At 35.4% G+C, this 57,671-nt stretch carries 45 protein-coding genes (1 of these 45 running past the window's edge); 33 read left to right on the top strand and 12 right to left on the bottom strand.

Annotation, left to right across the window (positions count from 1 at the left end; translation table 11 throughout):
- On the top strand, positions 1–1,195 hold the 3' portion of the coding sequence (locus QUH73_RS18235) for an ADP-dependent glucokinase/phosphofructokinase (RefSeq protein WP_289531872.1). 239 nt of this gene lie to the left of the window's left edge; 1,195 of the gene's 1,434 nt are visible here — the last part of the coding sequence; the start codon falls outside the window, past its left edge; its stop codon occupies positions 1,193–1,195.
- Positions 1,196–1,353: 158 nt separating this feature from the next.
- Here QUH73_RS18235 and QUH73_RS18230 read toward each other — a convergent pair whose 3' ends face one another.
- Positions 1,354–3,627 (bottom strand): GH92 family glycosyl hydrolase, encoded by a 2,274-nt coding sequence (locus QUH73_RS18230; protein ID WP_289531871.1) that lies wholly within the window; start codon positions 3,625–3,627, stop codon positions 1,354–1,356.
- An 869-nt stretch (positions 3,628–4,496) separates the two neighbouring features.
- Between QUH73_RS18230 and citD the strand changes: the two genes are divergently transcribed.
- From citD to QUH73_RS18205, 5 genes are all read left to right on the top strand, one after another.
- Positions 4,497–4,784, top strand: coding sequence for a citrate lyase acyl carrier protein (citD, locus tag QUH73_RS18225; protein WP_289531870.1), 288 nt, complete (start codon positions 4,497–4,499; stop codon positions 4,782–4,784).
- Positions 4,785–4,807: 23 nt separating this feature from the next.
- Positions 4,808–5,680, top strand: a complete 873-nt coding sequence (locus QUH73_RS18220) for an HpcH/HpaI aldolase/citrate lyase family protein (protein WP_289531869.1) — start codon at positions 4,808–4,810, stop codon at positions 5,678–5,680.
- Between the two features lie 30 nt (positions 5,681–5,710).
- Positions 5,711–7,270 (top strand): citrate lyase subunit alpha, encoded by a 1,560-nt coding sequence (gene citF, locus QUH73_RS18215; protein WP_289531868.1) that lies wholly within the window; start codon positions 5,711–5,713, stop codon positions 7,268–7,270.
- Between the two features lie 87 nt (positions 7,271–7,357).
- The gene (locus QUH73_RS18210) at positions 7,358–8,749 is read left to right on the top strand and encodes a triphosphoribosyl-dephospho-CoA synthase (RefSeq protein ID WP_289531867.1); all 1,392 of its coding nucleotides are present in this window, start codon (positions 7,358–7,360) and stop codon (positions 8,747–8,749) included.
- Between the two features lie 179 nt (positions 8,750–8,928).
- Positions 8,929–10,002: a [citrate (pro-3S)-lyase] ligase gene (locus QUH73_RS18205; protein ID WP_289531866.1), complete on the top strand. Its 1,074-nt coding sequence runs from the start codon at positions 8,929–8,931 to the stop codon at positions 10,000–10,002.
- 49 nt (positions 10,003–10,051) lie between these two features.
- On the opposite strand, the gene QUH73_RS18200 is transcribed toward QUH73_RS18205, so the two are convergent.
- The 4 genes from QUH73_RS18200 to QUH73_RS18185 are packed head-to-tail and all read right to left on the bottom strand — an operon-like array spanning position 10,052 to position 12,829.
- A complete protein-coding gene (locus tag QUH73_RS18200; RefSeq protein WP_289531865.1) occupies positions 10,052–10,369 on the bottom strand; it encodes a PQ-loop repeat-containing protein in 318 nt (105 codons plus the stop codon).
- A gap of 57 nt (positions 10,370–10,426) precedes the next feature.
- Positions 10,427–11,989, bottom strand: coding sequence for a response regulator (locus tag QUH73_RS18195; RefSeq protein ID WP_289531864.1), 1,563 nt, complete (start codon positions 11,987–11,989; stop codon positions 10,427–10,429).
- A gap of 9 nt (positions 11,990–11,998) precedes the next feature.
- Positions 11,999–12,349, bottom strand: coding sequence for an STAS domain-containing protein (locus tag QUH73_RS18190; RefSeq protein ID WP_289531863.1), 351 nt, complete (start codon positions 12,347–12,349; stop codon positions 11,999–12,001).
- A 24-nt stretch (positions 12,350–12,373) separates the two neighbouring features.
- Positions 12,374–12,829, bottom strand: coding sequence for an Hpt domain-containing protein (locus QUH73_RS18185; RefSeq protein WP_289531862.1), 456 nt, complete (start codon positions 12,827–12,829; stop codon positions 12,374–12,376).
- 334 nt (positions 12,830–13,163) lie between these two features.
- On the opposite strand from QUH73_RS18185, the gene QUH73_RS18180 reads away from it, so the two are divergent.
- From QUH73_RS18180 to QUH73_RS18085, 20 genes are all read left to right on the top strand, one after another.
- Entirely contained in the window at positions 13,164–14,915 is a 1,752-nt protein-coding gene (locus tag QUH73_RS18180) for a hypothetical protein (RefSeq protein WP_289531861.1), read from the top strand.
- Positions 14,916–15,069: 154 nt separating this feature from the next.
- Complete coding sequence (gene gcvT / locus QUH73_RS18175; RefSeq protein ID WP_289531860.1) at positions 15,070–16,173, top strand: glycine cleavage system aminomethyltransferase GcvT; 1,104 nt, start codon at positions 15,070–15,072, stop codon at positions 16,171–16,173.
- Between the two features lie 437 nt (positions 16,174–16,610).
- On the top strand, positions 16,611–17,687 hold the full coding sequence (gene serC / locus QUH73_RS18170; RefSeq protein ID WP_289531859.1) for a 3-phosphoserine/phosphohydroxythreonine transaminase: 1,077 nt from the start codon (positions 16,611–16,613) through the stop codon (positions 17,685–17,687).
- Positions 17,688–17,836: 149 nt separating this feature from the next.
- A complete protein-coding gene (locus QUH73_RS18165; RefSeq protein ID WP_289531858.1) occupies positions 17,837–18,760 on the top strand; it encodes a 3-phosphoglycerate dehydrogenase in 924 nt (307 codons plus the stop codon).
- Positions 18,761–18,877: 117 nt separating this feature from the next.
- The gene (locus QUH73_RS18160; protein ID WP_289531857.1) at positions 18,878–20,128 is read left to right on the top strand and encodes a DUF1015 domain-containing protein; all 1,251 of its coding nucleotides are present in this window, start codon (positions 18,878–18,880) and stop codon (positions 20,126–20,128) included.
- A gap of 188 nt (positions 20,129–20,316) precedes the next feature.
- A complete protein-coding gene (locus tag QUH73_RS18155; protein WP_289531856.1) occupies positions 20,317–22,740 on the top strand; it encodes an ABC transporter permease in 2,424 nt (807 codons plus the stop codon).
- 166 nt (positions 22,741–22,906) lie between these two features.
- Positions 22,907–23,515 carry a TetR family transcriptional regulator gene (locus QUH73_RS18150; protein ID WP_289531855.1) on the top strand — a complete coding sequence of 203 codons (609 nt, stop codon included), beginning with the start codon at positions 22,907–22,909 and terminating at the stop codon, positions 23,513–23,515.
- A gap of 10 nt (positions 23,516–23,525) precedes the next feature.
- Positions 23,526–24,815, top strand: coding sequence for a TolC family protein (locus tag QUH73_RS18145; protein ID WP_289531854.1), 1,290 nt, complete (start codon positions 23,526–23,528; stop codon positions 24,813–24,815).
- 111 nt (positions 24,816–24,926) lie between these two features.
- The gene (locus QUH73_RS18140) at positions 24,927–25,811 is read left to right on the top strand and encodes an HlyD family secretion protein (RefSeq protein WP_289531853.1); all 885 of its coding nucleotides are present in this window, start codon (positions 24,927–24,929) and stop codon (positions 25,809–25,811) included.
- 3 nt (positions 25,812–25,814) lie between these two features.
- Positions 25,815–26,741 carry an ABC transporter ATP-binding protein gene (locus QUH73_RS18135; RefSeq protein ID WP_289531852.1) on the top strand — a complete coding sequence of 309 codons (927 nt, stop codon included), beginning with the start codon at positions 25,815–25,817 and terminating at the stop codon, positions 26,739–26,741.
- Positions 26,738–27,484, top strand: a complete 747-nt coding sequence (locus tag QUH73_RS18130; RefSeq protein ID WP_289531851.1) for an ABC transporter ATP-binding protein — start codon at positions 26,738–26,740, stop codon at positions 27,482–27,484. Before QUH73_RS18135 ends, QUH73_RS18130 begins: the two co-directional genes overlap by 4 nt.
- Positions 27,485–27,726: 242 nt before the next feature.
- Complete coding sequence (locus tag QUH73_RS18125) at positions 27,727–28,950, top strand: IS110 family transposase (protein ID WP_289531850.1); 1,224 nt, start codon at positions 27,727–27,729, stop codon at positions 28,948–28,950.
- 172 nt (positions 28,951–29,122) lie between these two features.
- Positions 29,123–30,229, top strand: a complete 1,107-nt coding sequence (locus tag QUH73_RS18120; protein WP_289531849.1) for an ABC transporter permease — start codon at positions 29,123–29,125, stop codon at positions 30,227–30,229.
- 50 nt (positions 30,230–30,279) lie between these two features.
- The gene (locus QUH73_RS18115; protein ID WP_289531848.1) at positions 30,280–31,398 is read left to right on the top strand and encodes an ABC transporter permease; all 1,119 of its coding nucleotides are present in this window, start codon (positions 30,280–30,282) and stop codon (positions 31,396–31,398) included.
- A gap of 258 nt (positions 31,399–31,656) precedes the next feature.
- Positions 31,657–32,943 carry an adenylate/guanylate cyclase domain-containing protein gene (locus tag QUH73_RS18110; RefSeq protein ID WP_289531847.1) on the top strand — a complete coding sequence of 429 codons (1,287 nt, stop codon included), beginning with the start codon at positions 31,657–31,659 and terminating at the stop codon, positions 32,941–32,943.
- Positions 32,944–33,329: 386 nt separating this feature from the next.
- Complete coding sequence (locus QUH73_RS18105) at positions 33,330–34,670, top strand: serine hydrolase domain-containing protein (RefSeq protein ID WP_289531846.1); 1,341 nt, start codon at positions 33,330–33,332, stop codon at positions 34,668–34,670.
- Between the two features lie 297 nt (positions 34,671–34,967).
- On the top strand, positions 34,968–36,044 hold the full coding sequence (gene buk / locus QUH73_RS18100; RefSeq protein WP_289531845.1) for a butyrate kinase: 1,077 nt from the start codon (positions 34,968–34,970) through the stop codon (positions 36,042–36,044).
- Positions 36,045–36,389: 345 nt separating this feature from the next.
- Positions 36,390–36,857, top strand: a complete 468-nt coding sequence (nuoE, locus tag QUH73_RS18095) for an NADH-quinone oxidoreductase subunit NuoE (protein ID WP_289531844.1) — start codon at positions 36,390–36,392, stop codon at positions 36,855–36,857.
- Positions 36,858–36,904: 47 nt separating this feature from the next.
- A complete protein-coding gene (locus tag QUH73_RS18090) occupies positions 36,905–38,098 on the top strand; it encodes an NADH-ubiquinone oxidoreductase-F iron-sulfur binding region domain-containing protein (protein ID WP_289531843.1) in 1,194 nt (397 codons plus the stop codon).
- Positions 38,099–38,155: 57 nt separating this feature from the next.
- The gene (locus QUH73_RS18085; RefSeq protein WP_289531842.1) at positions 38,156–39,937 is read left to right on the top strand and encodes an NADH-dependent [FeFe] hydrogenase, group A6; all 1,782 of its coding nucleotides are present in this window, start codon (positions 38,156–38,158) and stop codon (positions 39,935–39,937) included.
- 77 nt (positions 39,938–40,014) lie between these two features.
- Here the strand turns inward: QUH73_RS18085 and kdsA are convergent, their stop codons facing one another.
- From kdsA to QUH73_RS18070, 3 genes are read right to left on the bottom strand one after another with little or no spacing between them, the layout of a single operon-like run.
- Complete coding sequence (gene kdsA / locus QUH73_RS18080) at positions 40,015–40,833, bottom strand: 3-deoxy-8-phosphooctulonate synthase (protein ID WP_289531841.1); 819 nt, start codon at positions 40,831–40,833, stop codon at positions 40,015–40,017.
- A 54-nt stretch (positions 40,834–40,887) separates the two neighbouring features.
- Positions 40,888–42,162, bottom strand: coding sequence for a replication-associated recombination protein A (locus QUH73_RS18075; RefSeq protein ID WP_289531840.1), 1,275 nt, complete (start codon positions 42,160–42,162; stop codon positions 40,888–40,890).
- Between the two features lie 30 nt (positions 42,163–42,192).
- Positions 42,193–44,169: a tetratricopeptide repeat protein gene (locus QUH73_RS18070; protein WP_289531839.1), complete on the bottom strand. Its 1,977-nt coding sequence runs from the start codon at positions 44,167–44,169 to the stop codon at positions 42,193–42,195.
- Positions 44,170–44,338: 169 nt separating this feature from the next.
- Here QUH73_RS18070 and QUH73_RS18065 point away from each other — a divergent pair, with 169 nt between their 5' ends.
- The 7 genes from QUH73_RS18065 to QUH73_RS18035 all read left to right on the top strand — a co-directional run bounded on the left by QUH73_RS18065 (position 44,339) and on the right by QUH73_RS18035 (position 53,371).
- On the top strand, positions 44,339–45,049 hold the full coding sequence (locus QUH73_RS18065; protein ID WP_289531838.1) for a cytidylate kinase-like family protein: 711 nt from the start codon (positions 44,339–44,341) through the stop codon (positions 45,047–45,049).
- 204 nt (positions 45,050–45,253) lie between these two features.
- Positions 45,254–46,468, top strand: a complete 1,215-nt coding sequence (locus tag QUH73_RS18060; protein ID WP_289531837.1) for an aminopeptidase C — start codon at positions 45,254–45,256, stop codon at positions 46,466–46,468.
- Between the two features lie 188 nt (positions 46,469–46,656).
- A complete protein-coding gene (locus QUH73_RS18055) occupies positions 46,657–47,238 on the top strand; it encodes a porin family protein (protein WP_289531836.1) in 582 nt (193 codons plus the stop codon).
- 123 nt (positions 47,239–47,361) lie between these two features.
- Complete coding sequence (locus QUH73_RS18050; RefSeq protein WP_289531835.1) at positions 47,362–48,549, top strand: ATP-binding protein; 1,188 nt, start codon at positions 47,362–47,364, stop codon at positions 48,547–48,549.
- Between the two features lie 101 nt (positions 48,550–48,650).
- Complete coding sequence (locus QUH73_RS18045) at positions 48,651–51,056, top strand: ABC transporter substrate binding protein (RefSeq protein WP_289531834.1); 2,406 nt, start codon at positions 48,651–48,653, stop codon at positions 51,054–51,056.
- Between the two features lie 13 nt (positions 51,057–51,069).
- The gene (locus QUH73_RS18040) at positions 51,070–52,515 is read left to right on the top strand and encodes a sigma-54-dependent transcriptional regulator (RefSeq protein WP_289531833.1); all 1,446 of its coding nucleotides are present in this window, start codon (positions 51,070–51,072) and stop codon (positions 52,513–52,515) included.
- Positions 52,516–52,855: 340 nt separating this feature from the next.
- Positions 52,856–53,371 carry a hypothetical protein gene (locus QUH73_RS18035; RefSeq protein ID WP_289531832.1) on the top strand — a complete coding sequence of 172 codons (516 nt, stop codon included), beginning with the start codon at positions 52,856–52,858 and terminating at the stop codon, positions 53,369–53,371.
- A gap of 516 nt (positions 53,372–53,887) precedes the next feature.
- Here QUH73_RS18035 and QUH73_RS18030 read toward each other — a convergent pair.
- From QUH73_RS18030 to QUH73_RS18015, 4 genes are all read right to left on the bottom strand, one after another.
- On the bottom strand, positions 53,888–54,400 hold the full coding sequence (locus QUH73_RS18030) for a DUF3124 domain-containing protein (RefSeq protein WP_289531831.1): 513 nt from the start codon (positions 54,398–54,400) through the stop codon (positions 53,888–53,890).
- A gap of 543 nt (positions 54,401–54,943) precedes the next feature.
- Positions 54,944–55,789, bottom strand: a complete 846-nt coding sequence (locus tag QUH73_RS18025; protein ID WP_289531830.1) for a class I SAM-dependent methyltransferase — start codon at positions 55,787–55,789, stop codon at positions 54,944–54,946.
- A gap of 294 nt (positions 55,790–56,083) precedes the next feature.
- A complete protein-coding gene (locus QUH73_RS18020; RefSeq protein WP_289531829.1) occupies positions 56,084–56,803 on the bottom strand; it encodes a LytR/AlgR family response regulator transcription factor in 720 nt (239 codons plus the stop codon).
- Positions 56,796–57,599: a sensor histidine kinase gene (locus QUH73_RS18015; RefSeq protein WP_289531828.1), complete on the bottom strand. Its 804-nt coding sequence runs from the start codon at positions 57,597–57,599 to the stop codon at positions 56,796–56,798. Before QUH73_RS18015 ends, QUH73_RS18020 begins: the two co-directional genes overlap by 8 nt.
- Positions 57,600–57,671: the final 72 nt, after the last annotated feature.

Here is a 57,671-nt window from a genome sequence, read left to right as displayed (position 1 = left end):
TTTTCTGAATTGCTTTAAAAATGGAATTGCTGAAGAATGGTTAATTGAAGATGTTGAAGTTTTTGAATGGCTAAACAAAAATGTTGGCTACGACAAAATGCAAATGGGAGGACAGGGAGGAATCGTGGCAAACGTAATGGCCGTTTGTGGCGTAAACTCAGTTTATGTGCATTGTGCTTCTGCTCCAAAAGATCAGTCTAAACTGTTTTTAGATCTTCCCAATTTATTAACAAACGATGAAAAGGGAGAAATTAAGCAGGCATCTAAGGTAAATCGTTCTTCTGATTTAGCTTTAATTCATTGGATTATCGAATTTGATAAGGGAGATTCTATCAGCTTAAATGGTGAAACATATGTGTGTCCGAAGGCGAATCGTTTTATTGCAACCTACGATCCATTGAATTTTAAATTGCATATCGACGAGAATTTTGCAAACAGAATGTCGCAAAACGACATCAATCCTGAATATATAATTTTGTCTGGCTATAAGATGCTTCATGAGTTTCTTAGTGGTGGAACCAAAGGCATAGATCGAATCGATTTTTCAAAGGCAATGATTGCAAAATGGCGGGAATCTTGTCCTGAAAGTTTACTGCATTTAGAAGTTGCATCTACTCAGAACAAAGTAATTCGTAAATATTTAATTGACAGTTTGGTTGAAAGTGTTGATAGCTTAGGTTTTAACGAACGGGAATTAATAGATATTTTAGAGGTTATAGGTGAGGACGAATTGGCGCAGAAATGTGAAAAAAACACCAATAGTTCGAACCTGTTTGAAGGAATGCTGAAGATTCGTGAATATACCAATTGCTCTAGAATGCAGCTTCATATGTTTGGATTGTATCTTACTCTTCAGGAAAAAGGATTTAGCGTTTCTCCTCTTCAGAATCGAAATGGAATGCAATTGGCCGCAACTGTTGCTGCCGCCAAAGCCGGGACAGGTGCTATTGATAAAAAAGAAGTGTTGCTTTGGGCAAAAGATCATGAAGTGTCGGAGGTTGGGTTAAATGAATTGTCAAACCTTTCAGAGACTGTAACCAATATTTTTGGGGAAAATCAGCTTTTAGAAACAGGAATCTTCAGCAATGAGAGATTAGAAATTATTGCTGTTCCAACCATCTTAATTGATAAACCAGTTACACTTGTTGGTATGGGAGATACAATCTCTTCGGTATCATTGGTTGGTGCCCGTTAAAGAAGAACGAAATTGTAATAAAAAGGAGGTGATGAAATCATTAGATTTCATTACCTCCTTTTTTTGTGACATAGAAAAGCCCCGATATGGTACTTTCGGGGCTTACTACTGAACTACTTGTGTGGAATAGTTCTTACTAACCTAATCTAAATCACTAACTAATCTTTACTCATCGAATAGGGAACAAATTTTGGATTGCTTCCCCATGTTTTATTTGGTCTTAGTCCCATATCCAATACTAGTTTGGCTCCGTCAATAATTTCCGAATGCTCAAAGTAGGGACCTTTTAATTCTTTATTATTCAAACTTGCAGATTGAATGTATTTATTTTTTGCAGAGCAATTGTTCGCAATTATTTGCATCTGATTACCATTACCTAAATCAATTGTAATCTCGCTAAATATCGGACTGCCAATATTGTATTCCGGAACACCTGGTGTAACCGGATAAAATCCCATGGCCGAGAAAACATAGAATGCAGATAAACCTCCGCCATCTTCATCGCCGCAAATTCCAAAAGGAGAGTTGGTGAACCACACTTCCATAAGGGAACGGATTCGTTTTTGTGTTTTCCAGGGGGCTCCCGAATAGTTATACAAATAGGGAATGTGTAAACTGGGTTCATTTCCCATTACAAATTGGCCGGTTAAGCCGGTTGCATCCGGAAAAATATCCCAATAATCCCACTTCGGAATCCCGAATGGCTCAACAAATAGTTGATCCAGCTTTGCATTGAATGTTTTGTTTCCACCCATTAAATTTATCAATCCGGCAATGTCATGCTGAATATCCCAAGTGTAAGTCCAGGAGTTGTTTTCTGCGAAATAGGCTCTACCACCTAAACCACCGGATAATTTTGGATTGAATGGTCGAATCCATTTTCCATCAGATGATTTTGGAGCCATGAAACCAATTTCCGGATCAAAATTATTTTTATAATTATTGGCTTTTTTTGAGAAAAGCTGATAGTCTTCTTTCTTGTTAAGATCCTTTGCTAATTGAGCAATGCACCAATCGTCGTAGCTATGCCCTAGTGTTAAGGCCACTGCTTGTCTTTTTTCCCAATGGTGAACTTCTTTCACCCATTCTTTTTCTCCTGGCTTTAAGGCTGGGAAAAAGCCATTTTCATGATAAAATGAATCGAGCTCTGTTGCCGGACCATTCTTCCATGGTAACATGGTCGCTTCCAGTTCATTCTTTTTTAAGCCTTCAAAGGCTTTCTCGATGTTAAATCCTCTTATTCCTTTAAAATAAGCATCTACTATTATAGAAGAGGCATGATTCCCATTCATACAAGTATGATCACCTGTAAACAGCGGAAAGGATGGCATCCAGCCACTTTGTTCATACATTTTAATGTAAGAGTTGATTTTTTTTGATTGATTCTCCGGATCAATTAAGCACATTAATGGATGAGTCGCCCGGTATGTATCCCAAACCCAATCGTCAACGAAAAAATCAACGCCATCATCACTATGGATTTTTTGATCGTAATTGCTATAGTATTTTCCATCTTCAGAAATATTTACCATTCTCTCAAAGCAACGATAAAGTGCTGTGTAGAAAACTGTTTTTTGATCTTCACTTCCGCCTTTTACCAGTATTTTACTCAGTGCAGTATTCCATATCTGTTTGTGAGATTCTTTGTATTGATCAAAATCCCAATCAGGCATTTCACTTTCCAAATGTTTTTTAGCCTCTTCTGTCGAAATATAGGAAACAGCTATTTTAAGTTGCAATGCTTTTGAAGTATCGTCAAATCGAAAAAACGCTCCGATTTTATCTCCCAAAATAGTTTTGCTGTTAGAATTTAGTTTGCTTGAGTCGAAAGTGCCGTAATCAGACAGGTTTTGATCAAACCTGACTGCAAAATAAATTTTTACAGGATACTCAAGATCAATGCCATCAACCGCTGTAATCATATCAAAACCTGTAATTGTATTTTCTTTAGGAGAAATGTTAAATTTCCCATTATTTCTGCATTGCAGGTATAAATTTGCAGGGGCACTGTTTGTAAAGGTAAATCGTGTAAGTGAAACATGTTGACTTGCAGTCAATTCCATTCTGATATCAGAATCTTCCAATAAAACAGAATAATAATACGGACTGGCTGTTTCCTGGTCATGGTCATAGGCAGACTCCCAATTTTCAGCTTTTTGCGAAGTAGGATTCTGAGAAATCATGAATTTGCCGATTGTCCCTTTCCTGTGAGAAACAATAGAGAAGGGAAAGTGTGTAATTTTCTCGCTTTGATAACCTTTTGGCTCTTTTGAAATGCGCATCATGCTGTTGGGAAGATGCACCAATGGAATTGTTGGTTCGAGCATATGACCAATGCCTCCGATATTTGGATTCACATAGTCGACAACTTTCTTTTGCGCAAATAGTGTCAAAGAAAAAAGTAGAGAGAATAGTAAAGTGAGCTTCTTCATGAAAAGATATTCTGATTGATATATTCTGAAGCAAAACTATGTTGTGGCAATTAATTTTAATTTAATTGTGGATTAACTCCGTAAATTAAATTATTAATCAGTATTTTATTTTGGGTTTAGTTGGCAGTTTGTAAGGAAGTTGTGCTGTTTATTTTAATGACTGATGTTTTTTTTAGATAGGATTTTTTTGTATTTATCACGATAAGAGGAAAGAGAATTTCGTTTTGAATTAGTTAACTCATTACTAAATTATTTCATGGTTTAGTAGTGTTATTTTGGACTATTAGTGCTCTTTTAGTTCATTTTTATTCAGATTTTATGAAAATTATGAGCTTATTGGTGAAAAAATTATGGAAACGTTTGCGGAAACCAATTATTTACACTTATATTGTGAATTCTTTGTGAGAAAAACGAAAAATACCATTTGTAATCACATTGAATCACACTTTTTTTACTCATCAGTTATTTGGTGAGATCTTACTAACCACTAACTAATCACTAACAATTAGATCCTGTTTATTCTAAATAAGCAGGATCTTTTTTTTAGTTTATCTTTGTCATTAGGTTCTTTATTTTAAAGAAAAGGTCTTTTTTGCAGTGATTAAAGTATGGAGAGATTCAATGGAAATTTTTAATTTGGTAATAATTAAGCTTTATTCAATAAAAATAGAAGATACATAAATACCAGCGATATTATTCATGTGTGATAACGTATTGATATGCAATCGTTTCCAATGGGTGTTTTATAACACTAAAGTATTGGGTCAAAAATACGTCAAAGTGCTTTGAATTGTATCGAAAGACCTTAAAATTTGCAGAAGCAAATTATACATATCACGTAAGACTTAATTAACAAATATTTATTAACAATGACACCCAAGTTTAAAGCGCAGGCCGGAACTTTTGAATCAAGCGATATTATGATTCTGATTGAGCCTCTTGAAAAAGATTCTGGTCGCAAAGTTGATATTTCTTCTACTGTAATGCTGCAGTTCGAAGAAGATATTAAAGCTACAATAAATCAAGTGCTTGACACACTTCAAGTTCAAGATCTTCATCTTATTGCAAAGGATAAAGGAGCACTAACGCAGACAATTGAAGCACGAGTTGAAACAGCAGTTAAACGATCTTTAGGTATTCAGGAGGGGACAATGTAATGGTAAAGAAAAAAAGGCGATCGATGTTGTACATTCCCGGTAATAATCCGGCAATGATTCAACAAGCAGGAGTTTATGGCTGCGATGCTGTTCTTCTTGATCTGGAAGATGCTGTAGCATTAAACCAAAAAGATGCAGCAAGAATTTTGGTTCGTAATATGCTTAAAACTGTTAATTTTTACGATACTGAAGTATGTGTACGTGTAAATAACTTTCATACACCGTTTGGATTAACGGATTTGGAGGAAATAGTGCCCTTACAACCAGATAATATCCGTTTTCCCAAAACGGAAACTGTAGCCGATGTTAAAGAGTTCATGAAAGAAGTGCGGCGCATCGAAAAGGAGCATGGAATTAAGAATCCAACCATGACTATTCATGTGATGATAGAAACAGCCAAAGGAGTTGCGAATGTTTACGATATTGCGGCTGCAGATCCAAGAATCGATGCGATTACTATTGGAGGGCAGGATTTAACGGCCGATATGGGAATTATAAAAACCCCGGATGGAGTTGGTATTGACTATGCACGTAAACGAATTGTAATGGCTGGAAAGGCTAATGATTTAGACGTTTTAGATACTATTTTTGCTGATGTGAATGACGATGAAGGTTTGCGTAAAGAAACTGAATACATTAAAAAAATAGGTTTCGCAGGCAAGGCTCTTATAAATCCACGTCAGGTTGACGTTGTTCATGATGTGTTTAATCCGACTGAAAATGAGGTTCGTAAAGCATATCGTGTTTATTCTGAGTTTATTAAAAACAAAAAAGCTGGTATTGGAGTTTTTGCAATTGATGGAAAAATGGTAGATGCTCCTGTTGTTCAAAGAGCAATTACAGTTTTGGAATATGCCAAAATAGATTTGAAAGAAATTGAAAAGAATGCTGGTTAGTTTTTAAGCTTGGATTTAAAACGTAGACAAATGAAAAATGCAATAGGAGTTGAAATTCCTGAATATATAGAAGGCCTGGGGAAATTAGAACCTTTCCAGGGAGTTTGGAACAGTATTATTGAAGATGAAGTTCCGGTAACAAATATTTCCAGAACGCTTAAGGCTAAAAAACCTCATGTTTCCAAACTTTGTAAAAATTTGGAAGAGGCTATTAAAAGATGTAAACCTTTTGATGGAATGACGGTTACTTGTCATCATCATTTAAGAGGAGGAGATGGTGTGCTGATGCAGACCATTAAAATACTTGATGAAATGGGGATTAAGGATATCACCTTGGCGTCCTCATCACTTACATCAGCTCACGATGGTTTGGTTCCATATTTGGAAAAAGGGATGATTACCAGAATATTTACATCAGGTATCAGAGGTGCTTTAGGTGATGCAATTTCTGTTGGAAAATTAAAATATCCGGCAATCATCCATTCACATGGAGGTCGTGTACGTGATTTTTTAACAGGAAGAATTAAGCCAGACTTATCGGTTTTAGCAGCATCTGCAGCTGATGAAGAAGGAAATGCGACAGGTGCTCATGGACCATCAGCTTTTGGATCAATGGGATACGCAGATATTGATGCCCGGTATTCTCGTAACGTAATTATTGTTACCGATAATTTGGTGGAATATCCTTGTGTACCTTGTACAGTACGTCAACATTTTATCGATTATGTAGTAAAAGTGGATAGTATTGGTGATGCAACAAAAATTGCTTCGGGTACAACCCGTATTACCAATTCACCGATGGATTTACGTATCGCTCGAATTGCAGCAACGGTTATTGAACATTCTGGTTTGTTTAAAAATGGAATGTCGTTTCAGGTAGGTGCAGGTGGTGCTTCTTTGGCAGTTGCCAAATTTCTTCGTGAAGATATGAAACGAAAAAATATAATTGGCAGCTTCATGATAGGTGGAGTAACTTCCTATGGTGTTGATATGTTGAATGAAGGTTTATTTCATTCTATTTTTGATGTGCAGTCTTTCGATGCCGCAGTGAGTACTTCGGTTTTGAATAATCCAAATCATATTGAAATTTCGTGTGATCAATATGCGAATCCTAATAACTGCGGATCGATGACTAATAAGTTAGATGTGGTTGTTTTGGGTGCACTTGAAGTTGATGTTGATTTCAATGTAAATGTAATTACAGGTTCTTCCGGAGAAATAAGAGGTGCATCAGGAGGACACTCCGATACTGCATCCGGAGCGAATTTAACAGTTGTTGTTTGTCCGGCATTTCGTGGTCGGTTACCCATTGTAAAAGATCGCGTTCATACAGTTGTTACTCCTGGCGAAAGTGTTGATGTAATTGTAACAGAGAGAGGTGTGTGTGTTAATCCATCGAAACCAAATTTGGCGGCGAAACTTAAAGAAGCCGGGGTGCAGGTGGTTGATATTCATGACCTGAAAGTGGAAGTGGAGAAAATGACAGGTGTGCCTGCCGAAAAGCAATTGGGAGATCAGATTGTAGCCTTGGTTGAATATCGCGATGGGACAATTATTGATGTAATTTATAATGTAAAGAATCTCTCATAAACTGAGGTCGATTTATACAAATGAAATATGATACACCCTACTTGTTTTAAGCATTTAGGGTGTATTTGTAAGTAGGAAGTAGACAAAATGGAGAAAGTAGTAAGAGAAATTTTGGAGGCTAAAGAAATTCGGTCAAAAGAGAGACAGAAGTTTGCTGAGTTAGGAGATATTTCACTAAGTCTGACTCTTAATATTCCCGGTGTTCCAAAATCGAATGATCAGATTAAATTGTTTTTCTCAGAATGCTTATCTGATCTAAAACGATTTTTACTTTCTCATCGAATTATTATTGAGGAAAAAAGAGAAATTATTTGTCCTGATGCAGCAGGAGATTTTTATTTAGTCCCTATTTTGGGTAATGAAATCTCGGCAATTACTATAAAAGAGATTGCAGAGCTTTATGAAACGGAACATTCTGTAGGTAGACTCTTGGATGTTGATATTACTGATGAAAAAGGAAATTCGGTTACATCGGGGAAAGCCAAGAAATGTTATTTTTGTAATCAGCATCCTGCTGTGTTTTGCATGAGAATGCAAACTCACGAATATGGAGAAATGAGAACTGTTATTGAGAAAGATATATCCCGTTTTTTGCAGGAAAGAAGGAAAAGCAGAGTTTGTAAAGATTTGTCGGCATTTGCCTTAAAAGCACTTCTTCATGAAGTATCTCTTTCTCCAAAACCAGGCTTGGTAGATCGCTTTTCGAACGGATCTCATTCAGATATGGATTTTTCAACTTTTTTAAATTCGAGCGCTGTCTTGTCTGTCTATTTTAAAGAAATAGCTGAATATGGTTATTCTTATTCGTCTGCAAATATAAAAGATGCTCTGCCAAAATTGAGACAGATTGGTTTGCAAATGGAAGAGGATATGTATCGTGAAACTTGTGGGGTGAATACTCATAAGGGGGCTATATTTTTGTTGGGATTTTCTCTGTTTGTAAGTGCCAATCAAATAAAAAACCACAATTTTTCGTATGATTCATTTGTTAATCAAATAAAGGAATTAAATGGCAGTTTGGTTGAGAATGAGTTGGGACGGAAGCTTTATAGCAGCAAAAAAACACATGGAGAAGTGTGTTTTGAGAAGTTTGGAGATAGGGGGAAAGGAATTAGAGGCGAAATTCAATCCGGATTACCTTGTGTTTTCAATCATGCAATTCCTGTTTTAAGTTCACATTTCGATAAAATTGATATCGTAAGCGATGAAATTATTCACGAAGGACTAAAACAAACTCTTTTAGTTCTAATTGCTCACAATAACGACAGCAATATTTTGTATCGTAAAGGAGAAAAAGTTCTTAATGAGTTACAAGACATTTCACAACAAGCATTTAATCTGCATGGAACTAAATATTTTAATTCAAAATATCAGGATTTAGTATATTATTGTAAGGACAATCGAATATCACCAGGTGGTTCGGCAGATTTACTTGCTGTTGCATTCTTTATATATATGGTGAATAAAAAGTACAATTAGAAAGTATTCGATACAAATTGAAAATGAATAATAAAACAACATTTGTCATGCTTTCATAGGTATTAAACACCTTTCATAACATATAAAATTAGAGGGGTATTTTCTGTGAAATGCATATTATTGAGCATTGAAATAAAAGAAAATAGTTACACAAAACAATACTAAACAAACGAACAAGGATGGGAGTTGAGAATACAGATTATAGGGAAGAGTCTTTAGATCTAAACAATCCCTTTGATATAAAACTGGTCTCTGAATTTCTGGAGCCATTGGGTTTTGAGTTCGATCCTATAGACGTTGATTACACCATGATTCTTTATAATTTGAATCAGGAGGTAATAGGAACCGGGTCGTATAAAGGAAGAGTACTTAAATATGTTGCAGTTTCTCCTAAATTTAGAGAAGGAGCTGCTTTTGCGCAAATTGTAACACATTTAATTGAGTTGGTTATTAATGAGCACAAACACATTTTTGTTTACACGAAGCCTCGTAATTTAGAGGTTTTTAAAGGATTGGGATTTACCGAAATTGCAACCGCCGAGCCATTATTCTCTGTTTTGGAATTTGGATATGAGAATATCAAAACATATCAGGACTATTTGCGATCAATAAAAAAGGATGTAACTTTTGGTGGCATCGCAGCCATAGTTGTAAATTGCAATCCTTTCACGAAAGGGCATAAATATCTGATCGAAAAAGCTTGTGCGGAAAATAGAGTGTTGTACCTATTTATAGTTGAAGAGGATCGTTCGTCATTTACTTTTGATGTTCGATGGCGATTGATTCAGGAAGAATTGGGGCACATTAAAAATCTGATAATGGTGAAGGGGGGAGATTATGTAGTTTCAGGAACTATTTTCCCTTGTTATTTTTTGAAAGATGAGAAAGAATGTGACATTGCGGCTAAACAAGCCGAATTGGATGTAGTTACCTTTTTGAATTATATTGTTCCAATTTTAAATATCAATAGAAGATACGTTGGAACTGAAATGTATTCGCCGGTAACTGCGGCCTACAACGAAGCCATGATTAAATACTTACCGTCCAATGGCGTTGAAATTCTTGAAATACCAAGAATTACGCAAGGGAGTTCAGATAATTATATTTCGGCATCAAAAGTAAGAATCGCAATCCGTGAAGACAGACTGAATGAAGTCCTCGATTTTTTACCAGATTCAACAAAGAATTATTTGTTGTCGGAGGAATCTGCTGAGATTAGAGAGAAGATAAGAAATACAGTTACCAGACATTAAACAGAAAAGCCGGATGATTATCATCCGGCTTTTTTTTAACTTTACAATATTATAAACCCATTCGCTTTCTGATAATAGAAAGTGTGGTTGGTTTTGAATTGTAGGTGTATTTTGCGAATATCAGATAAAAAAGCAATAGTAAATTGAATAGATAGTTGAAATACAGAGGGATGTGGTAGTTTTGACTGGCTATGTCATCGATGAAAATATAGCATAGAGTAAAAACTTCACCCCAGAACCAAAGCCATAAAAATAGTTCACTTAGGTCATCTGTTTTTTTTGTTTTAAATGTGTGGATTACCTGCGGAAGAGCACAAATTGCGAAAAGAATGCTTCCCATCCATCCAATAATTTCATTTGCTTGCATGTCGTCGTATTTTCATGCAAAAATGAACAAAACAAAGGAGAAAAATAAGAAATTCGGCTAATTTCTTTGAATCAACAACAAGGTACGGTCATCATCAAATTTAGAAACATTGTAGATTTTGGTTAATTCCAATTCCACATCTTTGGGTTCAATAATTTCTTTCTCTTTGTTATTATCAAGAATGTAGAACATGGCTTCATCACCAATCATTTCACCGGTTCTGTCATTAACAGCTTCGGTATATCCATCGGTATAAAAGAATAGTTTATCTCCCTTATTAAACTCGTGAATTAAGCTTCTATATTTAATTTCCTTTACAACCCCTAATAAGGTGCCAACAATATTTAACTGCGATATGGTTTTTTCTATTCCATCATAAAGGAAAGGTCGAAGAGCTCCGGCAGAAGCAATGCTAATCTTATTCGACGAAGTGCAAAGCGATATGATACTTAGGGTTGTGAATACTTCAGTTAGCTGAATGTCTTTAAAAAGATATTCATTGATAATATCCAGAAATTTACCCGGTGATTCAACAAAATCGAGTTCTTGACGATTAACGAAAAAATTAATAGTACTTCGGATGTAGGCAATATAGGCAGGTACAAAGAACCATGCATCCCATTTTTTCCCCATTACATCACCCAAAATCAATATTTTTCTATTCTGATCTACATCTATGATTTCGTAATAGTCACCTCCAGGTAATTTATCGTAGGGTTGATGAAGGATTTGAATGTTGTAGTCTCGTATGGTATCCTGAAATTCATTTTCGAAACGAATTGGAGATCGTTTTGCCGCCGAATTAAGCGCGCTTAGGTATTTGCTTTTTAAATCATGTTCGCGTTGAACATTAGAGTTTATTTGATGGATAATTAGCTTCGGATTCAGATTTTTGAATAGAAAACCACTTATTTTGGATCGCATTAGATTTTCCAATTTGTCCATGTCGTCAGAATCAGTAACAAGAATATTTATTGGAATATGATTCGAAACAATCTCCGTTATTTTATCTAAGATTGAGATTGCCCAAGTTGCTTTATCATCAATAATAATGCCCCAGGTATTGGTGTCTTGCAGAGCCATGAAAAAATCAGAATCGGAATAAACAGCTGTAATATTTGTTTTGAGGTGTTTTCTTGGAAGAGGAAAAGGTTTTATTCTGTTTGCACAATATATCAGGTTTCCTTTTTCAAAACTGATGTCATCTTTTCTCGCACCATCAAGAATATCTTTTCTTAAATAGGCTTTCTTTAAATGGGATTTGATTTTCGAGATAAAAATCTTTTGTTTGATAGGTTTGGTGATAAAATCATCCGCACCGTCATTCAGATTTTTAATCCATGTGTCTTCCTCGTTGTTTCCAGAAAGAAATATGAAAGGAGTATGTTGGTATTCAGGAGTTTGTCTTAATCTTCGAACCAGTTCATTGCCATCCATCAATGGCATGTATAAATCTGAAATAATAAGATCGAAATGTTGACTTTTGGCCTGATCAATAGCCTCTTTTCCGTTTTTAGCAAGTGTTGTTTGGTAGCCTAATCCTTTTAGAGTAAACTCAATGAATTTTAGGATAACTACGTCATCATCAACAATTAGTATATTCGGCGAAACTTTTGCCATATCAGTATTTTATTCTACTGATGAAAAGCTGTTAACACATGCGGTTTGGTCTTGCAAAATATCAAAAATAGAATCCAACTGCATTAATTCTATTAGTTCCATCACATCTCTGTTGATATTGCAAAGTTTTATAAAACTTTTGTGTTCTTTTGATGTTTTAAGAGCTGATAAAAGTGCTCCAAATCCTGAACTGTCAATAAAGCTAATTCCTTCAAAATCTACAATTAGTTTGGATTTAGGTTGAGATAAGAATTCATTCATTTTTTCCTTAGCAATATTTGCATTTAAGGCATACAAACGATTGGTTTCTCCCAGTTTCATTATTGTTACAGAGTTCACCTGTTTGGTTTCAATATTCATAGCAGTAAAATATGGTTACAGTGATTAAAGTTGTCCTAAGGTTTCTTTTAATTCTTTTATGGCTAAAGGACATTGCGATAAAAATTCCTCTACTAATACAGGAATATGTACTAAGTCAATGTCATTCATGGTTTCGTTTTTCACGTTAGTCCAGTTTTTTTCATCTTGAGGACTAAATTCAATGCTGTTTTCCGTCTTCAGTTGCAATTCAAACTTTAAATTTCCTTTTGAAAAATGTTCTAATTGTTCTAGACAATCTCCTGATTTTTCCATTCCCATTGTTCGCACGGATGATTTTGCCTTGTGAGTAATGGCGCCTAAATCCTGCCAATTTTGAGTTTCGAAGCTTCTTGATATTTCTTCTTCAAATTCAGGGATTTGTTCCAGAAAAATATCAATCATTTCACTGATGATGTTTTTGTCATTTCCAGACATCTCCTTTAGATAAGATAGATCTGTGATCATTTCACCTTGAGTCATTCTGTTGATATAAGCTTGTTCTATTTTACTTTTGTTTATTTTTTTGTAATAAATTCAATTTTTATTTCGATAGAAATAATGCGCTAAATTTTGAGTGAAATCTTTATAGTTGCATATGCAATAATACTAATTTATTTTCAATTTACCTATTGCTCCAGCTATTCAAGTAGTGCTTAGGATCCTTGATTTTACTGATTGTTTATTGATTATAATTTTTTAGGTTTACTATTGTTTGCTTGATTAATAACTTGGATTAAGCTCAACAAATCTTTTTTTTTCTCGTAATACTAATTTTTATAGAATTTATCTGAATACAATATATAACTTAATGTTTATGATCTGGAAGTTTACTACCGCTGTTTTTCTATTCTTTTTTTTATTATCCGGGAATCTAATTGGGCAAGAGTTGTTGCCTGTAAAAAAATCGGAATTCATTGATAATGATTCGAATCGTAAGCAAGCTTTTGCCCAAGTGAAAGAGGCTGCCGAGCTGTATCAAAAAGGAATTGGATATGTGCCTCAGAGTTTGAATCTCTTTTTAAGTGCGTACAATTCAAATGACAACAATCCTGAGTTAAATTATAATATTGGTCTTTGTTATTTAATAACCGGACCAAAAGATACGGCGCTGTCATATCTGCTTGCCGCACAATCTGCCGATGCGGATATTAGTGCTGATATTCATTTTTTGATAGGTTTAGCTTATAAATTTCAAAATAATTTTTCTGATGCAATTATTCATTTTAAAATGAATAAAGAACTAATTCAACAGAATAAATATAAAGAGCAGAAAGAACTTTTGCCTATAAGTGATAAACACATTCAGGAGTGCCGAAGCGGTAGGTTGCTAATCGAAAACAGTCTTGATCTGGAAATACAGCTTGTTGAAGGAAATGTAAACTCAGAGTTTGACGAATTTAACCCTCAGGTATTGGATAGTAATCTATTTTTTAGTTCACGACGAGGTCTGGAGGATGATAGCAGATCGCCAGAGGATCAGAAGTTTTTTGAAAAACTTTTTAAATCTTCAAAAAGTGAGGCGGAGGGTATTGAGGTTCATGAAGAAAAAAATAATTTGGGAGAAAATGTAAATTCTACTTTGCTCTCCAAATTTGACGAGAAGCAGTTTGTATTTTACAATAGTAATTCGGGAGCAGGCGGTTTGTTTCTTGCTGAAAAAGTGAGAGACAAATGGAAGGTAGGAAAAGCAATTAAATTTATTAATGAAAAGGATTCAAGAGAGAGTTCTGCAAGTTTACCTCAATCGGGAGATGAAATCTATTTTGTAAGTAATCGTAAAGGTGGCTTTGGCGATTGCGATATTTATTATTGTAAAAAAGAATCGGAGTCTAAATGGTCTAAGCCAATAAATATTGGTGGAGATATTAATACCGAATATGATGAAGGTGATGTTTTTATAAGTGCGGATGGCACTAAGTTGTTTTTTAGTTCAAAGGGGCACAATACCATGGGAGGATATGATATATTTAAGTCTGACCGTCAGGAGGATGGGACTTGGGGTAAGCCACAAAATATGGGGTTTCCAATAAATAGTACTGATAATGATATTACTTATTGTGAAGATCGTGATGGTGTTTTTTATTTTGCATCCGAGCGTAGCGGAGGTAAAGGAGGATTTGATATTTATTGTCAGAAAATACCTGAGCCGGTAATCGAAGAGGTTGTTGCAGAGGAAGTCATAGAAGAACCAGTGATTGAACTTCCTGAAGCGAAAATAGAAATTCCTGTTACTCTTCCGCTTGTAAGTTTTAAAAGTGAAGCCGTTGCAATAACCGAAACTCCGGTAAAACAAGAATTGGTTGAAGAGGATTTTGTTTATAGAGTTCAAATTGCTGCAGCAAGAAAAGAAATGGATCCTAAAGATATTTTTAAAAGATATAAAGGAGATGATGTTATCGATCATTTGTTTGTTGAAAACTGGCATAAATATACTATTGGAGGATTTTTAACATTTAAGGAAGCTGCCAAATATAGAGATGCCTGTGGAGTGAAGGATGCTTTTGTTGTTTTGTTTAAAGGTGGCTATCGATTGGGAATTGCAAGAAGACCTTTTGAGGCAAACTAATGTATCGGCACAAACGATATCTGAGAAAATTTTTTACATTTGCAGAAGATAACGCAAACATAATTAAATAACTTTTTTTCTCAGGTAAATCTTCAGTAAAAAGTCTGTCTTTTTTTATGATTACTTGAAGATCTTGCCCAAAATACGTAAACAAATGAAAAGAACAGCATTCACTAGCTTTCATGAAGAATTAGGTGCTAAGATGGCACCATTTGCAGGGTATAACATGCCTATTGAGTATACAGGAATTAACGATGAGCACAAATGTGTTCGTGAAAAATTAGGGGTTTTTGATGTTTCTCACATGGGTGAGTTTTGGGTGAAAGGTCCAAAAGCTTTTAGTTTTGTACAAAAATTGACTACAAATGATGTAGCTGTACTTTCCAATGGAAAAGTTCAATATAGTTGTTTCCCAAATGGAAAAGGCGGTATTGTTGATGATTTGTTGGTGTATCGTGTTGATTCAGAGACTTATTTATTAGTTGTGAATGCTGCAAATATTGAAAAGGATTGGAATTGGTGTGTTAAAAATGCCGGTGAAATGGGATTGGCAGTTGGAACCGAGCTTTACAATGCTTCTGATGAAATATGTCAGTTAGCAGTGCAAGGCCCTCTGGCTTTGAAAGCGATGCAGAAAATTGTAGATCGTCCGATTGAAGATATGGAGTATTACACATTTCAAAAAGTAACTGTTGCAGGAATCGAAAACGCTGTTTTTTCGACTACTGGTTATACTGGTTCCGGTGGATGTGAAATTTACGTATCAAACGAAGATGGAGTGAAGCTTTGGAATGCTGTAATGGAAGCAGGAAAAGAATTCGGAATCCAACCAATTGGTTTGGCCGCTCGTGATACACTGCGTTTAGAAGTTGGCTTCTGTTTATATGGTAACGATATTGATGATGATCATTCTCCGATTGAAGCAGGATTAGGTTGGATCACCAAGTTTGTGGAAGGAAACGATTTTATCGATCGTGAATTTTTTGAAAAGCAACAAGAAGAAAAGCCAAAACGCAGATTAAAAGGTTTTGAACTAATTGATAGAGGAATTGCTCGTCACGGGTATAAAATCGAAGATGCTGAAGGAAACGAAATTGGCGAAGTAACTTCAGGAACAATGGCTCCAATGGTTGGAAAGTCGATTGGTATGGGATATGTTAAGGAAGGATTTTACAAATTAGATACCGAGATTTTTATTCGTGTTAGAAATAAAGCGATTAAAGCTAAAATTGCGAAAATTCCTTTTTACAAAGTGTAAATTGATTTTTGTTATAGGATTTAGTAAAAAAGCAGATGCATGTTGATGTATCTGCTTTTTTAGTTTTTAATCCAAGTGTTTAGGGATTATTTCAAACATAAATTCTTATATTTGAAACGGTTTTCAAAGCAAAAAGACTTCTGAATTTACTTTTTCTTTTTGCGGTGTAAATTCACAAAGATTGTTTGAAACAATTTAATTATTTGGATTTTGATGAAAAACATCATCATTGTGAATGAGTAATAAGTAATAAATTCTGAGGGTTAAGTTTCTGTTTTTCAGATCGTAAATATTAATCTATATGAAGGGGGATAAGATGATAAGTTATTTGTTTTAAAACATACATTTTAACAGATAAAACCATCTTAAAATAAATTTTTATTTGCAAATTTGCCTCAGGATATGGAATAATACAAAAATTTAAAACGTTTGAAAAAATGAAAGTACACAACTTTTCTGCAGGCCCTTCAATTCTTCCTGATTTTACAGTTGAAAAAACAGCTGAGGCAATTAAAAATTTTGCTGGAACAGGTCTTTCTCTAATGGAAGTATCTCACCGTAGCAAAGAATTTGTTGCTGTAATGGATGAGGCTATTGCTTTATTTAAGGAATTACTTAGTATTCCTGAAGGATACTCTGTTTTGTTTGTTGGTGGTGGTGCATCAACACAGTTCTGTATGATTCCTTACAATTTATTAGGAAAAAAAGCGGCTTATCTTAATACAGGAGCTTGGGCAAACAAAGCTTTGAAAGAAGCAAAACTATTTGGTGAAGTAGTAGAAGTAGCATCTTCAAAAGAGGCTGTTTACAACTACCTTCCTAAAGGATATGAAATTCCTTCTGATGCGGATTATTTCCACATCACTACAAATAACACCATTTACGGTACTGAGATTAAAGAAGATTTGGACGTTAATGTTCCTTTGGTAGCTGATATGTCATCAGATATTTTCTCTCGTCCGATTGATGTGTCCAAGTATGCATTGATTTATGGTGGTGCTCAAAAGAACCTTGCTCCGGCTGGTGTTACTTTTGTGATTGTAAAAGATGAAATTCTGGGTAAAGTAGATCGTCAGATTCCAACAATGTTGAACTACCAAACACACATCGACGGAGAGTCAATGTTTAACACTCCTCCTGTTGTTCCTGTTTTTGCTGCTCTTCAAACTTTGCAGTGGATCAAAGAACAAGGTGGTGTATCTGCAATGCAGAAACGAAACGAAGAAAAAGCAGCAGTGCTTTATAATGAGATTGACAGCAATCCAATGTTTAAAGGAACTGTTATTAACAAAGAAGATCGTTCATTAATGAATATCTGTTTTGTGATGAATGACGAATATAAAGAATTGGAAAAAGGTTTCTACGAATTCGCTACAGCAAAAGGAATGTCTGGAATTAAAGGACACCGTTCAGTTGGTGGTTTCCGTGCTTCAACCTACAATGCTTTACCAAAATCAAGCGTACAGGCATTGGTTGACTGCATGCAGGAATTCAAAAACATTCACGTAAAATAATTATAATAGTAAAATAGGCAGGAATGGGTAAATCCATCTCCTGCTTATTTGTCATTCAGTGCACGAGGAACGACTAAAGTAATGTTAGCATTACTTCGATTTGGCTGGCAATGACATTTTATTTTTTCATAATTCAAATATCAAATAAAATGACAAAAGTATTAATTGCAACCGATAAGCCTTTTGCTCCTGCAGCTGTTGATAGTATCAGGACTGTTGTGGAAGGTGCTGGTTACGAATTGGTTTTGTTGGAATCTTATACTGATAAAGCAGATTTGTTAGCCGCAGTTGCCGATGTAGATGCCATGATTATTCGCAGCGATAAAGCAACACGCGAAGTAATCGAAGCGGCTAAAAACCTTAAAGTAATTGTTCGTGCTGGAGCAGGATACGATAATATCGATCTTGAAGCTTGTACTGAAAGAGGCGTTGTTGCCATGAATACTCCGGGACAGAATTCAAATGCTGTTGCTGAGTTGGTTTTTGGAATGATGGTATTTTTGGCAAGAAATGGTTTTAACGGAAGTGCTGGTGTTGAAGTACGCGGAAAGAAAATAGGAATTCATGCATATGGTAATGTGGGGCGTTATGTTGGTGAAATAGCTAAAGGTTTTGGAATGGAAGTATATGCTTTCGATCCATTTGTGGCTAAGGAAACAATTGAAGCTGACGGCGTAAAGGTGGTTGACTCTGTTGAGGAATTGTATAGTACTTGTAACTATGTTTCTCTTCACATTCCAGCAAATGACAAAACAAAAAAATCAATCAACTTCGATTTGTTGAACAGGATGCCTAAAGGTGGTGTACTTGTTAATACAGCTCGTAAAGAGGTGATTGACGAAGAAGGTTTGGTTAAATTAATGGATGCTCGTAAAGATTTCGCATACATTTCGGATATTGCTCCTGACTGTAAAGAAGAAATTGAAGCTAAATTTCAAGGCAGATTTTTCTTCACTCCAAAGAAAATGGGTGCGCAAACTGCTGAGGCAAATATTAATGCTGGTATTGCCGGAGCAAATCAGATTGTGAACTGCATTAAAAATGGAGACGAAACATTCAGAGTAAATAAATAGTATTTGGAAAACAAGAGGAAAGTCATTTTCTTCTTGTTTTCTACCTTATATATTTGAACGCAAATTGCATTCAAATTATTGCAACAAACAACAAACACAACAAAAACATAGAACGCAATGGCTATTTTAAAACCATTTAAGGGCTTGCGCCCACCAAAAGAGATTTCAAAAGATTTGGCTTGTTTGCCATATGATGTAATGAATTCAGAGGAAGCCGCTCAAATGGCTGAAGGTAAGGAAGTATCTTTGCTTCATATCACTCGTGCCGAAATCGATTGCCCTGCCGGAACAGACGTTCACTCAGAAGAGGTGTATGAAAAATCTGTATCCAATTTAAAAATGTTCCAGGATAAGGGATGGTTGGTTCAGGACGAAGAAGCTAAGTTTTATATCTATGCACAAACCATGGATGGCAGAACTCAGTACGGTATTGTAGCTAACGCAGCTTGCGAAGACTACAAGAACGGAGTGATTAAAAAGCACGAATTAACTCGTCCGGATAAAGAGGAAGATCGAATGATTTTAACTCGTTATACCGAAGCGAACCTAGAGCCGGTATTCTTTTCTTATAAAGCAGTTCCGGAAATTGATGCTATTGTAGCAGCGATTGTAAAGAATGAAGAAGCTGAATATGATTTTGTTGCTGAAGACGGATTCGGTCATCATTTTTGGCCGGTAAATAATCCAGCAACGAATAAGGAGTTGGAAGAGTTGTTCGCAACTAAAGTTCCTGCTACATACGTTGCTGATGGTCATCATCGTACTGCGGCAGCCGCTCGTATTGGTGATGAATTTGCAGCTAAGAATCCTAATCACACAGGTGATGAGGAGTACAATTACTTTATGGCTGTTCATTTCCCAGATAATCAATTGGCAATTATCGATTACAATCGTGTTGTTAAGGATTTAAACGGAATGACTGAAACGGAGTTTTTGGCAAAGTTGGAACAAACATTTGAAGTTGAGTGCATGGGTGAGGAGATCTGCAAGCCTGCTAAATTGCATGAATTTTCAATGTATTTGGATCATAAATGGTACAAGCTAAATGCTAAAGAAGGGACTTATGATGATAAGGATCCTATTGGAGTTTTAGATGTAACTATTTTATCAAGTCATGTATTGGATAATCTTTTAGGTGTTGAAGATCTTCGTACTACAACTCGTGTTGAGTTTGTAGGTGGTATTCGCGGATTAGGAGAGTTGAAAAAACGTGTTGATAGTGGTGATATGAAAGTTGCATTTGCTTTGTATGCAGTGTCGATGCAGCAGTTGATTGATATTGCGGATACTGGAAATATTATGCCTCCAAAAACAACTTGGTTTGAACCTAAACTTCGTTCGGGTTTGTTAATCCACAAGTTGGATTAACCAAGCTTCTATAGAAAATATGAAAGGATGCCAATTGGCATCCTTTTTTTGTGCGGAAACGTACAGTTAAGTGCTTATTCGAACAGATTTCAGACTTTAAGATTATGTATAATTTCCAATTGGATAGGTATTTATGTGTAGTGGCATATGGATTGATATATAAAGGCTGTAAATCTAATCCCTAAACTATGATACTGAACTTTTTTAAGGTTGCCTTTCGAAATATGAGAAAATACAAAGGTTACACTTTTATTAATATTGTTGGTTTAGCTGTGGGGCTGGCTTGTGTATTTCTTATTTATCTGTTTGTTCAGGATGAGTTGAGTTACGATAAATTTTATCCCAAATATAAAGATATTTATCGTGTAGCAACTAAAGTGAAAATGGGTGAGCGAAAAATGGATGGCAATACCATTTGTGCACCTTTCTCTCCAAACGCAGTTGCTGATTTTCCTGAGGTAAAATATGCTGTTCGAATAAATTTCTGGAACAATGTGTTGTTTAAATATGAGGACAAGCAATTTGTGGAAGACAAATTCTTACGTACAGATTCTACTTTTTTCGAAGTCTTCTCTCGTCCTTTTGTGTTTGGTGATTCAAGGACAGCTTTAAAGGAGAAGAATAATATTGTATTGACTCAAAGTACATCTCAAAAATATTTTGGCGATGCAAATCCTGTTGGGAAAATTTTGAAGATGACTGAGGATAAGCTCTTTACTGTAAGTGGAGTGGTGGAAGATGTACCTGAAAATTCTCATTTTCATTATGATTTAGTTGGCTTGTTAAATTTAAGTGCAGAGGACGAAGATGCTTGGTTTAGTGACTATATGCAGGCTTATTTTTTATTGGAGCCAGGAACGAACTACAAGGATTTAGAAGCTAAATTTAGTGATTTCACGATCAGACATATGGGGCCTAAATTGATTGAAGTTCTCGGGATTGATATTGTAGCATGGGAAAAAAACGGAAATGAGTTCAAGTATTATTTAGAGCCATTAGAGTCGATTTATCTTAAGACTACTACAGAAGGTCAGATAGAACCTGTGAGTGATATAAAATACATTTATATATTTTCGGTTATTGCTTTTTTCATTCTATTACTGGCATGTGTTAATTTCTTAAATCTAACTACAGCCAGATCGTATACCCGGGCTCGTGAGGTGGGAGTAAGAAAAGTGTTTGGAAGTAATCGGAATATGCTTATGATTCAATTCTATGCAGAAACTTTCTTAATGGCTTTATTGGCTGCTGTTATTTCTTTCTTTTTGGTTGAGTTGACCTTGCCTTATTTTAATGAAATTACCCGAAAAAATTTGATGTCACCGCTGTTATGGCGGGGGGAGTATTTTTTATTTGTGGGAAGCGTAATTGCATTTGTTGTGTTGTTTGCCGGGAGTTATACCGCCATTTCTTTGTCTGGTTTTAAGGTGATGAGAGTACTGAAAGGTGAAGTTCAAAAAGGACGGCTGGGGAAACGAATAAGAGCTGGTCTTGTTATTTTTCAATTTACGGTTGCCATTGGCATTTTGATATCTGCATTTATTGTTAAAGAGCAGGTTAATTTTATGCAGGAAAAAAAGTTGGGGTTTGACAAGGAACGCGTATTGGTGGTTGATAGGGCATATGCATTAGAAGATGAACAGAGAATATCCATTAAAGAAAAGTTAAAGGAGTATTCGGGAATTGAAGATGTGTCATTTTCAGGAATGGTTCCCGGTCGGGGAACAAATGGATGGTCAATGTATCGGGAAGGAGCAAGCAATGAAGATATGATCAATTTTCGATTGATGCACGTTGATGAAAACTTTATTGATTTACTGGGACTGAAAATAATTGATGGAAGAAAATTTGATAAAAACAGGTTGTCGGATTCTTCCGTTTTTATAGCTAACGAAGCGGCGATTGCAGCATTGGGATATACCGATAATCCTGTGGGGCGAAATATTTACAAGCCAAATTTTAATCAAAATGGTCGGGAGGCTATCGAGATAATTGGTGTAATTGAAGATTTTCATTTTGAATCGATGCGCGATAAAATACTTCCTATGCTATTGGTATCTGACCCGAAGCTTTTTAAGTGTTATATGTTGGTTAAGTTACAGCCGGATAATGTAATGGATGGAGTAAAGCTGGTGAAAAAGTACTGGTCAAAAATGACAGCCGGAGAGCCTTTCGAATATTTCTTTTTGGATAGCGATTTTAATAACCTGTTTAAAGGAGAAGAAAGGGTTGCAAATATCCTTAGTTCTTTTACTATTCTGGCCTTTTTTATTGCACTTCTTGGTTTATTGGGATTGGTTTCTTTTGAAATGCAGCAAAGAGTAAAAGAGATTGGAATTCGCAAAGTACTGGGTAGTTCGGAATTTGGATTGATGATGATTTTGAGTCGTAGTCTTTGTTTAAATGTAGTAATTGCAAATATTATTGCATGGCCATTAACTTATTTTGTGATGCAACACTGGTTATCGAATTTTGTGTACAGAATCAATTTCCCATGGTATTATTTTCCATTCGCTTTATTGATGTCAATTATTCTAACTTTAGTTACAGTGAGTGGGCATTCGTTAAAGGTGGCAAGGGCAAATCCAATAGAATCCTTAAAATACGAATAGTTTTTTGTAAGTTTTAATACACATTAGGAAAGCTCTCATCAGGAATTGGTGGGAGTTTTTTTGTTGTGTATTTTTTTAACCATTTGGTTAAAAAAATAGCAAATTTATTTGGAGGGATAAAAAAAAGCAATACATTTGCATTAACCAATTGGTTAATAAAATAGAAATGGAAAAGAAATCAGTCGAGACCCAAGAGAATATTCTAATTGCTGCAAGAACTATTTTTGCACAAAAAGGATTAGCCGGAGCCAGAATGCAGGAGATTGCAGATCGTGCAGGAATAAATAAAGCTTTGCTCCATTATTACTATCGGAATAAAGAAAAATTATTTGAACAGGTTTTTGATGAAGCATTAAAAAAAATGCTTCGCCCGTTGGCCGCCTTTTTAGCAGATGATTCTGAATTGTTTCAAAAAATCAGGAATATTTGCAAACACTATCACGAAGTGTTGATTGAATACCCATTCATTCCCAATTTTGTGATTAATGAAGTGAATACGGATCCTGCCAGAATACTTAAGCTGATGGATATTGAAGGAGTTTTGGAGGGAAAGAAAAAGACAGCATTTCAAATTAATGAAGCTGTTAAATCAGGAATAATAAGACCGATTGATCCCAGAGAGTTAATTCTTAATATCATCAGTTTATCTGTTTTCCCATTTGTAAGCCGGCCTTTATCAGAGAAATTTCTGTATGAAAATGAAGACATGGGTGAAGTGCTGAAATCCAGATCAGATCGTGTTGCAGACTTTGTTATTCAATCAATTAAAATTTAATTCTGTTGAAATGATATCAATTTGTAGAAAAAGCAAATACATTATTTTGCTGATTGTTTTTTTTAAGATTCAGATAGGATGGTCTCAGGAAGAGGTTCTTAGTTTGGATCAATGTCAGAAAGAAGTTCAGGAATTTTTCCCATTAATGAAAGGAAAGGAACTTTTGAGTAAATCTTCGGATTTGAATACTGAGAATTTGAAGCTTGCCTATTTACCAAAGATTTATGCCAATGGAAGCCTCAGTTATCAGTCCGATGTAACAGGTATTTCATTTCCTGGAATGAATACGCCCAAAGCGCCAAAAGATAGATACTCGCTAAACTTAGATGTGGAGCAGTTGATATATGATGGCGGAAAAACTCAAGATAGAATTGAGGTAGAGAGGAAATCGTCGGAGGTTGAAATTAAAAATCTGGAGATTCAGATGTATCAACTTCGTGAACGCGTTAATATGGCCTATTTTGGAATTTTGTTGGTTCGAAAAAGTAAATTGGTCATACTTGATAAACAAAATACCATTATTAAACGCTTACAGCAATTGAAATCTGCTGTGGAGAATGGTATGGTGCTTCCTGCCAATCTGAAAATTATGGAGTCTGAATTGCTTTTAATAGAACAGCAGGTGCTGGAACTAAATGCTCATGAGGAATCCTCATTTAATGTTCTTTCTCAGCTAATGGGGCGCAGTTTGAGTGTGAATACAAAACTCGAAGAAACAGAATTTGATCAACCATCAGTAAATGTTAATGGTTTGGAATCTAAAAATAGACCCGAATATCAATGGTACTTAAGCCGGCAATCATTGTTGGATGCTCAAAAAGAACTTTTGAAGAAAGACCGGTATCCAGTGGTGTCTGCTTTTGGTCAGATGGGATATGGAAATCCCGGTTACAATCAATTGAAGGATGAATTTGATACTTATTACATGTTGGGAGCAAAAATTTCCTGGAATATTTTCGATTGGAAATCAAATCGCAGAAAGCAAAAAGTAATTGGGATTCAAAAAGATTTATTGGGAACCCAGGAGTTGAGTTTTACGCAAAATCAACTTATTAATTTGGGGGAGGAAAGCAGTGAGATCAGGAAATTCGAAATTTTACTGGAAAAGGATGATGCCATCATCGGATTGCAGGAGGAAATTAGCAGAAGTTCAGCCTCGCAGTTGGATAATGGAGTGATTACTTCAAGTGATTATTTAGAGGATTTGAATAAGGAGATTCAAGCGAAATTAAATAAAGAATACCATGCAACTCAATTACAGCAATCATTGGCTGAATTTAAACGAATCAAAGGAATTTAAATATCAATAAAATGAAACGTGCATGATTAAATAATTATTATCTCACATACAAGAATAATTATTTATTGATGATAAGTTCCATATGGCAACTAAAAAACAAATAAAAAGCATATGAAATTAACTACAATTATAGGAGCAGCCATTCTTTTCTTTTCTTTTGGTTGCAATCAAAATGAAACCGAGTCGGATGCTTTTGGAAATTTTGAGGCTACAGAATATATGATTTCAGCTGAAAACAGCGGTAAAATACTTGCTCTTGATGTAAATGAGGGAGATGTATTTTCAGAGGCAAAGCAGGTGGGACTTATTGATACCATTCAGTTGTATCTGCAAAGAGAGCAGTTAAAAGCACAAAAATCAGCCGTAGCCTCAGGAGTGAAGAATATCCTTTCTCGCATAGCGGTTTATCAGGAACAGATTTCTATCCTTGAAAAAGATAAATCAAGAATTGATAAAATGTTTGCAGACGGCGCAGCAACCAGCAAAGATGTTGATGATGTTAATGGTGGAATTTTGCTTGCTCAGAAGCAAATACAATCGGTTAAAACCGAGAATGCCAAGGTTTTGGGAGAGTTGGAAAGTCTTGATCGAAAAATTGAATCCTTAAACGATTTAATTGAGAAAAGTAAGATATATGTGCCTGAGACCGCTACGGTTTTAGAAAAATATCATGAAGCTTATGAAATGGTGAACACAGGAACACCACTATTTAAATTAGCCGATTTGAGGACACTGGATTTACGGGTTTACATCAGCGGTGATCAGCTTTCGGAGCTTAAAATTGGTCAAGAGGTGAAGGTATTGATTGATAAAAATAAAGAGGAGAATGAAATGCTTCAGGGGAAAGTGACTTGGATTTCTTCCCAATCTGAATTTACACCCAAAATTATCCAAACAAAAAAGGAACGTGTGAAACTGGTTTATGCTCTTAAGGTTAAGGTGGTAAATGACGGACGTTTGAAGATTGGAATGCCGGGAGAAATTAGATTCAAATAGCATATGAACTCTACTATTAGTATAAATAATTTATCGAAATCTTACGGTGATGTTTCAGCTCTTAAAGAGATTAATCTGAATATTGAATCGGGAGAATTGTTCGGATTAATAGGGCCTGATGGTGCAGGGAAAACAACCCTGTTTCGCCTGCTTGCGACTCTCTTACTTCCCGATTCCGGTTCAGCTGCATTGTGCGGTTTCGAGATGGTGAAGGAATACAAACACATTAGAAATATATTAGGCTATATGCCGGGTAAGTTTTCTCTTTATCAGGATTTAACAGTCTTGGAAAATCTGAATTTCTTCGCAACAGTCTTTAATACCCGAATTGAAGACAATATGGATATGATTCGGGATATTTGGGTGCAGATTGAACCTTTTAAGAACAGACCGGCGGGCAAATTATCCGGCGGAATGAAGCAAAAACTGGCTCTTTGCTGTGCGCTGATTCATCAGCCTAAAATATTGCTTTTAGATGAACCTACAACAGGTGTTGATGCGGTTTCGAGAAGTGAGTTTTGGCAGATGCTGAAAGGTTTAAAAACTAAAGGAATTACCATAGTTGTGGCTACTCCTTATATGGATGAGGCAAATTTATGCGAAAGAGTTGCTTTAATGCAATCAGGCGAAATACTAAGTTTGGATAGCCCGTCTGGTATAATCGCCAATTTCGAAAAAGATTTGTACTCTTTTGAAGCAAAAGATACCTATCAGCTTTTGTTGGATTTACGTGCTTATCCATTTGTTAATTCTGTTTTTTTATTTGGTCAAAGTGTTCACTATACAGATGTTAGAGATGTTGTTGTGCTTTCGGATTTGAAAGATTATTTAAAATCGAAAGGGCAGGATCATGTTGAAATTAAACAAATTGCAGCAGGTATAGAGGATTGTTTTATGGCCTTGAGTCAACAAAATACTGTTCAGGAATGAATTCAGATAACAAAGTAATATCAGTAAGAAACTTGACTAAAAAGTTTGGCTCGTTTACAGCAAATGATGATTTGTCTTTTGATGTATATAAGGGTGAGATTTTTGGCTTTTTGGGTGCAAATGGAGCCGGAAAGACTACTGCAATGAAAATATTATGTGGACTTTCGTATCCTACATCCGGAGAAATAATGGTTGCCGGCTTAGATGTTTACAAACAAAGGGAAGAACTGAAGCGAAATATTGGTTACATGAGTCAGAAGTTTTCTTTGTATGAGGATTTAACTGTTTTTGAGAACATTCGTTTCTATGCCGGTATTTATGGAATGTCTTCGAAGGATATCAAGTCGAAATCGGATGATTTGTTGAAAAAACTGGATTTGGTTCATGCCCGAAACAAACGAATTGGTGAACTGCCTCTTGGTTGGAAGCAGAAGCTGGCTTTTTCCGTTGCTATTTTTCACAATCCTGAAATCGTGTTTTTAGATGAACCAACCGGAGGGGTTGATCCGGTTACCCGAAGGCAGTTTTGGGATCTGATTTACGAAGCTTCCCGAAATGGAATTACCGTTTTTGTAACCACTCACTATATGGATGAGGCAGAGTATTGCAACCGGGTTTCAATAATGGTTGATGGAAGAATTGAAGCCTTGGATACTCCGGAAGGACTAAAAAATAAATTCGAAGCCAAAGATATGGATGAGGTTTTTCTTCGTTTGGCAAGAAAAAGCAATTACAAAGAGTAAGAATCTGAACGGATTTACTAAAAATATAAACAGATGGAATACCCATATAAAAGGCTTTACACACAGGAATATGCTTGCAATTTGGGAGTTCCATGTGACATCTTTAAACAAATTTTAGACACATGAAACCCGGATCGCTGGGATAAAAACTTAAATGAGCAGCTACAAAAGGACATGTAATTTGTGGTTTGCCAGCAAAATAGCCCTTAGCTTAGAGTTGCGAAACAAAATTGCTAAGAGCTATGAAAGAAAAAGAAGTTATCGAATTTGAACAAGTCGTTGAATGCGGCAGTGGGATGGATGTACACAAAGACATAATAGTAGCAACCATCCAAGGCAAAGGTATAAAAACACAAACAAAAAGTTTTAAGAGTTTTACAAGTTCTTTGATAAAATTGAGAGAGTGGTTATTGAAAAACAAAGTTACCCATGTTGCAATGGAAAGCACAGGGGTTTACTGGAAGCCGGTTTTTAATGTATTGGGAGACGATTTTATGATTCTGTTGGTTAATGCCAGGCATGTTAAAAATGTGCCAGGTCATAAAACAGACAAAAAGGACAGTCGTTGGTTGGCAAAGTTACTTTTAAGTGGTTTGCTAAAGGGTAGTTTCATACCGGAACGCAGAATAAGGGAACTGCGTGATTTGACCCGTTATAAGACAAAGCTTACCAATCAAATCTCTGCAGAGAGGAACCGTTTTCAAAAGATACTTGAAGATGCGAACATTAAACTTTCGAGTGTATTAAACGATGTATTTGGCGCAACAGGCACAAAAATCATCAACCATATTTTGTCCTGCGAGGATTATCGTCCGGAGCAGCTTTTGCAGTATGTACATGGCAGGGTAAAAGCCAGCCGGGAAGATATAAAAGAAGCTTTAACGGGTTACATAACGCCTCACCACAAGTTCATGTTAAAAACCATAATGGGAAACATTTCCAAGGTTGAAAGTACAGTATCGGAAGTTGAAGCCCAGATAAACAACTGCATCGAGCCCTTTAAAATTGAACAGGAACTTTTGGAAAGTATTCCCGGGGTTGGGAAAGATGGGGCAAATAAAATAATTGCAGAAGTAGGTGTGGATATGGAACAATTCCCAGACCAAAACCATTTGGCATCTTGGGCCGGAGTTTGTCCCGGGAGTAACGAATCAGCCGGAAAGAACAAAAGTGGACGCATCACCTACGGGAATAAATATTTGCGCAGTCTTTTAGTCGAATGTGGTTGGGCAGCCTCCCGGACAAAAAACACTTATCTAAGTGCAAAGTACAAAAGCCTTGCAGGACGAAGAGGAAAGAAAAAAGCAATAATAGCATTGGGACACAAAATATTAATAGCCACCTATTTTATCATAAAAGATAAAGTTGCATTTAATGAGCTTGGGGCAGACCATCTAAATAATTTTAGAAGAGACCGCTTAATAGCGTACTATAAGCAACAATTAGAAAAATTAACTGCAGCATAAGCTGCAAAAAAATAAGGTCGATTTTTACTGTACGCTTTAACAACGCGCATGAAACTGACCTAATCAGTTAAGGACAAAAGAGTATTGCCAAGAGCATGAGAATGAAAATTTGAAACATCCTAACTGGTTTATAAGATATTGATATTTAAAATGTTAAATTAAATAATTACGAATGAAACGATTTATCGGTTTCCTGAAAAAAGAATTCTATCACATTTTTCGCGATAAAAGATCGATGCTGATATTATTTGGAATGCCTATTGTGCAGTTGCTTCTTTTTGGTTTTGTAATTACCAACGATCTTAAAGATGTTAAAATGGCTGTTGTTGATCATTCCAAAGATGAATATACATCTGAAATCATTAATAAAATCACCTCTTCAGGTTATTTTAAACTTGTTGAGAGTCTGGATGGCATTGCACAGGTAGATGAGCTTTTCCGAAAAGGAGAAACGAAGCTGGTTTTGGTGTTTGAGCCTGATTTCGGGAAAAATCTGATTAAAGGATCAAAAGCTTCGGTGCAAATACTGACTGATGCTTCTGAACCCAATATGGCAAGTTTAGAGGTGAATTATCTTCAGGGAATTCTTCAGAATTACAATCTGGAAATTAATAGAGGGAAGATAATTCCCAGTCAAATCATGCCCCAAACAAGAATGTATTTTAATCCCAATATGGAGAGTGTTTTTATGTTTGTTCCCGGAATTATGGCTACGATATTGATGTTGGTTTCTGCCATGATGACTTCTATATCTATAGCACGTGAAAAGGAAATGGGAACCATGGAGATTTTGCTGGTTTCGCCGTTGCGTCCTTTGCAAATTATCTTAGGGAAAGTTACGCCTTATCTGTTTTTGTCCTTTATTAATGCTTTGGTAATTGTCGGAATGGGTTATTTTGTATTTGGAGTTCCGGTTTTGGGTAGTTTCGCCTTACTTATGGCAGAGAGTCTTTTGTTTATTCTGATGGCTTTGTCTTTAGGAATTTTTATTTCAACAGTTTCGGACAGTCAGCAGGTTGCAATGATGCTTTCGATGTTTGCATTAATGCTGCCGACAATTTTGCTTTCAGGTTTCATTTTTCCTTTACGGAATATGCCTGTACCTCTGCAAATCATCAGTCACATTATTCCACCACGATGGTTCATTATCATCATCAAAAATATCATGTTAAAGGGAGCTGGATTTGAATTTGTTTGGAAAGAAACCTTAATTCTTATTGGAATGACTGCTGGATTTATTGGTCTCAGCGTCAAAAAATTTAAAATCAGATTGGAGTAATACCCATCGAATTTTAAAATTATTTTTTTTAACTGCAACGTAAATAAAAGATGCGCACTATAAAATTCATATTACAAAAAGAGTTTCTACAGATCTTTAGAAACAAAAGTATGTTGCCTGTAATTTTTGTTTTGCCAATCATTCAGCTGTGTGTATTGGTGTTTGCAGCAACTTACGAAATGAAAAACACCAATTTGTTTGTTGTTGATAAAGATCTTTCCAGCCATTCCCGTGAACTTATTTCAAAATTTAATGGTTCTCCTTTTTTTACCGTTAAGGATATCGATTTTTCGATTAATAATGCTGAAGATGAGCTGTTAAAGGACGATGTTGATGCGATTCTGGTTTTTGAGAATGGTTTTGGAAAGTTGGTGGATAAAAAGGAGCCTGCGGCGGTTCAGGTGTTGGTAAATGCAATAGATGCCAGTGCTGCCGGATTATACAATGCCTATATTTTATCGGTAATACAGGAATATAATTTGCAGGTAAATGCCAGGTTTCAAACACTGAGAAAAGCCAATGGTATTCTTCAGGTTCAAAATACATATTCCTTTTTGTTCAATCCTGAAATGAAATACATTCCCTATATGCTTCCTGGGATTTTGGTTTTATTGGTGACTGTAATTGGACTGTTTTTGTCTGCGATGAATGTTGTGCGCGAAAAAGAAATTGGTACCATAGAACAAATTAACGTTACACCAATTAAAAAGTATCAATTTCTGATTGGGAAATTAATACCGTTTTTAGTGATTGGGTTTTTTGAACTGGGAGTTGGTTTACTGCTTGCTGCATTTGTGTTCAAAATTCCAATTTTAGGCTCGGTTTGGTTAATTTATTTAGTTGCATTTGTTTATCTGCTTACTATTTTAGGTATTGGCTTGTTGATATCAACCCAAACCGATACGCAGCAACAAGCCATGTTTATTGCCTGGTTTTTCATGATTATTTTTATCATGATGAGTGGGTTGTTTACGCCCACAGACAGTATGCCCATGTGGGGACAAAAACTGAATTATTTAAATCCTGTCGCTTATTTCATTAAAATAATTAGAATGATTATGCTGAAGGGATCCGGATTTATGGATGTTGCAAAGGAGTTAAGTATTCTGGGAGTGTACGCTGTTACAATACTAGGGATTGCCGTAAATCGGTATCGAAAGGTTGCTTAATAACGTTAGTTTTTGTCTGATTCTGAAGGAAGCTTGCAGGCGTAAAGAATACTTGCGCTTACAAAGTCTTGACTTTGTGCGATTATAGTCTGCTTGTAAATTGGATGAGTTAACTGATCACTCAATTTTTACTGAAGTAGAATGTTGAATTTATTGAAACAGGGGATTATTTACCGGTAAAAATGTGGCATTAATCTATTTCTAATTGCATGGTTTGTCAATATAATTTTATTTTGAGACCTATTTAAATCTTCCATCATGTTTGCAGAACATTATAAATTTCATGAGCCATTACATCTGGAGTTTCTTAAAATTGAAAGGAAGCGGGTTGGTATTATTTTAGTTCTTTTCCTAATCAGCTCTGTGTTAATTCCAGTGCTGCATCATTTAAGTCCTAATTTATTGAGAGACTCTTTGAATAACAAAAAGTTTGTTCATTCGATGCTCTTTTGGTGGATGATTTTTTTCTTGTTCGAAATTTTTGTGTTTATCCGGATGAATTGGCTCATTAGAAACAAGCGTTCCATTTCTAAAAAAGTTTTGATTCCCAATTTAATTATGGAGTTTGGATTACCAGCCGTTATTCTACTTAATGCAATAAAATATGACAACTCACTTTTGGTGTTGGAATACGATGGGCTTACCTTTTATTTTTTGCTTTTGATGCTGTCGGCAATGCATCTTGATTTTAAGATCTCCCTGGGGGCCGGCATATTGGCTTGCATTGGATATTGGGGCGTTTCTTACTGGGGGATACAATTTTTGAAACCTGTTGGAGATGTTGAGCAGATGATTGAAATTTATTTGATGAGGAGTATGGGTTTATTGTCAGCAGGAATAATTGCAGGCGTGGTAGCTGCAGAAATACGAAAGAGGGTGAATAATCTGCTGAAAGCAAAAGATGATCAAAATGAAATGGAATCTCTTCTTGGTCAGCAGTTATCAACACATGTTGCGAGAGAATTGATTTTGCATAAAAATGATAAGGTGGGGCAAAAAATAATAGGATCTATTATGTTTATGGATATTCGTAATTTCACATCAATGGCCGATCAGCAAAGTCCTGAAGAAACTATCGAATTTCAAAATGCAATTTTTGATCCTCTTATCCGGATTATAGAGAAGAACAATGGAATTATTCACCAAATACTGGGGGATGGATTTATGGCTTCTTTTGGTGTTGCAGTTGAAAATCCAAACCATGTGTTCGATGCATATTGTGCGGGTGTTCAAATTGTCGAAGTTATTAATCATTGCAGGAATGAGATAAACGGTGATAAAACCCGTGTTGGTATAGGTCTTCATTGTGGCGAAGTAATTACAGGGAATATAGGCAATGAAATCCGTAAACAATTTTCCATTGCGGGCAAAAATGTAATAATAGCTTCTCGCATAGAACAATTAAATAAGCAATTCGATTCACAATTTTTAGTGAGCAGGGCAGTCGCTGATCAATTAAATGGCAATCGTAATACTTTAATTGATCTTGGAAAAATTAAGATGAAAGGAATTGATGAAAAAATTGAATTGTTTCAGGTGGTATAATTCATTAAAAACCAGCATTTCTGACATCAAGTAACTTCAGTTTCGTTTTTTATGCCGTTGGATTAAATAGCTAATGTTCTGCTTTTTTTTTCATTTTAAACATTTTTTCATTCATAATTATGCTTTTCAGATTGCTTTAAAGTAGATGAACTTACACCTTTATACATGGCTTGCTTTTGTTCAATTGACTTGTTTTGATGATTAAATAAATTATATTTGCGATAAAAGCCTCTATTTTTACTATTTATAAATAGAGGCTAATTTAGAATGGTATTACGAAAAAATATAAACATTTTTGTATCCTTAATAGTAGAAAGAATGTACTGGCTTGTTGCTGGGATGAGTTGTGATGTTGAAATATAACAAGTTGAATCAAATTACATTTAATGATTGTAAGAAGATTAGTATCAATAATTATCGTTGTCGCTCTGGTTATTCTTGACCAGACGTTAAGTTTCTCTACACAGGAAGCTCCCACTGTGCCGATCAATAACAGTATCGAAGCAGTATCTCATAGAATTTCAAATAAATTATCTGATAGCGATCAAACTAAAAGGGCTGATAAAATACTAAATCGCTTTTTAAGGAAGTGGGAAGTTGCAGGCGCAACTGTTGCTGTTGTAAAAGATGGTAAATTGGTTTTTGCGAAAGGCTATGGTTATTCTGATGTGGATAAAGAGAAAGAGGTTGTGCCATCCAGTTTGTTTCGAATTGCGAGCGTTTCCAAATTGGTTACTGCAACAGCAATCATGAAATTGCAGGAGGAAGGTAAATTACATTTAGATGATTACGTTTTCGGGGAACATGGTATTCTGAATGATGAGAGGTATAGCAACATTAAGGATAAGCGGACCAAAAGAATTACTGTGGAGCATTTACTGCGCCATTCATCTGGATTTTCAAGCAAATACGGAGATCCAATGTTTTTGCCTTTGGCAATAGCGAAAAAAATGAATGTTGAACCGCCAATCGATGCTCAAACTACGATTCAGTTTGCCTTATCAAGAAGATTAAGCTTTACACCCGGAACCAGAGGGAGTTATTCTAACCTAGGTTACGTTATTCTCGAGAAAGTTATAGAAAAACTGGTTGAAGAACCCTATGAGACATATGTTCAAGCTCATATTTTAAATCCTTCGGGAATTTTTGATATGCATTTAGGGAAAAGCCTTCAAAAGGATCATTTTCCTAATGAGGTAAATTATTACGAGCAGTCTGATGCGATTAAAATTTCTTCGTTTGACGGATCCGGAAAAACTGTTTTTAGAAGCAATGGCGGAAATAATTTGGAAGTTCTTGGCGGTGCAGGCGGTTGGATTGCATCAGGCGCTGAACTGATTAAATTTATGATGGCCATTGATGGTGATGATACTCTTCCAGACATTCTTTCCAAAAAAAGCATAAAATATATGACTACGCCAAATAAGCTTGGGCATAGTCCGATTGGCTGGAAAGGAACCCGAGGTGATGGTACTTGGTGGAGAACCGGTACTTTAGCAGGAAGTTCAGCTTTATTAAAGCACAACGAAAATGGTGTAAGTTATGTAATCATCACCAATAGTTCTACTTGGCGTGGATCCGATTTTACAAAGGATCTAAGTATGATAATGACTCAATTTTTAAGATCGGTAAATGAATGGCCCGATCATGATCTTTTTAATCATTTTGAAGCCCGTCAGGAGGTAATTGCTCTCGACAAATTGCCGTCCTACCAAGATTGGAGCTAAAATTAATTCTTCTGCGTTCTCTTTTTCAGAGTAAATTTAATTTTTGATTGCTCCCAAAGGTAGTGTCTCTATTTTTGTGTAACTGTTTTACTTATGCGATTTAATTGATTATCAATAAAAATTAGATCCTTTCTTTGTATTTCCGCTAAGTTGGTGGGCTTTGTGATAATTTATTACTAAAAATCAAACAAATTGGATAAATTGAAGTAAAATGTCATTAAATGATATTGAATTCTAATCAAGTTTGGTATTTTTGCATTCAAATTGAATAATACACAAACACAAACTACTTAACAAATGGAAACTCGTAGAATCTTGGCTATTAATCCTGGCTCCACATCTACTAAAATCGCTGTATTTCAGGGAGATAAATCTGTCTTCTTGAAAAATATAAAGCATTCGAACGAAGAATTGGCTCAGTTCGGTAAAATTTCTGAACAGTTCGAATTTCGTAAGAATATTATTATGAAAGAGCTGGTGGATGCAGAAATTCAAATAGATTTAATCGAAGCAGTTGTTGGACGAGGAGGATTGGTGAAGCCAATTGAATCTGGAATTTACGTGGTAAATGAGCGTTTAAAAGAAGATTTAAGAATTGGTGTTCTTGGAGAACATGCGAGTAATTTAGGTGGCTTAATAGCAGATAATATTGCTCAGGCATTACCAAGAGCGAAAGCTTATATTGCAGATCCGGTTGTTGTTGATGAAATGATTGATGTTGCCAGGATATCGGGTCATCCGGAATTTCAAAGAGTGTCTATTTTTCATGCTTTAAATCAGAAAGCAATTGGTCGTGCTTTTGCGCAGTCGGTTGATAAGAAGTATGAGGAAATTAATGTGATTGTTGCTCATTTAGGTGGTGGAATTTCTGTTGGTGCTCACTGTAAAGGAAGAGTAATTGATGTAAACAATGCTTTAGATGGCGAAGGACCATTTTCTCCTGAGAGATCGGGTACACTTCCTGCCGGAGCATTGGCAAAACTTTGTTTTAGTGGAGACTATACCCTTGAAGATGTAAAAAAGATGATTAAGGGCGAAGGAGGTTTGGTTGCTCATTTAGGAACAAATGATGCTTATGATGTTGAGTTAAAAGCCAAAGCCGGTGATGCAAATGCAAAATTGATTCAGGATGCTATGTCCTATCAGGTTGGGAAATCTATTGGAGAAATGGCAACAGTTTTAAAAGGTAAGGTGGATGGAATTCTTCTGACAGGTGGAATTGCTCATAATCCTGATTTGGTAAATTATATTAAAGAAATGGTTTCTTTTATTGCTCCTGTGGTTGTATATCCCGGAGAAGATGAAATGAAAGCATTGGCAATGAATGGATATATGGTTCTGCGTAATGAAATTGAACCTCGGGAATATTGTTAATAATATAACGGTCTAATAAAGAAAGCCTTCGGTAATGTACCGAAGGCTTTTTTTTGTGCTGTACGTGGAAAATCACAGTTTAAAAGAAGTCTAAATTGAAATTAGCCATGTTTCGCAACACTATCTATTGAATATAAAGAAAAATTATTATGCAAATTTATTCCTTTAGATATTATATTTTATAGGGTGTTTGTTGTTTTTGTGATATTATGTGATGTTGATTTTTTTAGTGAAACGTTTAATGTGTTGTATTAGAGTTGATAAAATTAAATAGAGAAAAATTTCTTTATTTTTTTTATCTTCAAAGAGAAACTCTAATAATATTAACTCTTAAAGCATTACTTTATGGATTTTCATGAAAAATTAGTGCAGAATTTGGTTTCTAAACATGGGAAAGACCGGGAAAATCTGCTTCCAATATTACAGGGAGTAATTGATCAGGAACGATTTCTTTCAGAGGAAGCAATTCTAAAAATTTCGAAGGAAATGAGTATTCCTGCTGCAGATGTTTATGGAACTGCAAGTTTTTATTCTTTTCTGGATATTGAACCACGAGGGAAGTATGTAATTCGTGTATGTAAAACCATCACGTGTGCAATGAAGGGAAAAAATCAAATTGTTCTTGCAATAGAGAATTTTTTGAAAATTAAAGTTGGTGAAACTACTATCGATAAAAAATTTACCATTCTTCAAACAAACTGTTTGGGGTGGTGCCACAAGGCTCCCGCTATGTTGATAAACGATGAGGTATATACAGAGTTAAGTCCGGAAAAAGTTGTGGATATTCTGCGTGAGTACAAGGAAAAAAATTAAACATCAAAACCTAACAAAGCAAAACTAACATCTAAATACCCTTAGGTATGACAACAACAGCAACTAAGAAACAACTTCATAGAATCGATTTGATCTTTAATAATGATGATGATTGTAAAGAGATTCTTCGAAATGCATTGTCAAGATCTGACCAGGAAATTGTCAATGAAATGGTGAATTCTGGTCTTAAAGGAAGAGGCGGGGCAGGTTTCCCTACAGGACTAAAATGGAAACTGACTGCTGAATCTAAAGAAAAAGAAAAATATGTAATCTGTAATGCAGATGAAGGGGAACCGGGAACGTTTAAAGACAGGGAAATCTTAACAAGAGTACCTCATAAGGTTCTTTCGGGTATGGCTATGTGTGCCAAAATTATCGGAGCACAAAAAGGCTATATTTATTTAAGAGGAGAATATAAATTCTTAGTTCCTGATTTAAAGAAAGAACTAAGAAAATTTCATGATATATTGGATGAGTTGGGATTGGATTTCAGGGTTGAAATTTTTTTAGGAAGCGGAGCATACATTTGTGGTGAAGAGAGTGCTCTTATTGAATCCATGGAAGGCAAAAGAGGGGAACCTAGAAATAAACCTCCATTTCCTAGTGTGAATGGTTTTAAAGGAAAACCTACAGTAGTTAATAATGTTGAAACCCTTGCACATTCATACACAATACTAAAATTTGGAGCCAAAAAGTTTAGAGATCTGGGTGTTAAGGATTCTCGTGGTTCTAAGGTGTTTTCCGTATCCGGCGATACTCCTATACCGGGTATTTATGAGTTGGAATTAGGTATGACTGTTCAAGATTTTGTTGATGATTTTGGTGATGGCGATTGTAAGGCAGTTCAGGTTGGCGGTGCATCGGGTTTTTTGGTTCCGCGTAAACGTTTTGCAAAAACAACAATTGGTTACGAAGGGAAATTAACGGGCATATCTTTGCCTACAGGAGGATCTATGATGATTTTTAATAGTTCACGATCCATGTATAATGTTCTTAATAATTATCTTGAATTCTTTGAGGAAGAATCTTGCGGACAATGTACTCCATGCCGGGTTGGGTGTCAGCAACTTCTAAAAGGAATTAAAGCGGTTAAACGTGGCGAAAAACCAACCTCTTATCTCGATCAACTACTTAAATTAACTGAAACCATGAAGTTGACAGCTAAATGTGGATTGGGTCAATCAGTGGCGAATTCGTTTTCGTCTATTGTAGAAAATTTCCGCGAGGAGATGATTTATTAGTAAGAAAATAACCAATCTGAATTTTGAACAATTTAAACTGAAATTGATATGTCAAACATGGTGAATTTAACAATTAATGGAATTGCTGTTAGTGTTGAGGAAAATAAGACCATACTCGAGGCTGCAAAACATCTCCATATAAAAATACCAACCCTTTGTTACCACAAAGACCTTTGTGTAGCAGGAAACTGTAGAGTTTGCGTTGTTGAACAGGTGGGTAATCATAAATTAGTAGCTTCCTGTGCCACTCCTGTTGCAGAGGGGATGGAGATCAATACAAACACTTTAAAGGTAAGAAATTGCCGCAAGCATATTATTGAGCTTTTATTAACAGAACATAGAGAAGAATGTACTAAATGTTACCGTAACGGGCATTGTGAACTGCAAGCATTATCTGCCGAATATCAAATCACAAATCAAGATTTTATTGATTTGGTACCGGATAAAAATTATACGGTTGATAGGCTTTCTCCAGCAATTGAGAAGGATGACAGTAAGTGTATCCGTTGCCAGAGATGTGTTCGGACATGTGCAGAAATACAGAGTGTTGGTGCTATTGCGGTTGCTCATAAAGGATCTGAAATGAAGATCTCCACATTTTTCGACCGATCGCTTGATGAGGTTGTTTGTACCAATTGTGGTCAGTGTATTGTTCATTGTCCAACGGGCGCGTTAACGGAAAAATCATATGTGGAAAAAGTATGGGATGCACTTGCCGATCCGGATATACATGTTATTGTACAAACTGCTCCGGCCGTTCGTGTTGGATTAGGAGAGGAACTTGGTTTGGGATTGGGTACCCGCGTTACCGGGAAAATGGTTTCAGCTTTAAAGAGATTGGGTTTTGATTCCGTTCTGGATACCAATTTTACGGCTGATTTAACCATCATGGAGGAAGGAACTGAATTGCTAACCCGATTAAAGCGGGCACTGGTGGATGATGATCCTGAGGTTGCCTTGCCTATGGCTACTTCTTGTTCACCGGGTTGGGTAAAATACATAGAGCATAAGTATCCTGAGTATTTACCTAATCTTTCTACATGTAAATCCCCTCAACAAATGTTTGGTGCTTTGGCTAAGACGTATTATGCTAAAAATGTAAATGTTGCGCCGGAAAATATCATATCTGTTTCTATTATGCCTTGTACGGCTAAAAAATTTGAGGCAAATCGCCCTGAAATGAAAGACAGTGGTTATAAAGATGTTGATTTTGTTTTGACCACCAGAGAATTGGCTGTAATGATTAGGCAAGCGGGTATTGAATTCGAAAAATTGAATGATGAAAGTTTTGATTCAATAATGGGTGTCGGTTCTGGTGCAGGGGCTATTTTTGGTGCCACCGGTGGCGTTATGGAGGCTGCTTTAAGAACGGCTTACGAGATTGTTACAGGTCGAGAAGTTCCTTTCGAAAATTTGGAGATTATTCCTGTTCGTGGTTTGGAAGGTGTTAAAGAGGTAACTATTAAAATTGAGGGAACTGTTGAAGCATGGAATTTCTTGGAAGGAGTTGAATTAAAATGTGCCATAACAAATGGTCTCGAGAATGCTCACCAATTGCTGGAGGTAATAAAAAAAGGCGATAAATTCTATCATTTTATTGAAATAATGGCTTGCCCCGGCGGATGTTTGGGGGGTGGTGGTCAGCCATTCCCTGTAGATAATGAAATTCGAATGCAGAGGATGAATGCTCTTTACGAAGAGGATAGGAATCTTCCAATTCGAAAATCTCATGAAAATCCTGAAATTGTTCAGATATATAAGGAATTTTTGGATGAGCCTCTAAGTCATAAATCACATAAACTTCTTCATACTTCTTACGTAAAGAGGGAACAGTATTAGTGTTTAATTAAAGACAATGAGCGGTAATTAGTAAGTGAAAAAAGATCCGGTTTTGTGGCCGGATCTTTTGTTTGTATTTAAAATTGATTGATCACTTTTCGAATAGCAACCAGCTTAGTCAATAAATCTTCTAAATAATTCAGGTGAAGCATGTTGGCTCCATCCGATTTTGCGTTTGCCGGATCAGGATGAGTTTCGATGAAGATTCCATCTACACCAACAGCAATGCCTGCTTTGGCTACAGTTTCGATTAATTCAGGGCGACCACCGGTAACTCCGCTTGTTTGGTTTGGTTGCTGTAACGAGTGAGTAATGTCCAAAACTACAGGACAATTATTTTCTTGCATTACAGGAATTCCTCTGTAATCTATAATCATATCTTGATAGCCGAACATATTTCCGCGATCAGTTAGGATTACTTGGTTATTTCCCGATTCGCGCACTTTATTTACAGCAAATTTCATCGATTCAGCAGAAAGAAACTGGCCTTTTTTAATATTCACAACTTTTCCTGTTTCCGCTGCAGCAACCAATAAATCAGTTTGGCGACATAAAAAAGCAGGAATCTGTAACACATCAACATAAGCCGCAGCCATTGCGGCTTCTTCTGCAGTGTGAATATCTGTAACAGTAGGTATGCCAAAAGTATCGCTTACCTTTTTCAATATTTTCAAAGCTTTTTCATCACCAATGCCGGCGAATGAATCTAATCTGCTTCGGTTTGCTTTCCGGTAAGATCCTTTAAAAATAAAAGGGATTTCAAGTTTATCAGTAATCTGAACAATTCGTTCAGCAATTTTCATGGCAATTTCTTCCCCTTCAATGGCACAAGGACCGGCCAAAAGAAAGAAGTTACCACTATCTGTATGTTTTATGTTTGGAATATTTTCTATCATGATATTCAATTTATTTAGGGCAAAAGTAATAATTTTTGCGTGTTTAAGCAGAAATTAAAACCTGTTCTTCCACCAGCTTCTTAATCTTTCCCAAATTTTTAATTCCTGAGCATTTTGCTGCGGGATGTATAATCTTTGAGTTTTTATTTGATCCGGAAGGTATTGCTGCTCCACAAAATTACCTGGATAATCGTGGGAGTATAAATAGTCTTTTTTGTAACCCAGATCTTTCATTAGTTTGGTTGGAGCATTTCGTAAATGAAGCGGTACAGATAAATTACCAGTTTCTCTAACCAATGACTGAGCTCTGTTGATTGCCATGTAAGAGGCATTACTTTTGGGTGAAGTTGCCAGATAAATGGCTGTTTCGGATAAAATAATGCGCGATTCCGGCATTCCAACCAAATTGACCGACTGAAAACATGCATTTGCAAGTAAAAGTGCATTTGGATTTGCCAGTCCAATATCTTCACTTGCCGATATTACCAGTCTTCGGGCAATGAATTTTGGTTGTTCTCCACCTTCAATCATTCGGGCCAACCAATACACTGCAGCATCAGGATCTCCGCCACGAATTGATTTTATTAGAGCAGAAGCAATGTCAAAATGCTGTTCTCCATCCTTATCATACATCGAAGGGTTTTCCTGTAGTTCTCTGGTCACCATTTCGTTGGTGATGCTTATAGATTCGGTGTTTTGAGAATTCACCACCAATTCCAGAATGTTTAAAAGTTTTCGGGCATCTCCACCTGAAAATTTTAGCAAAGCATCCTTTTCAGGAGTAAGAATTTCTTTTTCTTTTAGGTAGCTGTCGTTGGCAATTGCATAATCAATCAGGGCTTCCAAATCAGCTTTCTCCTGAGCCTTTAGCACATAAACCTGGCATCTTGAAAGCAAGGGAGATATTACTTCGAAGGATGGATTTTCTGTTGTTGCTCCAATCAAAGTTACAGTTCCATTCTCCACAGCTCCCAATAATGAATCCTGCTGCGATTTACTGAATCGATGTATTTCATCAATAAATAGAATGGGATTCGGAGTATTGAAGAATTTTTGTTTTTCAGCTTTGGAAATTACTTCCCGCACATCTTTTACGCCCGAATTTACAGCCGAAAGAGTATAGAAAGGCCGGTTGAGTTGTTTGGCAATGATTTTGGCCAAAGTTGTTTTACCAACACCAGGAGGTCCCCATAAAATAAAAGAGGACACATTGCCTGATTCAATCATTTTTCGTAACACAGCATTTTCCCCGACCAAATGTTTTTGACCTAGATAATTTTTCAGATCAGTGGGGCGTAATCGTTCAGCTAAGGGTTGATTGGGAGTCATGTATTTTGTATTCTGTTTGTTAAGCTTGGTTTAGTCTTTATTGCAGTATCTTTTAATTACGTTGTAAGCATCAATCAAGCCCAATTCACCGGCCTTACTTAAATCTTCGTAAGCCAAATCTTTCTGATCAAGAAATAGATAGACTAAACCTCGGTTATAGTACGCCTCGGTAAAATTAGGATCCAGTTGAATCACCCAATCGTAATCGGCAATAGCCTTTTTAAATTGTTTCGATTTTGCATATGCGTTACCTCGATTGTATATGGAAAACAAGAAGGATGGATCGAGTTGTATAGCCTTTGTGTAATCGGCAATAGCACTGCTGTAATCCACAGTGGTCACGTTTTTCTTTTTCTTTTGTTCCGGATCAAGATTAAGTAATGATTCTCCTGTTTCGCCAATAGATTGAATGTAATCAGTCATAGCAGCAGATGCATTCGCCCGATTGAAATAAGCAAAGCAAAAATCGCTTTTATTCTCAATGGCGATACTAAAATCCTCAATTGCTTTATTAAATTTCTTGTCTAACAGATAGTAAATTCCACGTTGAAAGTAGCCATCGGCATTCTTTGCTTCAATTTTAGAATTGGCATTCGCAATTTGTTCGTCAATTATTTTTTTAGGGTATTTAAAATGTCTGTTGTTAATTGTAAATGCCGGATTGTAATTTTGTTTTTGATTGTAATTCATTATTGCCTGGTCGTAATATTGAACCTTACCGGCTCGTAAAGTATCAAGATCCAAGTGAGTAATGTGAAAGTTATTTTCTAACTGTATGGTAACATATTTATCCTGAACACGGCCTTTAATGATGTCCTCGGTAAAGGATTCCCTTGAATTTAAGTCGATCAGTTTTTGGAAATTTTCGGTTGTATCAACAAAGGCAGACATTGCACCTTCATTTTTCATTTTTTTATAGCGTTCGATAATAAGCAAAGCCTGATTTCTATCCTGAATTGAACCATCAATATTATTCAATTGTCGTTTTGCCGAAGATCTTGCCAAATATGCTTTTGCAAAATCAGGATAAATTTTAATGGCCGTTGTGTAATCTGCAATAGCACCATTAAAATCTCCAATGTCCATTTTAACAAATCCCCGGTTAAAATAAATAAGCATATTATCGGGATTCATTTCCAAAACGCTGTTAAAATCCTCAATGGCCGAGTTGTAGTCACCAATTTCAGATTTTAGTAAAGCTCTGTTGTAATAACAGTGTGCATTGTTTGGATCCAAATCCAGTACCTTATTGTAATCTTCAAGAGCTCCTTTAGGGTTTTTATTTGCATAATTGGCGATGCCTCTACTCATAATTACCCGTGTGTTTTCGGGGTCGATTTTAAGCGCCCGGTCGTAATCTTTAATGGCCTCATTGTATTCCTTTTTCTTGAATTTTAAATAACCTCTATTTCCAAATGCATCTGCTGAAAATTCGTTCAGTTGAATAGCTTTACTACAATCCTGAATCGCCCCGTCGGTATCACCAAGATTATCGCGGACAATTGATCTGTTAAGATAGGCGCCCATTAACTCAGGATCTATTTGAATGGCTTTTGAATAATTGGCATTGGCTTCGTTGAATTTTTCAAGAGCAGCCAAACTGTTCGCTTTACTGAAATAGATATTTGCATTGTTAGGTTTAAATTCCAATGCTTTTTCAAAATCCTTTAAAGCTCCCTGGTAGTTTTTTAACTGATATTGGGCGATGCCCCGATAGAGATAAGCAAAAGTGTAATTTGGATTTAATTCCAGTGCTTTCGTGTAGTCAACTATTGCACCGTTAAAATCTTCAAGCTGTGATTTTGCAAGTCCCCTGAAAAAAAAAGGCTCGGGAAGGTATGGTTTTACCCGAATAATATCATTAAACTTTGTGATTGCTTCGGTGTAATCATCAAACTGGATAGCACTTCTACCTTTATCGAATATATTTTCGGTGTTTAATTGTGCGCTAAGCTCAAAAGAGGTTAAACTGAATAGGAAGAGAATCAAAAGAGTTATTCTGGGCATTATATATGTTTTAAGGGTAAAACTTATTCGGGTTACAAATTTAAGAAATAATATACTCCTTCTTTAAAATAATGACTCTATATAACAAAAAACACGCCAAATGATTTCTGTTTTTTCTTAAAAAGCCTTAAATTAAGAATAGAGCTTAAACTAATTATAGGAGGTTGAAATGAATAATATTTTGTTAAAGTACATGGAGAGTCGGTTTCAATCCAAAATAATTGATCCTGGAAGGGGTATTTTTTGTGAGGGACCGGTAGTTACTATTTCACGGGAGTGTGGCTGTACCGCACTAAATATTGCAAATATGATGGCGGAAAAGCTCACTCTAAAAACGGGGAATAGATGGACTTGCTTAACCAAGGAAATTCTTGAACAATCTGCAAAAGAATTGAATTTAGCACCTGAAAAAATTGAATATGTTTTTAATTCCATGGAAAAATCTACCTGGGATGAAATTTTAGCAGCTTTGTCGAGTAAATATTATCAAAGTGACCGTAAGATTAAAAAGACTATTTCGGATGTAGTCCGAGCATTTGCATCCAAAGGAAACTGCATTATAATTGGCAGGGGGGGAGTCGTTCTTACTCAGAATATTGAACGATCGTTTCATATTAAGTTGCATGCCCCGTTAGAATGGAGAGCTGCTCAGTTGCAGGAAATTTACAAGTTGAGTACGAATGAAATGTTGTCTTATGCAAGGGAAATTGATAAGAAAAGAGAGATTTTACGAAACTATTTTAATAAAGAACCTCTTTCCACTACCGTTTTTGATGTGATTTATAACTCGAAAAATTTATCAGATGAGATGATTGCTGAAGCTAGTATTCATATGATGGAAATGAAAGGAGTACTTGGCAAATACATCGTGATGGGATAAAGTCGGAATGATTTAGTTTTTTGGAGAAATTGACCTTTGGTTGATTTCTCTTTTTTATGCTATATTTTTAATTTATAGTTAGTATAACTGGTATTGATCGTATTTCATCGAAAAAATGAATGAAAATAGGCTGTTGGCTTGCTTGTAAATCCGTTTTTATTACTTTTGCAACCGTTTGAAATGAGAATATTAAAGCAAAATATGATGAAAATTAAATTCCTTAGCGTATTGCTTTTGGCTACAGGCATGTTACTGTCTACCGCAGTTAAAGCAGAGAAAAAAGAAAAAGAGGAGAAGAAAGAAGGTTATGTTTTTACCGATGTTAAAAGATTACCTGCTACTTCTGTAAAAAATCAACACAGATCTGGTACCTGCTGGTCTTTTTCCGGATTATCATTTATCGAATCAGAAATGATTAGAATGGGAAAACCAGAAACTGACTTGTCGGAAATGTTTGTGGTTTATAACTGTTATTCAGATAAATCGATTAAGCATGTAAGATTAAATGGCAAATTTAACTTTGGTGGCGGAGGTGCATTTCACGATGTAACTTATGTGATGAAAAATTACGGTATTGTTCCTGAGAGTGTTTATCAAGGCTTAAACTATGGTGAAGAAGGACACACACATGGAGAGTTAGATGTTGTTTTAAACGACTATGTAGAGGCAGTTATTAAAAATAAAAACAAAAAACTTACGCCGGTTTGGCACAAAGGATTTGATGGCATACTGGATGCTTACTTAGGTGAACTTCCTACCAAGTTTAATTATGAAGGAAAGGAATATACTCCAAAATCATTTGCCAAGGATTTTGTTGGTGTGAATCCTGATGATTACATCGAAATTACCTCTTATACTCACCATCCTTTTTATGAGAAATTTATTATTGAGGTGCCTGATAACTGGTTGTGGAATGAGGTATACAATGTGCCAATGAATGAGATGATGGAAATCATGGAAGGCGCAATTACGAATGGTTACACAATTGGTTGGGCTTCGGATGTAAGTGAAAAAGGTTTTGCATACCGAAAAGGTGTTGCGGTTGTTCCGGGAGTAGATACAAAGAACATGACTGATTCGGAGATTTCTAAATGGGAAAATCTTTCGAAAAAAGAAAAAGATGATAAATTATTTGATTTTGACGAGCCTGGTACTGAAAAAGTAATTACTCAGGAAATGCGCCAGGAAGCATTCGATAATTACAATACCACTGATGATCATGGAATGCATATTGTTGGAATTGCCAAAGATCAAAAAGACAACAAATATTTCATTGTTAAGAATTCATGGGGAACTGATAATAACCCTTACGAAGGATATTTTTATGCTTCTTATCCATTCGTTGCATATAAAACAATGTCTTTTATGATTCACAAAGATGCATTGTCAAAAGAAATGAAAAAGAAATTGGGTTTGTAAGCATTCAATTTTAAAGAGATAACCCGGCCAATTGGCTGGGTTATTTTTATTTTTTTACATCTTTGTATAATAATTATTTAATATGAGTGTTAATATTCTATATATTAGTAGTTGTATATTAGTGATAAATGAAATATAAATCCACGTTTTACGGGATTGATAATAATTTGAATGTAAAGATATTAATTATGAAAAAGATTTTTTTAGCTGCAGTAATCTGTATGTTTTCAAGCGCTTTATTCGCACAATTGTCTTCGCCGGTAAATTTTGGTTTACACGCAGGATTGGTTAGCACAAAAGCTGATACTGATATGTCAGGAATTAAAGAAAAAGCCGATAACGGAATGATGCTTGGAGCATTTTTACGAATTAATTTGAATAAGTGGTATGTGCAGCCAGAGTTGAATTATGTGTCTAGAAAGTCTCAACTAGAAATCTCAGGTGATTCTTATGATATCAAAACGAAGAGTTTGGATATACCTATTTTACTCGGTTACAAAATCATAAAATTGCCTGCCTTTAAATTGAGAGCTTTTGCTGGTCCGGTGGCTTCATTTAAAATTGATGATAGCTTTTCAAAAACCTTTAAGGAAGAGTATGGTGATCCAAGTTTTAAGAATGCTGTATGGAATGCAAAAGTTGGTGCTGGTGTTGATGTTTGGAAATTGACATTAGATGTTGATTATGAATTTGGTTTAACCGATGTTTCTTCTGAATTCTTAAAAAAGAACAAAATGGTAAATGTAACTTTAGGATTTAAAATCTTCTAAATTACTATATTAAAGATATTAAAAACTACTGGTTTCGATCAGTAGTTTTTTTTTGCGCAAAATATTTTTTGTAATTGCCTATATTTGTAGTTCGTCTAATCTTCGTATAAATTAATTTCGATTATGTCTTTAAGTATTGAAAAAAAAATGGAACTGATAAAAACTCTTGATTTCCTTGCGGAACAGGATGTTTCAACGGTCCATTTTTTATTGGGGATTGTGGATGAGGTTAATGTTGCGAAAGGAGAGACTATATTTTCTAAAGGAGATTTAGGTGGTGCTGTTTTTATAATTGTAAAAGGCTGTGTTCAGATTCACGATGAAGGACATATTTTTATTGAGCTTCAGGAAGGAAAAAGTTTTGGCGAGTATGCATTAACAAAATCAGAAACCCGTTCTGCTTCAGCAAGTGCAAAAAGTGATTCCATTCTTCTTCGATGTACCGAAAATCATATTAAACAGCTGGAAGAAGAATTCGATATTCGAGTAATTGATTCCATTCTTCTTCCTCTCCAAAACATTCGGGAAAGAATGATTCTCAAAGATCTTCTCGAAGAAGAATTGACGCAACAGAAGCTGACTATTGAGAAGCAGCGGAAAGAATTGGAGAGTTTGAATGCTACTAAAGACAAATTCTTCTCCATTATTGCGCACGATTTAAAAAATCCGTTTGCTTCATTAATTGGAGCTTCCGATTTGCTGGTTGATAATGCGGATGAGCTATCTCAGGAACAAGTGAAAACTTTCTCGGGAATTATCAATCAGTCTGCTCGTCAGGCTTTTCGCTTATTAGAGAATTTGTTAACCTGGTCGCGAATGCAGACTGGTGTCATCGCATGGAAACCGAAAGAAATAGATTTATGGGATTTGGTGAACGAGGTTGTGATTTTGCACACCGGAAGTGCAGAAAATAAGGAGATCAATATAGAAGCTGTTATTGATGAGGATTTAAGGATTCTTGCTGATCCTAACATGATAAATACCGTTGTTCGTAATTTGGTATCCAATGCCATTAAATTTACTCCAAGAGGAGGGAGTATCACTGTTTCATCACATGTTACGCATAATCAGGTTGAGATTTGGGTGACTGATACAGGTGTTGGAATTGATTCTGCGGGAAAGAAAAAACTATTTCGAATTGATGAACAACTGATGAAATCGGGAACTGAGAATGAAACAGGAACAGGATTGGGGCTAATATTGTGCAAAGAATTTATTGAAATGCACAATGGAAAAATTTGGGTGGAAAGTGAACCGGGGAAAGGTAGTTCTTTTAAGTTTTCGCTTCCTGTATCTTTATCTTCTTTATAATAACCTCTTAAAACATTTCACGTAACATCTGTTTGTATTCTTTATTTGAGTTGTATTGTTATATTTTAGGGCTTTCTTATTCTCTTAGTAAAGATTCTTGTATGAGGTATTTAAAGTACATCTTCTTTTCCTTGTTTTTGTTTGCATCGATTAATTCTTATTCGATTGAACGAAAGAAAATTCTCGTTTTGCATTCCTATCATCAAGGCTTAAAATGGACCGACAATGTCAATTTTGGCATCCGGGAGGTAATGGATTCATTAGGAAATAAGTTTGAATTGGACTATGAATATTTGGATACCAAAAGAAATCCTTCCAAAGAGTATCTCGATAAAATAATTGAGCTGTATGATCTAAAATTACAGGGTGAGAAGTACGATGCGATTATCGTTTCTGATAATAATGCTTTGTCATTTGTGAAGAATCACGGCAAAAAATACTTCAATAATACGCCCATTGTATTTTGTGGGATTAATCATTATCGTGACGATTTAATTGAGGGCATAACTAATATTACCGGAGTAGCCGAAGAGGTTGACTGGGATGGAGCTATTGATTTGATTTTAAGAACCCGTCCCAATACAAAACATCTTGTTGTTATTAATGATGATAAAACCACTACGGCCAGATTAAATAAGCTTACTCTGCTCGATTTGGAGAGAAAATACGAGCCGAAACTACAATTTACTTATTTTGAAGATCAGACTGTTGATGAGCTGAAGGAAAATGTTCGCAATATTAAAGGAGACACGTGTATTTTACTTTTGACATTTAATAAGGATAAAAACGGCAGGTTTATCAGTTTTCAGGATAATTTAGATTTATTTGTTCCACAAAGTAAAGTACCGGTGTTTATTACCTGGGCTTTCCTGATTAACGATGGTGTTGTTGGTGGAAAAGTTGTTAGCGGACGTCTTCATGGAAAAATGGCCGCCACAATGATCGATAAGGTTATTTCAGGAACACCTGCTGATTCAATTCCTGTTTATCGTAAGCCATTGGATAAGTATGTTGTTAATTATAATGAAATTAAGCGTTTTGGAATCAGTGAGAAATTACTTCCTGATAAAACATTATTGGTAAATGCACCTCAATCTTTTTATAGTGAGAATAAAGAATGGATTGATTTAATTGGTGGAATTACATTTCTGGCCACGCTTATTATTTTGGTTTTATCAAGAGCTATAGTAAGACGAATTAGGGCTGAAAAAGCTTTAATTATAGAGCAAAATCGCTTGAAAATATCCGTAAAGCATGAGCGTTTAATTGGTTTAATAGGACGTTTATTGAATGCATCCGAAGATTTTAAGAGCGTATTGGATGATGTTTTGAAGTTGATGACAGACGAATTGAATGTGGCAAGGATAAGTCTCTATTCATTAATGAATTCAACAAATACCGGTGTTAAAATTAAAAGTAGAATCTCTTTAAAAGGGAAAAATATAAAGGATGTTAATCAGTTTTATTTTTCGGAAATCGATGAAATTATCTCAAGGGTTAAAATGAATAAAAGTATCGTTTCCCGCGACTTGTCCAATTTAACTGAGAAAGAACAAGACTATTATAAAAGAAGAAATATTGGTGCCGTTGTTTTGCTTCCGGTAATGGTTGAAAATGAAGTGGTAGGTTTAATGGGATTTGCTCAAAACAAAGCACATGGCTGGACCAGAGACGAGATTAGTATTTTCTTTTCGACTGTAAATATGATTGCGAATGCCTGGGAGCGGAATTCTTTAATGACTGATAGAATTGAGGCAGAACAAAAGAATGTTGAAGCCTTACGAATGCTGGAGCAGTCGTCTCGACTGGCTTCCATTGGAGTAATGGCTGCGGGAATTACACATGAAATTAATCAGCCCCTAAATGCAATTAAAATTACTGCGGACAGTGTGTTGTTTTGGCAAAAAAGAAATCCGGGACAGTTGCCCGAAATGTTTACAAGAAAAATTCAAACTATTTTTGAGGGAACATCAAGAATTGATTCCATTATTAAGCACATGCGAACTTTTTGGGAGAAGCCTCACATCTCCGAAGAAGAGATAGTTGATATGGTGGAAGGTGTAAACCGATCTTTATCTTTGGTGAAAAGGCAGGTGTCGGATCATAGCATCGAATTAATCGATAATCTGCCAAAGAATGTCGTAAATGTCTACGCAAATTACATCCAATTTGAACAGATTGTGGTCAACCTAATTGTGAATTCAATTCACTCTTTGGATAAAGTTCAAAAGGAGAATAAAAAAATTGAATTGATTGTTTATCAGGATTCTAAACACGGAGTTTTGGAGATTCATGATAATGGAACGGGCATTGAATCAAGCATTCGTGAGAAAATATATGATCCGTTATTTACAACCAAAGGAAATGAAAGCGGCAGTGGACTGGGAATGGCGATTGTAAAAACATTTATTGATCGATTTCAGGGGGAAATATCAGATTACAATAACGAAGATGGTGGGGCAAGTTTTATTTTGCGCTTTAAATTGAAGAGTACTGAAGAAAATTAAAACAGAAAGAAAAATGAAAATTCTTATTGTTGATGATGATATATCGAGTGGAACGGCTGTTGCTGAATTTATTGAGGAGCAATTGGCTTATTCAATTCATCTTTGTCATAATGGCGAAGAGGCATATAATTCTTTGAAGAATGAGGATTTCCAGATGGTTATTTCAGATCTGAGAATGCCTGGAATTTCAGGCTTGGATTTGCTGAAAAAAATAAAACTTTTACCCAAAGGGGATGAAATTGAAGTGGTAATCATGACTGGTTTTGGTGACATGGAAAGTTCCATTGAAGCATTACGGGGTGGAGCATATGATTATCTGTTAAAACCGGTTAATATTGAAGAATTAGCCATTTTAATTGAGCGGGTTGCCGAGAAAATTCAATTGAAAGATGAAAATAAAGATCTTAAAGAAAATATAAAGCAAACAATCTCTCACGTTAGGAAAGAAGAGGCAGAGCGAATTCAATATTACGAAACTACCATTCGGGAGATTACAAGTGTTGGTAAAATTGGTGTTTTTTCGGACGTTATGCGGGGGGTAGTTCGTATGGCAGAACAATTTCACGAAGATCGTTCGGTACCGGTTTTAATTGAAGGAGAAACCGGTACAGGGAAAGAGGTTGTTGCACGTTTGGTTCATTTTGGGAAATCAAGCGATATTACGAAGCCTTTTATCTCGATAAACTGTTCTGCAATTTCGCCTGCGCTGTTTGAAAGTGAATTATTTGGGTACGACGAAGGTGCTTTTACAGGCGCTCGTAAAGAAGGAAAACCCGGGAAATTGGAGTTAGCACAGAGAGGAACTTTATTCCTGGATGAAATAGGAGAGATGCCGTTGGATATGCAGCCTAAATTGCTGCGTGTGCTGCAACAGAGAGAGATGTATCGGGTTGGTGGAAGTAAACCAATTGAATTGGATGTTAGAGTGATTTTTGCGACCAACAGGAATTTAAAAGAAATGGTGGCCGAAAAAACATTCAGAAGTGATTTGTATTACCGCCTAAATACCGGACGATTGTATATTCCTCCTTTGCGGGAAAGAAAGGAAGCAATTTTATCTTTTTCTCAAATCTTTTTAGATCAATATTCGAAGAAGCGGAACCGAAAGTTTAGATTCATAAGTAAGGATGCTAAAAAAATAATGCAGGATTACGCCTGGCCAGGTAATATCCGGGAATTGAAAAATACAATTGAAAGGGCAACTTTGCTTTATAATGATTTAGAACTAAAGCCCGAACATTTAAGGTTTTTGCAGGCTGACGATAATGAGTTTGAATCGGCAGAACAACCTATTGTTTTGGGTCGTATTGTATTACCTGATGATGAATTGAGAATTGAACAATTAGAGTTGGAAATTGTTCGGAAAGCATTAAAAAAGTTCGATGATAATAAATCAAAAACAGCTGAATATTTGGGGATTACCAGAAGTGCACTTCGCAGCAGAATGAATAAATTATAAGTGCGGTTGGGGTTCATATTTAGCAGGTATTTTCTTTTTCCAAAAAGGCGTAATATGTACATTGCAGGTGGGATATTTTTCCCCATGTGTGTATTTTCTTCACATGCGTTTTGATGATTAAAAGTGTTTAAAATGAGACACTTGTTTGTTTTTGAAACGGATTGTAGGAAAACTGTTCAAAATTGAACATTATTAGTGTATTTATCCGTTTTAGTGAGCAGAAGTTAAAGTGCTTGTTTTTAGCGTGTTGGTTGTTTGTTGCTGTATTGTCTCTATTTTACAGTTTTTTGGCATTCCTTTTGCGCTTAAGTGGACAATGTTTCATTTAAATCTAAGAGGTATGGAAGTAAGGACTGATACACAAATTAAAAAGATAAATTTCAGGAGTGATAAGAAGAACCTTTTGGAATCATTTTTATTGAGTTCGAATGATATAGGGCATGAACCGTTAAAAGTGGAACACAAGCTTTTTATTGAAGCAGCGAATAAGAAAAATGTTCAGTTTGAATTTATTCGTTTGAAAAGTTTTAATCTGGATAAAACATCATTTGATATTAGCAATGCTCAAAATGCATTACTCGAAGCTGATTATGCTTTGGTAGATTCAGGTACTCTGATAATAGATGCTCAGGATCAGGACGTTTTATTGACCGTATTTTTGGCAGAAGTGCTTCATGTTGTGATACCTGCCAGCAAAATCCTTCATTCAATGGACGATTTTGAATTAATAAAAGGAAAGCGTGCTATTGAACTCGGAGGCGGAATTGCAAGCGTTTCAGTTTCTTCTTCCCATAAAGGACATCGGTTTTCATCGAAAGTATTACGTACAATGGTTTATGTGCTCGAAGATATCTAGAAATTTTATCGATAATACAGAGGGGTGAGCAATTCACCCCTTTTTTTAGTTGGGGACTTTATTAAGGGAGTCTGTAAAGTTCGATTTAATTGTTATTCTGAGCTTATCGAAGAATCTTTATCTTTGAATAACAGATGTTTCTTCTTCGCTTGAACAATCATGGTTTTTTAAACGAATGCTCCTTCGGTGATGGATGAGGGGATTGTAAATGGGTAATTGTTGCTTTGTAGATGGGAGAGATACATCCCGATTTATACATATAGAATTTAAAACTATTGTCACTAAAGTCTCAATTCCAGTTTTGTAGATAGGTTGTCGCGCCTCCGCTTATGTCTGTGGTAAAATGTATAATGGCAGATTTTGGTAGTGCTTTTATTCCCCTTTATTTCTGTCAATGAGTTTTAGCATATTGAATGATAAAAGGTTTGCTTCAATTGCTGAAAAAAAATCCTTATCTACATTTTCTACTTTAATAATAGCTTTTTGTAGTAATAGTATGGTGTTAATTAATTCGTGTTATTCAAATACTTGTACTCCTCTTGTAGTAAAAGATAATCCTTGTTGTCCGTATGTTGAAATCATTACAGCCTCAAACAATGGCGGGTTTTTAACATTTTTAATTGCCCAATCGAACACAAAATTAGCTCCGGAACCACCTTCGGTGTCTTGTTCAGCGATAATTATTTCAACAGTTTCCATCGGTTTAAGATAAATGGGATTTTTGAAATATTTTCTAATGTTGTCTCCAATGGTATTGTAATAATTAGCATTTAAAATATAAACTGAATCAGTCATTGACACATTCCGAATACTAATTGTAATCGTAAGGTCAAAGGTTCTATGTTCATGGATCTGATAAATATGAGAATAAACCGGAAGGTATGTTTTACCTTCAATGAAATCATTGAAATTATTAATTTCTGATTTTCGACTCTCCCAATCCATTTGTAGAACTGGGTATTTCTGAGTTTCTCTTTGACAAGAAAAGAAGACTATGGATAAAAATATTATTTTAAATATGTTTTTCATCTGTTTACAATTTCATCTGATTAGAATTTTCTTTTTGTTTGTCATATAGCCTGTCCCGAACTTGTTTCGGAAGAACTTACCATGCGGGAATAATCATCCTTCTGTGTATTAAAATATCCTTGTCATGTACGTTTCATATAACAATCTTTTGTTGTTTGCAAATTTACAAATCATAGTCAAATCAATGTTAATTCGCAGCACTATCTATATGATGGCACAAACTGCAGTCTGTCTAAAAACTCATCAAACTGCTCAATTAAGTCTTAAATATAGTGGTTTTAAGGATACATGAAAATACTTTTATTTGGAAATAGAATTGAGGTTCTTGTTTGGTTCACTTTTAACTCTAACAGCACCCGCTGCCACACAATTTTATCGTGTGCTTACTATTAGATATAAAGAAACGCGATACTACCGAAACAAAGTGTGAAGATCAGCGAAGCTAATCGTGCACTGGCGGGGGTATGAATTGAGAGATTCACGTACGGTTCTGTGAGAAGTTAGGGGTGAAATTCCCCTAGCTTACTCGACTAGCCACTGGCATTATTCATTTCTTTCTGTTTTATAAAAAGTCACATTTTCTCCATTCCAAATATCTGTTGCTGGTAATATGTTTTCAAAATGCTTAGTATTAACAAATTTATTGGCAGTGAGTATTTCAACAATGTCATTGGTGCTAAAATAATGAGTCCAAAATCTGTAATTCATTATTCTTTCAGTTTCATCAATTATCGTATGCTGTTTTAGAAATACTTTTTCTTTTGAATAATTAAACCCGTTTGTTAATTCTAAATATGGTTTTGGTTTCCAAAATCCGTTGTTTTCAAATGACCAAGTTTTTTGTTCTATAAACTTTTGCTTAATATTCCTATCATTAAGTACATCAAAAATAAAAGTTCCATTTGGTTTCAGGGATTTAAAAACATTTTCGAGCAATATTTTTCTTTCTGAAGGTAACAAAACCCCAAAGTCAGTATAAATTAGTATTACAAGGTCAAATTGACTTTCATAATCTAATTCAAGATAATCTTTACATACATAATCGATTTTAAGGCTTTTCTTTATAGCTTGAGCTTTCGCGTAAGATATTGAGTTTTCCGAAAAATCTACTCCTATAACATTATGTCCTTTGGCAGTTAGTTTTTCCGAATAAATTCCTGGACCACAACCTAAATCGAGTATATTCATTTGGGATTTATTACAGCATTTCAGTATAAATTCAATAGTATTATTTATACTGTCTGGTGTTCGGCTCGCAGCATCAATCTCTGGGTTCAAATGGAAACCTAAAAGCTGTTTTGAAACGTGTTTGTCTGTCCACATAACAGAATCTCCTTTTTCGTAGACTTTAGGTTTTTGATTGGCTATATTTAGCTTTTTTATATTCATTTGTACAGTTTATTAATTTGTGTGGATTTTCGTCTTTGCTTCCGACTAACGGTAAAATTATACTAATTAGAATCAATGGTTTAACAATTGTGTTCATTTGTCATTTTCCTATGCCTTCCTACTTCCCATTTGACCGTTAGCAGAAAAACTCAACTGTTTTACGACGAGTAGGAGGATTGTGCCTAACGTTGCGCTAAGTTTACGTTGCCGATTGCGTGAGATTATCTGTCCGGATACGGACGAGATAATATGTGGCAATCTGCTGCCCGCATACCACTGAAACCCCTATGATTTTTACAAAATGTTATGCCCTGGTTGTTTTTGTCCAGTACTATTAAATCCTATTATTTTATAAAAATCTGCTTTATATGTCTCACTGATTGGAATCAATTTGTCCTTAATTTTAATCCGATTACGTTCAATTATATCAATTTTATTTAATGAAACAATGAATGATTTATGAACTCTGCAAAACAAAGATTTTGGCAATTCTTTTTCCAAATCACCAAAAGTTTGAAGAGTGAGGATTTTTTTATTTTCTGTTTGGATATTTCTATAATCTCTCATGCCTTCGATAAAAAGAATATTGTTGTAAAATACTTTTTCTATTCTATAATCACTTTTTACAAAGAAAAAATCAAGTGTATTATTAGGCGTTCTTTCAATTAGGGACATTACTTTTTCAACTGCCTGAATAAATCGCTCGATTGAAAATGGTTTTAAAAGATAATCTGTCACATTTAGTTCATATCCTTTTAAGGCGTATTCCCTATATGCAGTTGTTACTATCACATACGGTTTATTTTCAATGGATTCGAGTAGTTGGATGCCTGTTAATTCATCCATCTTGATATCCAGAAAAATTAAATCGACATGTTGTTCTCGAAGAAAACCAATTGCTTCAAACCCATTATCAAATGATTGTAATAAGTCGAGATATGGAATTTTCCCAACATATTCCATTGTGCGTTTTAACGCAAGTGGTTCATCTTCTACAATTATGCAACTAATCATTCCCTAATTTAATTTCAAGATTCACAATATACCAACTATTCTCTTCGTGTACATCAAGATTATAATCTCCTTTGTATATTAAATCAAGTCTTTGTTTAATTAACTGAAACCCTAATCCATTATACTCTTGTGCATTTAAATCATTAGAGTTGATGTGGTTCTTACACATAAAAGATACCTTACTGTCACATATGTCAAGTCGAATTGATATAGCGTTTTCTATTTTCTTATTTGTAGCATATTTAAACGCATTCTCTACAAAATGAATAAAAATCATAGGGGCAATAAATCCTATATTAGCATTTCCAACAATCTCTAACTCCACAAATTTATCATTTGAAGTTCTGATTTTCTGTAGCTCAATATATTTATTAATGTACTCAACTTCATTTGCTAACGGAACTCTTTCGGTGTCGGTTTCATATAGCATGAACCTTAATATTTCAGAAAGTTTCTTAAGATAATCTGAAGCCCTCTTAGGTTCATCTAAAATAAGGACATCGATATTATTTAAGGTATTAAACAAGAAATGAGGATTAATCTGTGACTTAAGTAGTTCAAGCTGGCTTGTAACTTTATCCTTTTCAAGTTCAGCTTTTATTTTTCTGTCCTTTATCCATTCGATAAGTGTTTTAAATAAAAAACCAAATAAACTGAAATATATTATTGGTAAGGTTAAGATAAGAAAATCCAAAAAGTCAACTTTTCCTGTATCATGCTTTTCTAAAAGTAATAATATTGAAATCAAAATACCATTGCAAATTGCAACCCACACAAAGCGGATAGTTCGTTTCATTAAAAAATTCAGAGAATAATTGGATAAATCGCTCCATTATGTGCCACCCATTTCGGTTCAAAGTGTGCCACT

The sequence above is a fragment of the Labilibaculum sp. K2S genome (assembly GCF_030372765.1).
Classification (GTDB): Bacteria; Bacteroidota; Bacteroidia; order Bacteroidales; family Marinifilaceae; genus Labilibaculum.
The sequence above is the reverse complement of the archived record's forward strand: the minus strand, read 5'-3'. Positions and strand labels throughout refer to the sequence as shown.

Excerpts from the sequence above, each read along its gene's own strand:
- QUH73_RS18115 (WP_289531848.1), top strand. The coding sequence starts at position 30,280 with ATGCGCACTATAAAATTCATATTACAAAAAGAGTTTCTACAGATCTTT.
- QUH73_RS18155 (WP_289531856.1), top strand. The coding sequence starts at position 20,317 with ATGATACTGAACTTTTTTAAGGTTGCCTTTCGAAATATGAGAAAATAC.
- QUH73_RS18210 (WP_289531867.1), top strand. The coding sequence starts at position 7,358 with ATGGAGAAAGTAGTAAGAGAAATTTTGGAGGCTAAAGAAATTCGGTCA.
- citD (WP_289531870.1), top strand. The coding sequence starts at position 4,497 with ATGACACCCAAGTTTAAAGCGCAGGCCGGAACTTTTGAATCAAGCGAT.
- QUH73_RS18190 (WP_289531863.1), bottom strand. The coding sequence starts at position 12,349 with ATGAATATTGAAACCAAACAGGTGAACTCTGTAACAATAATGAAACTG.
- QUH73_RS18055 (WP_289531836.1), top strand. The coding sequence starts at position 46,657 with ATGAAAAAGATTTTTTTAGCTGCAGTAATCTGTATGTTTTCAAGCGCT.
- nuoE (WP_289531844.1), top strand. The coding sequence starts at position 36,390 with ATGGATTTTCATGAAAAATTAGTGCAGAATTTGGTTTCTAAACATGGG.
- kdsA (WP_289531841.1), bottom strand. The coding sequence starts at position 40,833 with ATGATAGAAAATATTCCAAACATAAAACATACAGATAGTGGTAACTTC.
- QUH73_RS18060 (WP_289531837.1), top strand. The coding sequence starts at position 45,254 with ATGAAAATTAAATTCCTTAGCGTATTGCTTTTGGCTACAGGCATGTTA.
- QUH73_RS18165 (WP_289531858.1), top strand. The coding sequence starts at position 17,837 with ATGACAAAAGTATTAATTGCAACCGATAAGCCTTTTGCTCCTGCAGCT.
- QUH73_RS18145 (WP_289531854.1), top strand. The coding sequence starts at position 23,526 with ATGATATCAATTTGTAGAAAAAGCAAATACATTATTTTGCTGATTGTT.
- QUH73_RS18205 (WP_289531866.1), top strand. The coding sequence starts at position 8,929 with ATGGGAGTTGAGAATACAGATTATAGGGAAGAGTCTTTAGATCTAAAC.
- QUH73_RS18025 (WP_289531830.1), bottom strand. The coding sequence starts at position 55,789 with ATGAATATAAAAAAGCTAAATATAGCCAATCAAAAACCTAAAGTCTAC.
- QUH73_RS18015 (WP_289531828.1), bottom strand. The coding sequence starts at position 57,599 with ATGAAACGAACTATCCGCTTTGTGTGGGTTGCAATTTGCAATGGTATT.
- QUH73_RS18130 (WP_289531851.1), top strand. The coding sequence starts at position 26,738 with ATGAATTCAGATAACAAAGTAATATCAGTAAGAAACTTGACTAAAAAG.
- QUH73_RS18135 (WP_289531852.1), top strand. The coding sequence starts at position 25,815 with ATGAACTCTACTATTAGTATAAATAATTTATCGAAATCTTACGGTGAT.
- QUH73_RS18050 (WP_289531835.1), top strand. The coding sequence starts at position 47,362 with ATGTCTTTAAGTATTGAAAAAAAAATGGAACTGATAAAAACTCTTGAT.
- QUH73_RS18020 (WP_289531829.1), bottom strand. The coding sequence starts at position 56,803 with ATGATTAGTTGCATAATTGTAGAAGATGAACCACTTGCGTTAAAACGC.
- QUH73_RS18090 (WP_289531843.1), top strand. The coding sequence starts at position 36,905 with ATGACAACAACAGCAACTAAGAAACAACTTCATAGAATCGATTTGATC.
- QUH73_RS18160 (WP_289531857.1), top strand. The coding sequence starts at position 18,878 with ATGGCTATTTTAAAACCATTTAAGGGCTTGCGCCCACCAAAAGAGATT.
- QUH73_RS18030 (WP_289531831.1), bottom strand. The coding sequence starts at position 54,400 with ATGAAAAACATATTTAAAATAATATTTTTATCCATAGTCTTCTTTTCT.
- QUH73_RS18065 (WP_289531838.1), top strand. The coding sequence starts at position 44,339 with ATGAATAATATTTTGTTAAAGTACATGGAGAGTCGGTTTCAATCCAAA.
- serC (WP_289531859.1), top strand. The coding sequence starts at position 16,611 with ATGAAAGTACACAACTTTTCTGCAGGCCCTTCAATTCTTCCTGATTTT.
- QUH73_RS18230 (WP_289531871.1), bottom strand. The coding sequence starts at position 3,627 with ATGAAGAAGCTCACTTTACTATTCTCTCTACTTTTTTCTTTGACACTA.
- QUH73_RS18180 (WP_289531861.1), top strand. The coding sequence starts at position 13,164 with ATGATCTGGAAGTTTACTACCGCTGTTTTTCTATTCTTTTTTTTATTA.
- citF (WP_289531868.1), top strand. The coding sequence starts at position 5,711 with ATGAAAAATGCAATAGGAGTTGAAATTCCTGAATATATAGAAGGCCTG.
- QUH73_RS18125 (WP_289531850.1), top strand. The coding sequence starts at position 27,727 with ATGAAAGAAAAAGAAGTTATCGAATTTGAACAAGTCGTTGAATGCGGC.
- QUH73_RS18075 (WP_289531840.1), bottom strand. The coding sequence starts at position 42,162 with ATGACTCCCAATCAACCCTTAGCTGAACGATTACGCCCCACTGATCTG.
- QUH73_RS18110 (WP_289531847.1), top strand. The coding sequence starts at position 31,657 with ATGTTTGCAGAACATTATAAATTTCATGAGCCATTACATCTGGAGTTT.
- QUH73_RS18195 (WP_289531864.1), bottom strand. The coding sequence starts at position 11,989 with ATGGCAAAAGTTTCGCCGAATATACTAATTGTTGATGATGACGTAGTT.
- QUH73_RS18070 (WP_289531839.1), bottom strand. The coding sequence starts at position 44,169 with ATGCCCAGAATAACTCTTTTGATTCTCTTCCTATTCAGTTTAACCTCT.
- QUH73_RS18040 (WP_289531833.1), top strand. The coding sequence starts at position 51,070 with ATGAAAATTCTTATTGTTGATGATGATATATCGAGTGGAACGGCTGTT.
- gcvT (WP_289531860.1), top strand. The coding sequence starts at position 15,070 with ATGAAAAGAACAGCATTCACTAGCTTTCATGAAGAATTAGGTGCTAAG.
- QUH73_RS18035 (WP_289531832.1), top strand. The coding sequence starts at position 52,856 with ATGGAAGTAAGGACTGATACACAAATTAAAAAGATAAATTTCAGGAGT.
- QUH73_RS18220 (WP_289531869.1), top strand. The coding sequence starts at position 4,808 with ATGTTGTACATTCCCGGTAATAATCCGGCAATGATTCAACAAGCAGGA.
- QUH73_RS18045 (WP_289531834.1), top strand. The coding sequence starts at position 48,651 with ATGAGGTATTTAAAGTACATCTTCTTTTCCTTGTTTTTGTTTGCATCG.
- buk (WP_289531845.1), top strand. The coding sequence starts at position 34,968 with ATGGAAACTCGTAGAATCTTGGCTATTAATCCTGGCTCCACATCTACT.
- QUH73_RS18105 (WP_289531846.1), top strand. The coding sequence starts at position 33,330 with ATGATTGTAAGAAGATTAGTATCAATAATTATCGTTGTCGCTCTGGTT.
- QUH73_RS18200 (WP_289531865.1), bottom strand. The coding sequence starts at position 10,369 with ATGCAAGCAAATGAAATTATTGGATGGATGGGAAGCATTCTTTTCGCA.
- QUH73_RS18120 (WP_289531849.1), top strand. The coding sequence starts at position 29,123 with ATGAAACGATTTATCGGTTTCCTGAAAAAAGAATTCTATCACATTTTT.
- QUH73_RS18085 (WP_289531842.1), top strand. The coding sequence starts at position 38,156 with ATGGTGAATTTAACAATTAATGGAATTGCTGTTAGTGTTGAGGAAAAT.
- QUH73_RS18150 (WP_289531855.1), top strand. The coding sequence starts at position 22,907 with ATGGAAAAGAAATCAGTCGAGACCCAAGAGAATATTCTAATTGCTGCA.
- QUH73_RS18140 (WP_289531853.1), top strand. The coding sequence starts at position 24,927 with ATGAAATTAACTACAATTATAGGAGCAGCCATTCTTTTCTTTTCTTTT.
- QUH73_RS18185 (WP_289531862.1), bottom strand. The coding sequence starts at position 12,829 with ATGACTCAAGGTGAAATGATCACAGATCTATCTTATCTAAAGGAGATG.